Below are 42,474 nucleotides of genomic sequence, written 5' to 3'. Positions count from 1 at the left end.
TCTACTATCAACTGCACTAGGCATCCCCCCGTGCCATTGACATCACTTATATAATACCAATGTGCTTTCATTTAGCGATTGCTACACACAGATGCAAGCTCTGCGTAGCGATCGCCTGTGCCAGTTGCGTAAGTCCTATATTCTTAAGATAGTCATCGGTTGAAGTATGTATGTATCTGTATGAAGTTTTCATAAACTTGATATAATCGTATTCAGTGATACTTAATAAAATGGTAATATGCCCCCAAAAGCCCAGTTTTAATAAAAAACAGTAGTGATGGGATTTACCTATATTTGCCCTTGGTTCCTAGTAAGTAGCCTGATCTGCTTGAGTCTAACTTTTTTGAACTCAGCCAGAGCGGAAATCATCCCAGATAATACTCTAGGTCATGAAAGTTCGGTTGTCACCCCTAACCAGACTATCAATGACATTTCCAGTGACAGAATTGATGGGGGTGCAATTCGCGGAGTCAACCTATTCCACAGCTTTCAAGAATTTAATATTGACTCAGGAAGAGGGGTATATTTTAACAATCCCAGTGGCATCGAGAATATTTTAACACGGGTGACGGGAACTAATGTTTCTCATATTTTGGGGACACTGGGGGTTTTAGGTAATGCCAACCTCTTTTTTATCAATCCCAATGGGATTATTTTTGGGCCTAATGCCCATTTAAATATTAACGGTTCTTTTATTGCCAGTACAGCCAACAGTATCAAATTTGCAGATGGCACACTGTTTAGTACCAGGACATCAGAAAGCGCCCCCCTACTAGCAATCAGCACCCCCATTGGTTTGCAATATGGGAAAAATCCCGGCACAATTCAAGTCAAAGGAGATAGTCAGGGTTTTGCCATTAACACTACAACAGGGTTGCAGATCCAACCCAATCAAACCTTAGCTTTAGTCGGTGGTGATATCAGTCTAGAGGGAGCAACACTAAAGACGAATGGGGGAACATTAGAATTGGGAAGTGTTGCAGGAGAGGGTTTAGTGAGCCTTTCTCCTACAAGCCAAGGCTTTTCCTTGGACTATGATGGTGTGGAAAATTTTGGTAACATTCAAGTCAGCAACGAGACAAACATTGATACCAGTGGTATTATCCGTGGCGGCGGAATCCAAATACAAACAGGTAATTTGCAAATCAGTCAAGGGTCGCGCATTGCGTCATTTACCGCAGGGCCAATCTCAAGTGGAGATATTAGAGTCAACGCTACAGATTCCGTAGAAGTGATTGGTACAGGAAGATTTGAGCAAGCCTTTGCACAGATTATAGATCCCACAGTCAATCCCTCTGAGTTTCGCAACGGCTTTTTTGGTGTCACTGTTGGTACTGGAAGGGGGGCAAATTTGGCCATAAATACGGGTAAATTGATTCTCAGGAATGGAGCTTTTATACTTGTTTCCACTTTTGGTCAAGCCAGAGGAGGAAATGTTAATGTCAACGCTTCTAAGTCAGTAGAACTAATTGATTCTTTATTAGCAACAGGAAATCGCTTTGGTAGTAATGGAGACGCTGGCAATCTCAGCCTTAACACACAGAATGTAACTCTTCAGGATAGAGGATTAATAGGAAGTAGTTCATTTGGCAATGGTAAGGCAGGTGATATTAGCATTACATCCAGCGACTCAATTGACATGACTGGAGGTAAAACTTTTTCAGAATTAATTGTTGGTACAGGTATTAATACTAGTATCAGTTCTTTTACTTTGGGTATTTCAGATGCAGGAAATATAGATATTAACACTAACAAGTTAACTCTACGAGATAGGGCTCAAATTTTGGCTAGCACTTTTAGTTCAGGTAATGCAGCAACATTGGTATTGAATACCTCCTCCATACAAGTGATTGGTTCAACAACTCAAGAATCTAATAATCTGACCACTGGATTTGGTAATATTGCTAACCCTGGTAGCACAGGAAATGCAGGAGAACTTATAATTAACACCAGTACTCTGTTAATAGAGAATGGAGGGCAAGTTGGCACTGCTACTTTTGGTAGAGGAAATGCAGGAAATATGAGATTAAATGCCTCTGATATAAAAATAATTGGTATTAATAGCAACGATGGAAATCCCAGCGCCTTATCTACTAGTTCTGAGTCAAGTTTTGCGGCGGGGGCGGGTAACCTGACCATTAACACTGATATTTTGCAAGTAAGGGATGGGGGAGCTATTGTTGTACGTAGTGAGGGATTGGGTACAGCAGGTAGTTTAAACGTGAATGCCCATTCCATCCGTTTAGATAACAAAAGCTTCCTTAGTGCTGATACTCGTGGGATTAGTGCTGACCCCAATCAACAGCAGGCAAACATTAACTTGCGCTCCCAAAATGTGATTATGCTTCGCAACAGCAACATCACCACCAACGCAAGAGGGGAGAATGTAATTGGCGGTAACATCAATATTAACACTGACTTCCTAGTCGCCGCAGAAAATAGCGATATTAGTGCAAATTCTACTGATTTTCGTTGAGGTCGAGTAACAATTAATGCTAAAGCTGTTCTGGGCAGTCAGTCCCGCAATGCACTCACCCAAAACAATGATATTACTGCCACAGGGGCAAGTCCAGAATTTACTGGTACGGTAGAAATCAACACACCAGAGGTTGACCCCAGCAACGGTTTAGTGACACTACCCTCAAATCTAGTTGATCCCTCCCAGCTTGATAACTCTTGCAGACCTGGAAGCACCCAAAGTCAGAGTTCCTTCGTCGCTACAGGACGAGGCGGTTTACCATTGAGTGCCACTGAACCATTACAAGATACCAGTACCCTAGCACAGTGGGTGAAGCCTAGAACCGCTCCACCAAACTCCGCCAAAGTTGAAACCGAGGCACAAGCATCAACAGTGATTACCACTTACCCAGTTTCTCCTCCTCCCATTGTGGAAGCCTCGGGTTGGGTAGTTGATGCTCATGGTACTATCTACTTAGTAGCCCAAGCTCCAGAAGTTACTCCTAGCAGTCCTGGGCAAACATCTGCCTCTTGTCCTGTTCGTTAGAAAATGTTTGAAAAGTGAGAACAGGAGAGTATCAAATGGCGTTAATTAATTTTGGTAAATTCAAGTCAATAAGGCTTCTGCTGGCAAGGCAAGTAGTTAAATTTTCGTTCCTATATGTAATATTATTTACTGTAACTTTTATAATGACTATTACCCCCCTTACCTTTGCTCAACAACCAGAGACATATGCAGTAAATAAAATTCATAGCCACAACAGCCAATTTTCCACCACAACACCACAGCAGCTTTTGGAACAAGCAGAAGCTGAGTATCAGGGAGGAAACTTAACCCAAGCAGTAACTATTTTACAAAAAGCTAACCGTATCTATGCGCAACAGAGCGATCGCCTGGGACAAGCCGCAGCCCTAAGTAACCTCTGTCTGGTATATCAGCAGCTGGGCTCGTTGACAGAAGCCTCACAAGCTATCAAAACTAGCTTAAATTTACTAGGTTGGGATGAGAAACAGCAACAGCTACAAATCAAGACCCAAAACCCAGAATGGCTCGAAGTGTTGGCGCAAACTTTAGATATTCAAACAGGACTACTACTGGGACTGGGACAAGCAGATATATCCGTAGAAACTGCCCAACAAGCAGAGGGAATTTGGCAGCAATTAGGTAACAATGCTGCAGTAACCCGCAGTAGTATTAACCAAGCACAAGCTTGGCGGATTGCTGGCTTTTACCGTCGGGCTGTAAAGATTTTGTCCTCAAGGGAGCAACAGTTAAAAAACGAACCAAATTCACCCATGAAAGTGGCAGCTTTGCGTTCTCTTGGCAATACTTGGCAACAATTGGGGGAGTTAGATAAATCCCAGAAAACATTACAACTAAGCTTAGAAATTGCTCAACAACTGCAACTACCTTCAGAAATGAGCATCACAGAATTGAGTCTTGGTAATACTGTCAGAGCATTAGGTAATACTGAAGATGCGATCGCCCATTACCAGCAAGCTGCGGCAATTGCCCCCCAGCCACTCACCAAACTTCAAGCTCAAATCAATTTGCTCAGTTTGTTGGTTGAGAATAAAGATATAGCAGCAGCGAAAGAATTAATCCCGACAATTCAATCCCAACTTACTAATCTACCTAATAATCAAGCTAGTATTTATGCCAATATAAATTTTGCTGATACTATCATTAACATTGGTAACAAAGAAGATATTGCGCAAATTCTCGCCAACAGCGTTAAACAAGCCAGAGCTATAGGTAATCAGCGTGGAGAATCCTATGGGTTAGGAATTTTAGGAAGATTGTATGAGCAGAACAATCAGTGGCAAGAAGCCCAGGATTTAACCCAGCAAGCATTATTAAGCGCTCTGGGAATCAATGCTTCAGATATTGCCTACCTTTGGCAGTGGCAGTTAGGACGCTTATTGAAAGTCAAAGGAAACATCCAGGGTGCGATCGCTGCTTATGATGCCGCCGTTTCAACACTCCAGTCTCTGCGCAGCGATTTAGTCAATGTCAACCAACAAGTACGCTTCAATTTCCGAGATAGTGTGGAACCCATTTATCGCCAATCAGTGGAACTGTTATTACAAGAGTCAGGAGAAGGGAAACCGGATTTAGACAAAGTAAGGCAACGCATAGAAGCATTACAAATAGCAGAATTAGATAATTTTTTCCGAGAGGCTTGCTTAAATAATCAATTTGTGCTGCTTGACGAAGTAGTAGACCGCGATAATCCAGATACAGCCATTTTCTACCCAATTATTTTAAACAATAAATTAGAGGTTATCCTCAAACTTCCCAAACAACCTTTGATGCACATATCCCCTCAAAGTAACTGTACCTCTCAAGATAACTGTGTGAATTTAGAGGAGGTAATTACAAAAATGCGAGAAGCAATAGTTGAACCCAATACCCAGAAGAGACTTAAACAAGAATCCCAAAAACTTTATAATTTGTTAATTAAACCTGTGGAAGCAGATCTGCAAAACAGTGGAGTTAAAACTTTAGTATTTATACCAGATGGTTCTTTGAGAAATATTCCCATAGCTGCATTGTATGATGGCAAAGAGTACTTAATCCAGAAATATGCTGTAGCTTTGAGTCCAGGACTGCAATTATTTACCCCCAGACCTTTAGTACAAAGAAAAATAAATGCCCTAGTAGGAGGACTATCACAACCACCCAAAAACGAAAATTTTACCCCGCTTCCCTATGTCCTGAAAGAACTAGATTTAATGCAAAAATTGGGTATAACAACAAGTATACTTTTGGAGCAAGATTTTACTAAAGAAAACTTACAACAAAAAATTAATATCCAACCTTTTAGAGTAGTTCATCTAGCAACACACGGAAAATTTAGTTCCAAAGCAGAAGAGACTTTCATTCTAGCAGCCAACGGACGCATCTATGTTAAAGAATTAGATGGATTACTCAAAACTAGAGAGCAAAATCGCACTGAGCCAATTGAATTACTGGTTCTGAGTGCTTGCGAAACCGCAGCAGGAGATAACCGCGCTGTTTTGGGATTAGCAGGAGTTGCTATTAAAGCAGGAGCTAGAAGTACCCTAGCATCTTTATGGCAAATTGGTGATAACTCCACTGCTTTATTTATTGGTGAATTCTATCGTCAGTTAACAACTGGCGAAGTCACAACAGCAGAGGCTTTACGCCTTGCTCAATTAAAACTGCTCAATGATCCTGTATATAATCGTCCTATGTACTGGGCTCCCTATGTGTTAGTTGGTAATTGGTTGTAGAAATTATCTCTAAGAGGATTAGGACTTACGCAACTGGCACAGGCGATCTGCTTGCAGCAGCACTTCGCTATCGCTAAATGAAAGTACATTGGTATTATACAGGACTTACGCAAAATATGACGAAAGTATTGGTAAGTCCTAATTAGGTATCTCGGTGGCTACCCTAATTTATTGGCAGTTTATTAATAATCAACCAAAGGAAAGGGGGCTATGTTCCCTAATCCACCTGATTGTAATAAACTTTGCCAATCTGCTACTAAAGACCCATCATCAGAATTAGCAAAGCGTAGTTGTCCTAACATTGTCAAAGCATCAAACCAAACACCATGAGCAGCATAAATGGCAATTTTTTGTCGCTGGTCTATTGTTCCTTGCAATTGTTGCTCTAAACTAGGATTCAAATTTACTCTTTGAATGTCTCCTTCTACGTAGATAGGAACACTCGCTCTTTGTTTTTGATGACAACGAATTTTCAAGAACCAGCGATATGTTTTACCTACTTGCAATGGTGCCACAGTAGATGGAACAGAAACACCAATGACACCAGAATTGTCTGTAAGGGTGATGTTTTGCTGGTTATAAATTTCGGTTTCTTCGCTATCCTGTAAGACAAATTCACCACTTATATTAGTGTAGGGAACATAAAACCAAAATGTGGGACGTTCAGAGGTAGTTAGTCCCCACACATCTACTGGCGTTGATATATTGGTTTGTTTGCTAGTCGCTACGCGCTCTTGAAAAGGGACTAAAGCCGTCAAGGGAGTTTCTACCGCAGGACAATCATTACGGCTACCCATTCCGCTTCTACGTCCAGATATAGTATTTAATCCAGCAGGGGGTTTTGGTGGAACAAAAACTGGTTCAGAGGTTCCGTTAGTAGGTACAGTAGGTACAGGAGGGGTTTTGACTGATTGTACAGGTGGTTCAGTATTTGCAGGTAGGTTAGTTTGGGCTGTTACCTGTGCTGGATATTGTAAAGTACTACTAAACACCAAAGCACTCGCTAGAATCAACTTCATAGATTTAGATAGTAATTTGATCAGCTCGACATTATCCTACAGGAATTACGTAACTGTCACCAGTTATGGCAGTAACTTTAAAGGTAGCGATCGCTAAAGGAAGAGTTTAGTTTTAAAGCCCCGCATAGGGGCTGTTTTCGACTTTAGGGGGAAATAATCCCGATAGTTATCAACACAGGGCGGTAGCTTAGAACGAGAATACGCCATAGGCTCCGGGAGGATGGATATATGTTTGCGTTATGGGGATGTGGTCTTAGGGATGGAATTAAAGGTATGGAAACAGGGTAAACCCGACCCATTACAGCAAGGATTGATACAATTAGATAAATATTTATCAGGATTGAATTTAGATACAGGATGGTTAATCATATTTTACCGTCGCCCCGACTTACCCGCCATCAGTGACCGAACCACCACGTAAATAACCCTGAGTCCCCAGCGGATAAATATTACAGTCATTAAATCACCTGGAAATACTCAAAGCGGGTGATGGGACTCGAACCCACGACGTTCACCTTGGGAAGGTGACATTCTACCACTGAATTACACCCGCAGTGAAGACAGATGGAGTAGAAAAATAAGATATTAGTAATTGTACCATAATAATTACCGTTTATGGAAGAGGCAGAAATTATGAATTGGTGGCAAAAACTGCGGAAAAACCCTTTGGCGCGATTTGGGGCAATTGTGCTGTTAATTTTCTATATAATGGTAATTGCTGCTGATTTTGTCGCTCCTTATAATCCTCTGGCTTCACAGCCTAATGGTTCCCTGTTACCACCAACTCGGGTTTATTGGTTTTCTCAATCAGAACGGGGAAAATTTATCGGACCTCATGTATATCCTACTGTTCAGGGCGATACTGATTTAGAAACGGGCGATCGCCAAATCATAGTAGACTTTACCCAACCAACACCCATCAGGTTATTTGTCCGTGGTGCGGAATACCGACTATTACAGTTAACTTTACCCCTTCCTCCCAAGTGGGAAGAGGTGACTATTTTACCCGGTATTCCTTTAGACTGGCATTTATTTGGGACTATAAGTGATAGGGATGGCGTAGCTAGTCCCACAGCCTTAAATATTTTAGGTACTGACGACCAAGGACGCGACCAATTCAGCCGGTTAGTATATGGTGGTCGGATTAGTTTATTTATTGGGATTATTGGGGTATTGATTAGTTTTCCCCTAGCTCTAATCATTGGGGGTATTTCTGGCTACTTTGGTGGTTGGATTGATAGCGTAATTATGCGGTTAGCAGAAGTGCTAATGACTTTCCCAGGGATTTATCTGTTAGTGACCTTGGGTGCAGTTTTACCACCTGGTTTAACCAGTACCCAGCGCTTTATCTTGATTGTAGTGATTATGTCGGTGATTAGTTGGGCGGGGTTAGCGCGGGTAATTCGGGGACAGGTACTATCAATTAAGGAGCGAGAATTTGTACAAGCAGCAGTAGCAATGGGTGGTAAACCAATTTACATTATTATCCGCCATATTTTACCACAAACTGCTACCTATGTAATTATTTCTGCCACATTGGCGGTTCCGGGTTTTATTGGTGCGGAAGCGGTATTAAGTCTGATTGGTTTAGGAATCCAACAGCCTGATCCTTCTTGGGGGAATATGCTATCTTTGGCTAGTAATGCTTCTATTGTGGTGTTGCAACCTTGGTTAATTTGGCCGCCAGCTGCTTTAATTATTCTAACTGTGCTGTCTTTTAATTTACTTGGTGATGGGTTGAGGGATGCTCTGGATCCCCGCAGTCTGCGAAGATAGAGGAGAAAAAAAGTTTCTTCCCCTCTATATATATCCTTTAATGTCCCGGTGCTGTGCTTAGGGAGCCAAGGCGTTACCGCGAATCAAACTACCAATAGTTTTAGCAGTAATTTTCAGTTGGGTAATGGGGTTAGCGGGAACCACGGTTTTATACAGATAGCTGTCAAATGTCAGCTTCTGCACATCCAGGTCATCGCACATTTCTACAAAGGCTTCTCGGGTAGCGTCGGAACGATAGAAGACAGTTTGGAGAATGTCTAATACTTTGTAGGTGAGTCCATATTTTTTATCCCAGCGCTTCAAGTAAACCTTGAGGTCTTTTTCTGTGGGAATGGTTGCACCATTGTTAGACATTTCCACAATGGTTTCTGCACACATCCGCCCAGACTTAGCTGCAAAGTAAATACCTTCGCCGGAGGACTTGGTAACGTAACCAGCTGCATCGCCTACTAACGCAATGCGACCGACAACGCGACGGGGGCGGGGATGTTCGGGGATGGGGTGAGCTTCTACTTTGATAATTTTGCCGCCCGCTAGCTTTTTGGCTGCACGGGTGCGGATACCAGCTTGTAACTGTTTGATAGTGGCTTTGTTGACTTGCATTGTGCCAGTACCAACAGCTACGTGGTCATATTTGGGGAATACCCAGGCGTAGAAGTCGGTGGAAACGTCGTCACCGACGTACATTTCCGCTAGGTCGTTGTAGTACTCCATTTGCTCTTGGGGGAGGCGAATCCGCTCTTGAAAGGCGATCGCATAGTTATAATCTCCCGCATCCATTTCTTTGGCAATACGAGAATTAGCCCCATCCGCCCCTATAATTAAATCTACTTTTAGGGTTTTTGTAGTCCCTTGTAAACCGCCTTCGCTGTGGTCTACATAGTGGATTTTATAAGGGTCGGTATTATTTGTGGGTATATCAACTTTATGAACTGTGGCATTAATTAAATTTGCGCCTAGTTTTGCCGCCCGATTGCGCAGGAAACCATCTAGGACTTCCCGGCGGCACATTCCTATATATTCTTCTTCTTTTACTATATTGATATTAACCTCACGATTGGAAGGTGAAATCATTTTCATCTTCCGCACACGGCGATCAATAATCTCTGGTGGGAGGTCAAACTCAGCCACCATACACAGGGGAATTGCACCGCCGCAGGGCTTCGCATTATCTAGTTTTCGCTCAAATAGGTAAGTTTCAATCCCCGCTTTTGCTAGCGTTTCCGCCGCAGATGAACCAGCAGGGCCTGACCCAACAACAGCAACCCGTAGTGTCAAAGGTCTTCTCCCAATAGTTGATAAAAACGTTTAACTAGAGCATCCTATCACGGAGTTTTGTCTAGTTTCCCGCTCTACCTTCAGGTTTTGAAGGAAATGCAATATTCCTTAATGTTTCGATACAAAAACCAGGATTAGACACCACCAGAATCACATTTATTGCTCCTGGGTCAGCTTATCTGTGGTATATGTAAAACACGGTAATCCTAGCAAGAAGCCGTAGATTGCATTCAAGAGGTACAGTAGTGGGTATAGTAGTTGAGAACGTATCTAAAAATTTTGGGAACTTTCAAGCGGTAAATCAAGTCAATCTGGAAATTAACAGCGGTTCACTGGTGGCTTTATTGGGTCCATCAGGTTCTGGTAAATCCACTTTGCTGCGGTTAATTGCAGGGTTGGAAACCCCAGATAGCGGTAAAATTTTACTGACTGGTAAAGATGCTACATATCAAAGTGTCCAAGAGCGCAATATTGGATTTGTGTTTCAGCACTATGCCCTATTTAAACATTTGAATGTGCGTCAGAATATTGCCTTTGGTTTAGAAATTCGCAAAGCACCGGCCAAGAAGATTAAGAACCGGGTAGATCAGTTACTAGATTTAGTGCAACTAAGTGGATTAGGCGATCGCTATCCATCACAGTTGTCCGGTGGTCAGAGACAAAGGGTAGCATTAGCCAGGGCTTTAGCTGTAGAACCTAAAGTATTATTACTAGATGAACCATTTGGCGCACTTGATGCTAAAGTGCGTAAAGATTTGCGGGCATGGTTACGCCGTCTCCATGATGAAGTTCATGTGACCACTGTTTTCGTCACCCATGACCAGGAAGAGGCTATGGAAGTTTCTGACGAGGTGGTGGTGATGAATAAAGGGCGTGTAGAACAGGTGGGAACACCAGCAGAAATTTATGACAATCCGGCGACGGCTTTTGTCATGAGCTTTATTGGCCCTGTGAATGTTTTATCTAACACCTCAAATATTTTCCAGAGCACCGGCTTTGATTCAGCACATAGTCAAGTATTTTTACGACCCCAGGATGTGGCGATTTCCAGAGAGCCTCATGGTAATACTGCACCAGCTACAGTGACTAGGTTAATACATTTGGGTTGGGAAATTCAGATAGAATTAACTTTAGATGATGGCCAGGTGGTAGCGGCGCATTTAACACGCGATCGCTTTAATGAGTTACAGTTAGAACCACAAGAACGCGTATATGTCAAGCCAAAAGATGCAAGGTCTTTTCCCCTACACTATTCGATTTAGCCATAGGCTAATGAATTAACCCACAATAGCGGTTTGAATAAAAAAACCCCCGATCGGCTATAAAATAGCTGATCAAAGGGTTCAATTTTAGTACTTTGCACATGAAATGTATCCCACATGAATACTGTATCTGTCCTTTTTTAATTATGTGTGCCAAAATGCCAGGTTAATGTCAATCATGTAATCCATGGCGGTTTTTAATCATTTGTGGCTACCTGTACCAAAAAACTTGACTTTATTACCAAATGATGTTCATGTTTGGCGGTTTCACCTGGATATCCCAGAAGCACAGCGGGAAAATCTATTAGCAACCCTATCGGGTGATGAAGTTGCTCGTGCTAATCGATTTCATTTTCACCGAACTGGAGAACATTTTATCGCTGGTCGGGGTATTCTGCGGCGGATATTGGGTAGGTACTTGGGGATTGAACCGCAACAGGTGGGATTTGATTATCAAGAGCGTGGTAAACCAGTTTTAGCAGATGCTTTAGGTAAAAGTGGACTATGGTTTAACTTGTCTCACTCTCAGGGTTTAGCTCTGTGTGCGGTGAATTATCATCGTCAAATTGGTGTAGACTTAGAATATACCCGCCGCAGCTGTGATGTAGAGAGCTTGGCGAAAAGGTTCTTTTTACCCAGAGAATATGCTTTGATGCGATCGCTATCTCCTGAACAACAGCAAGAAACATTTTTCCGTTACTGGACTTGTAAAGAAGCCTACTTAAAAGCAACAGGAGAAGGACTAGGTAAATTAGAACAAGCGGAAATTAGCTTAACTCCCACAGAACCGGCCCGGTTACATAAATCTCAGTGGAGTCTGTTGGAGTTAAACCCTGAGCAATATTACTTAGCTGCTGTGGTGGTGGCTGGCAAGATTGATAACTTGCATTGTTGGCAATACTGATACAAGTTTAGTCCGGGGATGGGACTAAACTTGATCAACCCACTAAGCAAGAGTTAAAAAGCCAGTTTGAACTAAGTAAGAAGTGTAAGTCATCAACAATTGAGAATCAATTGGGGGACAAGTAATAGAACCACCTGACAAAGCCTTCAAAGTAGCTTGACAACTAATAATTGGTCTTCTGGATTGCAGATATAAATCAGGGATAGTCAACTGTTCATCAGACCAGCGTTCTAGTAAAAAAGGACGCAGGGTATATAAAGGGTTATCTGTAGAACAGACATCATTAATTAACTTTGATTGCCACTCTTCATAGGGAATCATCTCTATGGGATAACCAAAAGATTTAACCCATTCTACCAAATCTTTTAAAGAAATAGGTTGAGGATGTTGTAAATGGAAAGCCTGACCAAGAGATTCTGGCTGTCTTGATAGGTAAACAATAGCCTTACTGACATAATCAACAGGGGACATATCTAACATATAGTCTACATCAGGGAAAGTCCCCATTTGTAAACAGCCCTTAGTCATCAAATTGATAAAATCATGGGTATTACAAATACCTGTTTTGCTATCCCCTGCAATTAATGGTGGTCTGTGAATAGTTACAGGTAAACCGCGGTCACGGGCGACCTTAACCAACTTTTCCGCCACCCATTTAGTCTGAGAATAACCTAAATAAATACCTTCCCAATGGTCAAACTCATCTTGTTCTTCCACCAAATGACCAGCATAAGCAGAGGATTCAAACACCGCCACACTAGAAACATAATGTACAGGCTTAACTTTAGTGTGACAAGCTAACCGCAAAACCTCTTGAGTACCTAAAACATTAGCTGTTTTGAGTGCCGAATAAGGATAAACATAATTAAGCAAAGCAGCACTATGATAAATAGTATCAATATTGCTAGCTAAAATCTGGAATTGTTCAGGATTAATCCCCAGAAGTGGTTGAGCCAAATCACCCACAACAGCAATCAGTCGAGAATTAAACTTTTCATCCCAAATTGCATACTGCTGTAAATTCTTTTGCAGTTTGGTTTTAGCTTCCAACCCATTAGCAGCACGGACTAAGCAATATATATCCGCATCAGTTTCTTGGAGTAGTTCCCGGATAATAAAAGCGCCTAAAAAACCAGTTCCCCCAGTTAAAAATATATGCTTAGGTATGGCTACATCCACACTCACAGCGTTAGCAGGATCAATAGTGGGGTCAAGGACAACTTCAGCCGCTAAGTTGAGAACCATAGGGTTAAGTTGAGCCTCTGGAGAGGTATCTAAACCTAATGGAGATTCTAGGCGATCGCTCTCGGCTAAACGTTGGGAAAGAGACTCAATATTAGGATAGTGCCATAAAAGAACTGGGGATGGTTGAAAGCCCAACATTTTTTCTAACTGACTGACCAGAGTCATGGCCTGTGCGGAATCTAAACCATAGTTTTCTAAATTCTCCCTGATATCTATCTCATCAGTTTCCACCCCGATTAACTCAGCCAAATGAGTAACTAACCATGCTTGAATATCCGCCGCACTATGAGATGGTTGTAGAGTCATTTTTTTAAATCTCCAATAATTGAGAAGAATCTGGACAATACTGACTGTAGACTTGAGGAATTTCCATTCCTTGGATTTTTAAGCTTTGAATACGATATAAAAAAGCTGCTCCCTTCATGATGTGATCAGCCACATCAACCACCCGACGATTATGGGGTTCAGCTAAATAAGAACCGCGCACCCAGTCATTAAAACTACCCATAGCTGGGCCACACCAAATCTGATAATCCACCTCTCGACCCTTTTCACCGGAAGTAGACCAGCGGGAAGATAATCCTAAATAAGATCGAAAAATTAGTGCCATTTTCAGCTTAGGATTATTAACAGCCTTCCCTAATTTTGCCGGGTTTTTCTGGGATAAATAAGTAGCTGTTGCTTCCCAGACCTCAGCCAGGGTTTTGCGGAAAATCTGCTTTTCTAATTTTTCTCTTTCTCCTGGGGGAATCTCTTCAATTGAGTTGTAGGTACGGTACAATTCATACAACTTTTGCGCTCGCATGGGAAACATAGTTCCCCGTTTGAGGACTTGTAACTTTACCCCCATTTCAAACATATCAGCAGCGGGAGCCATGGTCATATCCGCCATTTCAGCTTGAGCCAATAATTTTTTAGTATGGTCACAAGCGCCAGACTCGACACAGGATTGATTAATAGAACCAGTCATCACATAAGCAGCACCCATCATAAAAGCTGCTAAAGCTGATTGGGGTGTAGCAATTCCCCCAGCCACGCCAATTCTAACTGGTTGCTGGTAATGAAATTGTTCTTGAATTTCATTCCGCAAAGCAATAATAGAAGGTAATAAACACACCAATGGGCGATTATCTGTATGTCCGCCAGAATCAGCTTCGACGGTAATATCATCAGCCATGGGTACTTGGGCTGCAAGTTTGGCTTGTAAATCAGTGATTAATCCTTGTGCGAGTAGTTCTTGAAGGATTTTGGGGGGTGCTGGTTGGAGAAATTTGGTAGCTACTTCTCGACGGGAAACTTTAGCAATGACCTTATTTTTGATTTCAATTTGATTGGCATCATTTAAACTCAGCCCGGCAACCCGGTAATATACTATATTGGGGGTTAAATCTAAAAATGCCGAAGCTTCTACAGTTCTTACCTCATATTTGAGGTATAATTTCACAGCCTGGCGTTCCATAGCCAAATCATTGGGGCTGTGAATTAAATTGAAGGCATAAGGACCATAGGGTAAAGCGGCTTGAATAGTTTTAATAGCTGATTCTAGGCGTTCTGGGGGTAAACCACCTGCACCAAAAGAACTCAAGATTTTAGCTTGACCCAGAGCAATCACCATTTCTTCAGAAGCTATTCCCCCCGCCATTGCACCGGTGACATAGGCATATTTTACCCCATGAAATGCTAGGAAATTGGGGTCTCCTAGTTGTTGCAGAGTGATGGGGGGGATGAAAGTGAGCAGTTGTGTTGTTGCTGTAGTGTTAATCGGCACTCGTAAGATTGACGATGTATTTTCAGCAGAGGATAAATACCCCTCATGTGTAACACCAATTTTTCCCCCAACTTTGACAAAGTAACAGGGTTTATTTAATGTGAGTAGTTTATCTTTGATAGCTGAATTATCAAAAGATAAAGTATCTAAAGAACCTTTCCAGATCAGGTTTTGAAATTGGCAATGAGGGGCTTGCAGACTATTATTGTATTGATTTGGTAGCGTATCTACGGGGGTCACTGTAGTTATACCTCTTGTCAATGATGGTTTATTAAGTGTGAATGGGGAGGTTTTAGTAACCCCATGGATGTAGTGATCTGGTGTGTGCCACCTCCCCAAATTACTTATCTATCTGCATTCAATAAATTTTCAGCACAGGCTAACTGCAATTTAATGATCTCGCTCATCTGTTGACTAAAATCTTGTCTGGCTTGGAGGAAAGCAGAGTGATTTTTTGTGATGCGGTTGTTGTTTGCACTCAGTTCTTTATACTGAGTCATGTTTAGTTCCATGATTCTAATTGTGTGCTCAAGGTGGTTTTGGGCTGGAGATGACACAATTAATTGTAGAGTTTGTTGTTCCCAGGAACCGACTGACTCAGAAGATTGTAGTGTTTCTGGAGCCTCAAAACCGTGTTCCATGATATTTTTTGTGGGCTGTTCTGCGGGTATGGGCGGATCCTGGCGATCGCTGTGATCTGATTCGGTAGATAATGGTATGTTTTGATGCAGTTTTTCAACCCGATAATTGTGCGGGATATCTGAGAATAATTGGCGGTTTTCTGGACTCAATATACTGTTGGTAATTGATTTACCGCCCAGGGTAACCTTGTGGAGAGTTAAGTTATTTTGTTTAGTGGTTGCTGTGGTGAGATTGTACAGAGGTGATAAATCTAAATTAACCCGATGACTGACCAGTTTTGCCAAGGCTTTGACTATAGAGCTGTGGTCATCCATACCTCGGCGATTCAGGGATATGGTGATGTGTTCTTTGTTTTCTAAGATTTTACCAATCCATCGGGAACAAACACCACCAGCGCCAGCCTCCACAAATATTTTCGCCCCATCATCGTAGACACGGTTAACTAATTGGGGAAAGTCAAGTTGTTGACATAGTGCGGTGGCGATGCTACCGGCTATGACGGCGCTATCAAGTGCGATGGGTTGATACTTAGCTGCTGAGTAAAAAGTTATGCCTGGTAGGTCTTGGGTAGGTAAAGTATTAACCTTGGCTATCTCTTCGTACTCTGAACCCATGGCTTCGCAATGAATTACATGATCGAAGGGTGCGGCGAAGGAGTTACAACCAAGGGATTTAATCACCCTCTGACAGGCTGTTTTTTCACCAGCGATTAACACTTCTTCCGGTGTGTTGATTTGAGTTAAATAAACCCGCGGCTCATGTTTTAGGCATTCTTCCACTTGAGAGGGTGTAGCCATAAGTACATAAGTAGCCCAGAAGTTATCATCTTGTAATTCTGTCGTATCGGTCAACCCCCAATACTGACGCACAGCATTTTTAGGGCCAGATAATTTATCGCCAAACAAAGGGGATGAGTTCAAGGTATTACTACCGCCCTCAAAATCACTCCAAACCCCTTGGGCCACCATCATGCTGGTTTCACCCAAGCTATAGCCAAAGACGCATTGGGGTTTGACTTGAAAATCATCCCGGAAAATCGCACTCATGTATCTGGCGAAGGCGATTTCACTTTCAAACATCGCCAGGGAATCATCTAACAGTTGCTTTTCTAGGCTTTCTAGTTGTCTGGTGGAGAGTTTAGGGAAGCTGCGGGGATAAACTAATTTTTCCACATCAGCAGCACGGTTATAGAGATTATTACTCTTGAGGTCTTCAAATACCTTGGGGAATAAACGGAAGACTGTCCGACCGATACCAATGTAGGAATTAACAGCAGCGGGATAAACGTAAGCCACACTAGCGGTTTTACCCAAGGGTTTGGCTGTAAAATAACTACCGTTGGGAGTTTGCCAATCTGTACCTTTTTCAAAGGCTGTGTTTACACCTTTACGAGCCGCATCAATTTGTTTAAGTAGTTCTTTTTTATTACGTCCGGTAATTGCTAGAGCATATTTAGCTTCTGAACTTTCTTTAAAAGTTGTGAAAGTCTGACTCGCAGTAGTGGATAAACAAGAACTATCTTCAATACTTTGTTGCAGGCTATTTAAAACCTCTTCTAAGTTACCTTGATCCCGCACTGCTAAGGGTAACAGGTAAAAAGGCATTTGCTGTAAATACCGACTGTCGCGCAGTTGTTGGTTTGGGTCTTCTGACAAGATGACATGAGCGTAAGTGTCATCTATACCTATGTTATTGATGGCGGCTATGCGGCGGGTGGCTCCTTTATCGACAAACCAAGGTCTGGACTCTGTAGCCACATAAAAAGGACTACCCTCCCATTGTTCTGGTGTCTTAACACTAGACCATTGAGGAGTAGCAGGAATGTATCTGTAATAAAGACAGAGTGCAGTTTTGATTAAACTAGCAATTCCTGATGCCGTATAGGTATGACCTATATTAGCCTTTACACTACCAATGGCACATTGTAAACCATTACCACTTTGGGGATAAGCTTGTAATAAACCGTTAATTTCGGCTTCGTCTTGTTGAAGAATACCACTACCATTCACCTCAACATAATTAACCTGTTGAGGTTGAATTTCTGCGGTGTGAAAAGCTTGTTGACAAGCATCATTTAAGCTAGATGCAAAACTTACCGCCTCGAGTACAGCATAAATCCGTTGGTTATCTTGTTGAGCAGTGTCATGACGCTTGAGGACAACTGCACCAGCACCCTCACCGACCATCCAACCATTAACATTCTCATCAAAACTTAAAGTATTGATCCCTTGATTTACCTGAGCTAATTGACTCCGCAATAAGACATTTTCTACACCACCAGCCAAATCTATCGCACCCAAAACCACAGCCTCCACCTCCCCAGCCGTCAACAGCATTTGTGCCACTTCCAAGGCTTTAAGAGCAGAGTTTTCACCCGCGGTCATGGTGAAGGCGGGGCCGGTAAAGTTCCACAAAGCAGAAATGCGACTAGCCATAATATTGGCAATGTGACTGACATACTCCCCAGTTTCAACGGGATGGTGGAGACTGTCTTTAATAACCCCTTCTAGTTGGGCGAGGTGTTCATCAGATAAGCAAATATTATCCTCTAATAAACCCTCTTTCAACTGCCAGGATAAATCCCATCTTTGCTGTAATTGATGTACAGAAAGTTCGGTTTCTGCAGCCACAATTACTGCAACATTTCCCCCTGGTTTGAGTCCCGCATCTTTAACGGCGCGGTCGGCAACTTTTAACAGTAACAGTTGTTGGGGATTGAGTTTTTCAACTTCCTTGGGGGGGATTTTATAAGCTAAAGTGTCAATATCAAAACCTTGGATGTATGCCCCTACAGGTGCTTTACCATCTGTTAAACCATACTGTTGCAGTAAGCTGGTTTGCTCCTCTATACCTTGCCATCTAGAAGGGGGTAAGGGGATAAAATGCTGGGTTCCTTGATAAATACTGCGTTCAAAGGCATCTAATCCGTTACATCCACCGAAAAAGGCATCCATACCCACAATGGCAATTTTAGCCGGTGGTGTCGGTGTTGTATGGTCTGCTGGTGAGGGTGTAGTACCCTGTTCAATAATTAAATGGGAGTTTGTCCCCCCAAAGCCAAAGGCGCTGATTGCGGCTCGTTTAATTGATGGATGGTGGTCGGTGAGCGAAGTCGAACCGTTGTGAGGCCAAGGCGTTGCTTTTCTGACAATTTTATCACTGGAAATAACATGATTGTCTGAGGTTAAAGGTGTATCAATATTAATGGTAGGTGGGATGACTCCCTCAGACATACTCAAAATTACCTTCGTCAAGCCCACCATACCCGCAGCGGTTAATAAATGTCCCGTATTGGCTTTAGCGGAACCCACCAGGGGGGAGGCTTGATGTTGGCCAAAAAAGGTATCTATGGAATTGAGTTCAGTTGTATCACCTAATAATGTGCCTGTAGCATGACATTCTAAGTAATCGATGCTTTGGGGGCTGATTTGTTGCTCACTATAAGCTCGTTGAAAAGCCAGGACTTGTCCTTTAGTGTTGGGGCTGAGTAAATGTTTACCTTTACCATCGTTGGAGAGTCCATTACCGCAAATTGTGGCCAGGATATTGTCACCATCTCTGACAGCATCGGCGTATCTTTTGAGTACTACCATACCCACACCATCACCGGGAATCAAACCTCTGGATGTCTTATCTAGGGGGCGACTGGTACCATCTTCTGCAAAGCCTTGGACACCGGAAAAGAGCATCCGCACAAATAGGGAATCTGCACAACTAATGGCTCCCGCTAACATCATGTCAGCTTTATGGGATGATAGATAATGAGAGGCTAGTTTGATGGCATAAAAGGATGAGGAACAAGCAGCATCTAGACATAAATTAATTCTAGATAGTGATAAGGCTTGAGCAACTATGGATGCTGGTAAGCCGGAAATCATCCCGTTGTAAACAGATGCTTTGATTGCTGTTGGTAAGGGGGCTAAATGAATATTTTCATCTTGCAAAAGTTCTTTAAGCCCAGGTGCGATCGCTTGCTGATAAATAGGGGAAAATAATTGATGGGAAAGTTTGGTGGGGAAGGACAGATTACCAAGAATTACGCCACACTCAGCGAGTAGCTTTTGATTACCCCAGTACCCACTGTTACTAATGGCTTGTTTAGCAGCGTACAATGACCATTTAAAGGTATCATCTAAACTGGCGATTAATTCTGCGGGTAGGTTGTAACCAGATGGGTCAAATTCAAAATCCCGGATATATCCACCTTTGAGGGAATAGGTTTTATCTGCTGTCCCTTTAACTGGATGGTAAAAAATGCCGGGATCTACCCCTATTTCGCTGATGGCGGCTGATGATGTAGCATCTTTTTGAGAAACAAGATTTTGCCAAAATTCCTCAGGGGTTTTAGCATCGGGAAATAAACAAGATAATCCGATGATGGCTATTTTTTCCATTGTTATATCCTCAACATCTGCGGGGTATTTAAAAGAAAGTAGGATTTACGCACTTACCTAAATGTTGCTAACTTTTCATTAATTTTGTTGACCAAATGATGGCATGAGCCCCCAGCATTTGGGAGTAGATTTTACCATGATTATCGTGGATAATAAAGTCTGCGATCGCACTACTTGCTGTTTTAGATTTTACTTCACAGGAAACATAAAATAGTTGATTATGTGGTGTAGGGGCAAACTGTTCAAACTTCTCTACCTTTCCGGGTAAACACCCCTCTTCATAAAAGTGCTGTGTCCATATCCACAGGGCGTGCATACTCAGGTCAGTTGTATAAGGATTTACCCATTTTACAGGAAATTGACCTTGTTTTTGGGCGCTGATCTCTGTCCACAAACATTCTGTGGTGATTTTTTGTTGAGTAATATTTAAAACTCTTTGCACTTGCTGAAATGAAGGTCCATGAAATAGGGTAGCGCCTCCATGCTGATAAAAATCTTTACCGGTATCGCTAATAATGTCATCTAAATTTAGATTAATAGATTCATAACTAGGAGGCTGGGGAATTTCCCGATGGAGATTAAGTTGAGCGCTAAAATGGTAATGGACTTTTCCCGCGGGGTTTTTACTCCATATTTTGGCTTTAACGACAATTTTTTCGCCGTTGATTTTCTCAACTTCTTCTATTTCTAAAGTGTGTTCTTTAGCTAAAGTGTCATTAAAGGTGATCCCCTTTAAAATCCTGAAATCTGTGTAATTAAATAATCGATAACCCGGATACATTTCCTCACAGGTATTAATTATCCATGTCATTGCACAAGTAGCAGGTAAAACAGGAGTACCAGCAATCACATGGTCATATAAAAAAGGATTAGCTTCCAGTGTCATCTGGCGACGGATACGATGAGTGCGCAGATAAGAATCTAACTCTGTGGTGGGGGGAAGAAGGGGACTACCAATCACAACTTGGGTAGTATCATGATGGGTGGGGTGTAGTTCATTAACTAACATTTGTGTACCTACATCCACCGGGATAATATCAATACCTCGTTCTGTAAAAGCCTTTTTCAGTTCTGGGGACACCATCCCACTATCCCAAGCGCCCCAGTTAATCGCAACTACATGACACTGAGGATAGTTTTGCTTGATTAAATGGGCTGACTTATTGAGGATTTCATTGGCGATCGCATAATCAGATTGTCCGATATTACCGTAAAATCCACTGACAGAGGAGAACAATACTAAATGTTCTAGTTGCTCAGGTTTTACACAGGTGAGGAGATTTTCTAACCCCTGAACCTTAGCATTATAAACCTTCTCAAAATCCTGGTCAGTTTTCTTGGAAATCAATTTATCAGCTAAATTACCAGCTCCGTGAATAATACCAGTAATAGTACCCACAGATTCTAATTTTTGCTGTAAATCTGTGACATTAGTGATATCCACACTAATATACTCTGCTTGAGCGCCCGTTGCTGCTAACCTGGCTAAAGTTTGCTTAATTTCGCGACTAGAAGCAATCTGATTATATATCTTCAAAACACTCCTAGGAGTAGGCTTTTGACCCTGTGCTTGAAGATACTCCATAATACCTTTCTTTAAATCCGCCTCCGACTCACAGTCTTGAGCGAACTCCGGTTCAACATCCACAAGTTCCGAACGACCGAGGAGAATAAACCTACAAGGGTAGTGCTGGGCCATTTGAATCGCACATTGAGCAGTAATACCCTTAGCACCGCCACTAACAACAAAAACCATAGAAGACTGCGTATTCATATTATTGTTATTGATAATTTATGATGAGAAACTTGCACAGACGCACTAATGTGGGGGGGTGTGTGCGTCTGGTGCGTGAGATATAACCCCCAACCCTAGGGGAGGGAATCAGCGACCAAAGTCACACGACCTTGAGAACCGTAAGCCACTTCAGTGATATAAAGGTTGGGGTCGTGCATTTCAGCGATAATGTGTGCTGCTGAGATTTGAGGATCTGCATAGGGACTTAAATCAATAGCGCGAGTAAAGACCCTTGGCCATTCCCAGTGGAGAGACTTAGTTAAGCCAAATAAACCTGCACCGATAACTGGGAAATTAACAGTATGTTCTAATCCAAAAGCACCATCTAAACGAGTGACAGTTAAGAAACAACTGCGTTCATAACGGGCCAGTTGATTGAGAGATTGCTGGAGATGTTTAGCTATAAAGAAGATGTGCTTGACAATTGCTTTATCTTGTGGTATATAAGCAGGTTGTTGATTGGGGGTAAATAGGGGATGAATGTGGATAAAAGCCCCAATATTGCCGAAGTGAGTGGCGATCGCAGATAATTTGTGTTGTAGTAGTTCTTCGGTCATATCTGCGAGGACGACACGATTCACCCCCGCAGGTAAAGGGGATTGTTGGGGAACGATAGAAGGGGGGAAACTTAAGATCACCACTTTGCCACCGCGATCGCTTAAACTTTGAGCTAGTTGGGAAGTAGTGAGGGACCCATCATCAGTGATAACGGTAACATATCCCTCTGGTAAAGCAAAATCTAAACTATCGGGAGGTGGCAAAAAATGCAGTTTAGCAGGTCGTCTGGTTACCCCCTCAATTACCTGGACAGGCTGGTAACTAAACTGCGACTGGGACTTTTTTTTTTCACCCCCAGCCAGCTTCTGGAGGTAATCAACTATTTGACCGATGGTGCGGAGGTCTCCTAGTTCTTCAATATTGGGTTGGGGTAAATTGGGGTATTTTTCTTGCATTGCGCCCAATATTTCCACCCGTTTAATGGAGTCAATACCTAAATCAGCCTCCATATCCATATCCATTTCCAGCATCTCTACCGGGTAACCAGTTTTATCGCTAGTAATAGCTAACAAAGTTTCACCCAAATCTGCATAATCATCAGTAGTTGCTATTTCTAGTTCCATGGGGAGGGGAGTAGAGACAACCGGGGAGGTGGTATCTACGGAACTGGGAAGGACAGGGGGTTCTAGTATAACTTCTGGAATGCTAGCAGGGGTTGTTATTTCTACAGCAGCATTACCAGACACATGGGATTGCAGATATTCTACAACTTGACCAATGGTGCGTTTTTCCGATAATTCTTCTAAATTAGGCTGGGGTAGTTCGGGGTACATATCCTGTAATGCACCTAAAATTTCCACCCGTTTAATGGAGTCAATACCTAAATCAGCCTCCATATCCATATCCATTTCCAGCATCTCTACCGGGTAACCAGTTTTATCGCTAGTAATAGCCAACAAATTGTTACCCAAGTTGGCTAGGTCAATATGAGGAGCAGCTGGTTTAGTTTCAATTACAGGTTCGAGAGTCTTGGGTATAGTGGTTTGAATTACAGGTTCTGTATTTAGATCCCGGACTGGTGAGATAGATTCGAGAGTCTTGGGTATAGTGGTTTGAATTACAGGTTCTGTATTTAGATCCCGGACTGGTGAGATAGATTCGAGGGTCTTGGGTATATTTGCAGAAGGCTGGGGTATAGTTTCCTGGCTATGCTCCTGAGTTGTAGCTACAGAATCACCGGAAATAATGTGAGAATATTCTTGTTGTATAAGTTGGAAAAAGTTTTTGGAGTATTCTAACTGTTCCAAAAGGTATCGTTCATGAATGCGCAGGGTTTCACCTTGGTGAGTGTGAAACTGCATCATCCCACGTTCGAGACTTTGCTTGACAAATACTTGAAGTTGTGCTGCCTCTGCCAGAGATTTGCTGTTATTAAACACAGCGTTCTGTTGCTGCATCAATTGGAAAAACGCCTTGGTGTATTCCATCTGATGTTGCAGATAAGTCCCGTGGACTTGTAAATTTTCAGTTTGATTCTGTTGGAACTGGGTAAGGAGGTATTCTAAACTTTCTAGGGCTGTTTGGTAATTGACAGGTTTTTCTGGTGTTGGTTGCATCTTGGTCTCCGGACTGCTAACAGGATGGGGTAGGGTGGTTGACGGTTGACTGTTGACGGGTGATGGTTGGCTGTGTTTTTCAGTTAACAGTGAACTGTCAACAGTCAACCCATGATGTCCATTCTGCAAAGCTTGAGTAAAGGCGTTTTTGGTTTTTTCCGAAACATAGTTAACACCGTTTAAACGGACATTTAACGCCTTCTTCTGCTCAACTGGGGGTAGTACAGGTTCAACTTGGTAAGGGTCAAGGTTTTTTAAAGCTAGACCTAGGACGCGCAACTGTACAGCTGCTTCTCGTAAAGAGCGATCGCTGTTCTTTTGGGTGCTGGGGTTTAGGGAGATAGTCAGATGCGGGCGATCGCCTAAAATATCCTTGACTAAATTGCTGAGAATGCGGCGCGGTCCAAATTCCACAAAGCAGGACCCACCAGCAGCATAGATATTTTCAATTTCCTGTTTAAACATCACCGAGTTAGCCAAGTGACTTTCCAAGATTTTTTGAATACCTTGGGAGTCTTGGGGATAGAGTTTACCCGTGACATTAGTAAAGACAGGAATTTGAGGCGGATTGAATTTAACAGACTTAGTGGCGATCGCAAAAGACTTTTGAGCAAAAGCAATCAGGGGAGTGTGGAAAGCTGCGGACACAGGTAACAACACAGCAGAACAACCCTCCTCTTGTAAAGCTTGTCTGACCTTAGTGATCTCTGCGGTTGGTCCTGCCAAAACCACTTGAGTAGGGGAATTAAAATTAGCGATCGTCACCAGGGGAAACTTGCGCAGCACCAGAGCAACCTTGCTCATATCCTCCTTCACCGCCAACATACTTCCCGCGTCGTGGTCTGGGTCTTTAGGCGCAGCCATAGCTTGACCTCGAGACTTGACTAGAAACAAATAATCCTGCTCACTCAAAACCCCTGCAGCCCACAAAGCAGTCAGTTCACCAAAACTGTGTCCGGCGACAAAATCGGATTTAAACCCAGCTTGTTGCAAAATAGAATACAAACCGGCACTAAACACCCCAATAGCGGGTTGAGCATATTCTGTGCGTTGCAGTGCTGCAACTTGCGCATTTTTCTCCGCCTCATCAAAAACGGGACGGGGGAAGACAATATCCGAAAGTGGCTGTAAATTATCCTTGAGTAATAAACTATCCATACACCCATGTAAACGGCGCATGGTAGGAAAATTCATTACCACTTCGCGCCCCATTTCCAAATATTGCGAACCTTGTCCAGAGAACAGAGAAACCACCCTTCCCCCCAACTCCATTCCAGAGGAGCGGTAATAAATCCCCTGGGGATGTTCCCAAGCAGGTGCGGAAGCTTTGTGTTGGAGCCAGTCAATAGTAACTTGCATCAACTTACAGGCTTCTGGGACATTTTCAGCCACAAACCCCACCCTAGGAGCCACCAAAGGAATTTCCAAAGATTGGGACTCTTTGACTAAAGCCGCAAAATGTCTATCACCACCATCCCCTTGCAACTTACCGAGGGTTTCTTGACACTTACTCAAAAGTTGTGCGGAGTTGTGAGCAAACAGCAGCACCTCATGGGCGGTACCATGTAAACGGTAGGGAAGGTTTTCTGGGGTTTCGTATTCTTCCAAAACCACGTGGTAATTTGTGCCACCAAAACCGAAAGAACTGACACCAGCGCGTCTTGGGGGTTCCCCGTCGGCCTTGATCCAAGGTCTGGTTTGAGTATTCAAATAAAAGGGAGAATTTTGGATATCCAGTTTAGGATTCGGCTGAGTAATATTAATAGTTGGGGGTAAAACCTTGTGATGCAGAGCCAAAGCTGTTTTAATCAAACTTGCAGCCCCAGCAGCGGCTTTAGTATGTCCAATTTGGGACTTGACACTACCCAAAGCAATATGCTGTTTTTGGGAATCATGTTTGCTAAAGTAGTCCTTTAAAGAACCGAACTCCGTGGGGTCTCCAGCCATTGTTCCAGTACCGTGGGCTTCCATTAACCCTACTGTAGCGGGGGAAAAGCCAGCATCATCATAAGCCCGTTCTAAGGCTTTAACTTGGCCTTCCTTGCGGGGAGCATAAATACTCTTGTAGCGACCATCGCTAGAAGTACCAATACCTTTAATGACTGCGTAAATTTTATCATTGTCCCGTTGGGCATCTTCCAGGCGCTTGAGAACAATCATCCCAATACCTTCGCCGAGCATCATCCCATCAGATTGAGCGTCGAAGGGCTTGACATTTTCACTGGGGGAAACCGCCGGTGTTTTACTGAAGGAGATGTAAGCCATGATGGTGTTATCAGTATCCACACCACCTGTGAGCATCATATCAGCCCGATATTCCACCAGTTCACTAATGGCCATTTTCAGAGCGCCAAAGGAACTAGCACAAGCAGCATCAACTACACAGTTTGTCCCCCCAAAGTTGAGGCGGTTAGCAATGCGTCCAGCAACGACGTTGGCTAGCATCCCAGGGAAAGCATTTTCATCCCACTTGATATAGGCGCTTTTGATTTTTTCGATAATTTTTTGGGTATCTTCATCGGAAATACCACTGCTTTTAAGTGCCTTTTCCCAAACAGGATACTCTAACCGGGCTGAAAGTGGCATTCCCAATTGCTTGGCCATGGCCACGCCTAAAATTACCCCGACATTTTCACGGCTAAACTCCCGAGAGTCGCCATAGCCAGCATCTTCCATTGCTTCTTTAGCTATGACTAAACTTAATAGCTGAGAAATATCTGTCACTTCTAAAATGCTCGGAGGAATACCAAATTCCATGGGGTTAAAATCTACCTCGGGAATAAACCCACCGCGTTTACAATAGGTTTTGTCCTCAGGGGTTCTGGGGTTAGGGTCGTAATAATCTTCGATGCTCCAGTGTGTGGGGGGAACCTCAGTAATACAATCAATTTTGTTAACGATATTCTGCCAGTATTCCTGTAAGTTCCTAGCTTGAGGTAAGAGCGAAGCCATCCCCACAATGGCTATGGGGTTTTGTTGTAATTTTCTATTAATCTTATTAACTGACATGGGTTTCTCCTGGTGCGATTTTTTTTCCTCTATTGACCTAATCAAAGTTTTCTCAACACTGTTGATAAGGCTCTCCAACTCTGCCATGGCCGTATCAATTGAATAAGCAGACATAGGGCATATACTGTTGTTAATTAGTGTGAATTATGATTGCTCCTGTGGCGAATCTGTAGCAATTCCTAATTCATAATTAAGAAGTCAAATGAAATCTGGTTGCTGCTCAGAATTAGACATTTGAATATGATTCTTCTTGTGGGTTAGGTAATTCCTACTTACATGAAATATGCTGTAATTGCTTGTTTGTAAAATAACAATTTTGTCACCCTAATTAATTTTGAAATACAGCATTTTGGAAATCATGTTATACAGCACTGGATTCTTGATATTGAGGTAATAGGTCAATGACATTGTTGAAACTAGAAAAATAGTCTCGGAGTACGTTAGCTGCTTGACCCGTGAATTCCATCCATTCGTAATGGTAGAGATTTTCAGCAATTGTATCCCACTGGATGAGGGGAAACTGAGGAGTAACCACTAGAACAGAAACGCTTTTTTCGCCCAAACTAGTTTGGGTATCTAGCCTAACCGCAGCAATGTAGCTGGTGTTAATCACAACGTTCTGTATCTTGATAAATGCCATAGACAGTTTCAGCGTCCAGATAATTTATTTTAAGCAATTTGACCCAGAAAAGTTGACAATTTCGTTACAGAAAAAACATCCCCCTTAATTCTGAATTAATGTAGTTTTCTGTAGAAATACTCACACACTTATCAGGTGATGCCATGGCGGTTAGGTTTAGTTTTGCTTTTTTAATTTTCCACAGAATAACTAATTTCCTTACCGATTTGAATCGTCTGAATTAATAAAAAGAATAGCATGATTCACAGAAACTAAATCATTGGTTTAACTGATTTTTATAAAAAAACTAGATTCTGGCTGGTTTGGGACGGGAAAACATCGCCGCATATAAGTATAATTTATGTCTAATACATAGTAAAATAATCAGCTAAATTCTTTATAAATCATTGTTTTTATGTCAGCACGTATATATATAGAAGTAAGTTAATGAAAATAAATACATAAATCAACTGCATAAATGTTTGGCTGGATTTTTCAGAATAACATGATAATTAATGGCAAAGATGAGAAAATTCATAAACCTAAAATTACCTAGAGACAATAATCGTAATTTATAAAGCAAATATTAAATTATCAGATGGTGCATAATAAACAAAATTTATTTCTTATGAATCACCTCAATTATGAGGACATTTATTAATATCTGACAAAGCTGTTACAGACTGATATTATTGTTTTTTCACCAGATCACAACTAAGACGGCAATGGTATTTTATGGGGTACTTTACCAGTCCATTGTTGCCAGCGGATGATTCCCCGATTCACCAATTGGGGATTTTCATCGCCAGTAAAACAGATGCGCGCCATTCTTTCGCAAGCAATGAGAATTTCACCGTTTCCCATAAACGGAGCAATGACAAAATTATGCTGATGGGTATATAAATTAATTAAGTAGTTGACAATACCCTCAACCCCATCAACATTAATTGGTGTCTGTGGCTGAGATATGGATTGATGGGAAAAAATGCCCACATAAACATTACCAAGAACTAATTCATATTGAAAGGGCATTTGGCTATGGCGGTAAAAATCATAAATATGACCCGGTGAACGCAACACCGCCACCACCCGCGCCTCATCTACCAAGTAATTATGCTCCCAAGTGGGGGAAAGGGTGGCGATCGCTAAGGCTGCATCTGATGGTAACAGGTTTCTAAAATTTAAACTAGCAGTATGATCACAATACAGTAAATGCCGGTCTAACATCCATTGTTCACCGAGTTTCACCCTGGGGTCATGAGTAGCAATAGCTGATTCTGGCTGGGGTTGACCTTTTTTAAGTGCTAACTTAGCCTCCCTTTGGGCTATAGCACTTTTGTAAGCTAATAACTGTAACTCTTTTTGCTTGGCTCTGGCTTCCACAATTACTTGAGCTAATCGTGTTGATTCTGCTTCATCTCCCCTGACCTGTTGCTGACTCCAAGCCTGATGAGATTCTTCGGCCAACACACGTTCTTGATGACCAGCCCTAGCTATCTTCAGTAGTGCTGTAGGACTATTAGCAATTGGGGAACCCTTAATAATTTCTTTAACTTCTGGGTGGATACCTTTAGCAATCTGCTTACCATGCTGAAAGGTGCGTTCAGAGTAGCCGACTTCTTTGGCTAACTCCACAGTGCGCTTGAGGGGTGGTGAAACCGTTTCACCACCTTTAGTGGTATATTGATTATCGCCAACCTTAGCCCTAACCCCCATCCGCTCTAAAATTTGGTCTCGCTCCCACCACAATTCTGAACGTTCCAGGGGTTCTAACTCATTACGAATCAAATTCTCGTCAATTTCTGCCAACCGGGACTGGTCAGAGTTTTCATAGTTGACAATATGACATTCAACAGTTTCTAGCCCCAAAAGTTTGCAAGCTGTCAACCGATGCAAACCCGCAATTAAATTTAGCTGTTGATCCACGGTAATCGGGTTTAATAAACCATTAGTCTGAATGGACTCCTTCAACTCATTTACCTTGTCGCCTTTAACCGGACGGCGGTTAGGACCAATGCGGATTTTATTTACAGGAACTGTAGCCATAGTTATTCAACTTCCCTACAGGTAAAAAATACCATTAAGTATATAGCCTCAGTATACCCAATCCGTAAACAATAAATCTAAATTCACATTGACAAGATGATAGTTTTCTGCAATGATTAAACACGAGATTATACAGGTTTTCCTGGTTAAGGTTTCTCTGCACTACATAAATCCGGAAATTTAGACCTTTTAGCACATATAGCCTTTTTCAGGCTAATGAAGTACACATCAATTGCCTATTCCTTGTACCCTATTCCCTGTTCCCTGTTCCCTGAAACTAAACAACTTTGTACCTCACGAGCATGGGAAATACTATATATTGTACTTTACACTACTTCATTTGAGATGAAATTAGGATAAAACTAAGGAAGATTTGCAGTGACACCATCATTAAAGTTTGCGGATCATCTAGGAATTTAAGGCAGCTGTATAGGCGTACGACAATTTATATAGAACCAATTACACCGCTGAGTTTACTTAAGTCAAACCGTTGATTACGTTCACATCATCTGGCCATTTAGGCTGTCCCTGGCATAGCACAATTGGAATAAAAATATGGCAGCAAACAAACAACGCCTGTTACTCATTAAACCCCGAGGGCGGTGGCGGATCATTGTGGCGGCTTGTATCAGTTTAGCCACTGGATTAGTAATTTACAGCTTTTCACAAAATCGACTTAGCCAGGAAGTGACAACTTCTCCGGAAAATTTACCCCAGGCTGCTCCTGTAAAACAGGCGGTAACAGCTTTGGGACGTTTGCAACCTGAAGGGGAAGTAATTAATTTATCTGCACCCAATTCAGTCAACGGTGTGCGGGTAGAAAAAACTTTAGTTAGGGAAGGAGAAGCAGTCAAAGCTGGTCAAGTATTGGCATATCTAGAAAATCATCAGCGTTCCACTGCGGCACTGCAACAGGCTTTAGACCAACTAGAAATTGCTAAAGCTAAACTAGCACAAGTCCAGTCTGGCGCTAAACCCGGAGATATTGCCGCCCAAAAAGCTGCGATCGCAGGTTTAGAGTCCCAATTAAAAGGGGACATTGCAGCTCAACAAGCCACAATCAACCGCCTCCAGGCCCAACTAGATAACGCCCAAACCGAAAACAATCGATATCAACAGTTATACACAGAGGGTGCTATTCCCGCCTCCTTAGCAGATACAAAAGCTTTGCAACTCCAGACCCTACAAGAGCAGCTCAAAGAAGCCAAAGCCAACCTGAATAGAACCGAGAATACTCTCCAAGAGCAAATCAAACAAGCCAAAGCCAGACTTAACAGTTTAACAGAAGTACGTACTGTTGATGTACAATTGGCACAAGCTGAAGTTAATAGTGCTGTAACTGCTATCAAACAAGCCAAAGCAGACCAAGAATTAACTTACCTCAAATCTCCCATAGATGGTAAAGTTCTGAAAATTCATACTAAAACTGGGGAAGCCATTAGCAGCAATGGATTTGCTGAGATTGGGAAGATATCTCAAATGTATGTAATTGCAGAAGTGTATCAAACTGATATTCAAAAAGTAAATTTAGGTCAAACAGCCACCATTACCAGTAACGCATTTCCCGGCAAAATACAGGGAACAGTCAACGAAATCGGTTGGCAAGTTGACAGACAACGTATCTTCAGTCTTAATCCCGCAGCAGATACAGACCGCAGAATAGTGGCAGTCAAAATTAGCATTAATGACCCCGCAGATAGTCAACGGGTAGACCGTTTAACTAACTTACAAGTGGATGTTGCCATTCAAATCTAATTACACACCCTTCGAGACTACAAAATCCAATCGTATTAAACCATGAACTTAAAAATTCCTTTAGCATGGCTACAGCTAGCCCAACAAAAAGTTAGGTTTTTAGTAGCTGTAGGTGGAATTGCTTTTATTGTGCTGCTGACATTTATCCAGCTGGGCTTTCAAGATGCGCTTTATTCTAGCGCCACTGCACTGCATCAAAATCTTCAAGGGGATTTATTTTTAGTTAGTTCCCAATATAAAGCCTTGACCGCAAGTCAAAGTTTTTCCCGCGGTCGTTTATACCAAACCTTGGGTTATGATGGTGTAGAGTCAGTTAGCCCCATATATTTGCAATTTGCCAAATTAAAAAATCCCGCCAGTGGCGAGAAATATTCTATCTATGTAATTGGCTTTGACCCAGGAAAATCTGTATTCAATATACCAGAAGTTGCCACCAATTTAGACAAGCTCAAAATTCCCGATATCGTCCTTTTTGATCGCATTTCCCGCCCAGAATTTGGACCCATCGCCAGTAATTTTACTGCTGGAAATACTGAGCAGACAATTGAAATATTCGCCTTTGATGCTGCCATTGGTTACAGAGTCAGAGTCGGGGGATTATTTAGCTTAGGTCCTTCTTTTGGTGTTGATGGTAACTTAATTGTCAGTGATTCCACTTTTTTTAGGATCAATCCTAATACTCGCCCCGCAGACATGATTGATATTGGTGTCATTACCCTTAAACCCGGCACAAATCCTGATGCAGTTTTGCAACAATTAACCGCCAGTTTACCCAATGATGTCCAAGTCTTTACTCGTCAAGGCTTTATTGATTTTGAGAGAGAGTATTGGTCCGTGAGGACACCCATCGGTTTTATACTCAACCTCATGCTAACTATGGCTTCTGTGGTCGGTGTTGTCATTGTCTATCAAATCCTTTACAGCAACATTGCTAATCAATTAATTGCCTACGCAACCTTAAAAGCGATTGGATATGCTAATGGATATTTACTAAATGTAGTTTTTCAGCAAGCATTAATCCTGGCTGTGTTGGGTTATATCCCAGGTTTTATCCTCTCCATAGGCTTATATAGTTTTGCTATGGAAGCGACTAAGTTACCCATCATGATGACTGCGAATAATGCCATCATCGTTTTAGTTTCAGCAGTGCTCATGTGCATTACTTCAGGGTCACTAGCTATTAATAAACTTCGTTCCGCAGACCCTGCTGATATATTCTAGACCAGACTATTAAGTAATTTACCCATTCCTTATATCTCCATGAACCTGCAAAATAAAACTCTCTTAATCACTGGTATTGATGACTTTATCGGTTGTCGTGCGGCAGAATTAGCCATAGCCCAAGGAATGAAAGTTAGAGGACTACAAAGTTCTCCTCATGTCAACAAAACAACCCAAGATTTAGGTATTGAGATCATTGTCGGTGAGATTACAGATGCTAATATTGCTCAAAAAGTCTGTCAAGGTGTAGATATTGTTTTACATACTGCTCAAATTGCTCAAGAAGGCGGCCCAATTAAAGAATTTCGTAGCGTCAATGTTGGCGGTACCCTGAATATAGCGAAAGCCGCTAAAAATGCTGGTGTGAAAACTTTTGTCCATCTTTCTAGTGTAATGGTATATGGCTTTAATTATCCTGATGGTGTGACAGAAACTGGGACACTATCGGGGGAGAATAATTCCTACTGTCAGACCAAAATAGAAGCCGAAGCCGAGCTTTTACCCCTGAATTCTCCCCCAGATTTTGGTGTAATTATTATCCGCGCTGGAGATGTTTATGGTCCGGGAAGTCCTGCTTGGGTAGTGCGACCAATTTTAATGATGCGTCAAAAATTATTCGCCTATGCTAACGATGGTCAGGGTGTAATGAATCATGTATATGTAGATAACTTGATTGAGGCGATTTTTCTTGCAGTTGCAAAAGAAACCTACGGTGAAGTATTTAACATTACCGATGGTCAACAGACCTCCTGGAAAGAATATTTTCTGCGTTTAGCAGCAATGGAAGGTTTATCTGCGCCTATGTCTTTACCCAAAGACGAAATGAAGTTATTTCTTAAACTCCGCGCCCAAGGACAAAAACTTTTTCGCAAAAAGGCTGACATCCTACCAGAATCTGTAGATTTTATGAGTCGTCCTTATGCTTATGCCATTGCTAAAGCCCAAACTCTATTAGATTACAAGCCAAAAATTGACCTGGAAGATGGTTTGAGACTTACACAAGCATGGCTGCAAACCACTGATATCGAAAAGATAGGTAAATAGTTTTTGTTTCGCCATTTTACCAAACATCATACTATATGAGCAACAAGCCGAAGTTAAGTATCGGATTGCCTGTGTACAATGGCGAGAAATTTATCAAAGCAGCCCTGGATTCACTTTTGGCTCAGACCTTTGCAGATTTTGAGTTGATTATCTCAGATAATGCTTCTACAGATCAAACTGAAGCAATTTGTCGGGGTTATGCAGCGCAACATCAACGGATTCGTTACTATCGTAATCAAATTAATCTTGGTTGTGCGCGTAACTTCAATCGTGTGTTTGATTTGTCTGTGGGTGAATACTTTAAATGGGCGGCTTATGATGATTTACACGCCCCAGACTTTCTGATCAAATGTGTGGAGGTACTTGATCATAACCCAAAGGTAATTTTGTCTCATTCTCATGTATGTTTTATCGATGAGAATGGTAATTTTCTGGACAACTACAATATTCACCTCAAGACTGATTCACCACAACCCCATGAGCGCTTTCATGAGTTACTCAGTAAACATCTGTGCTATCAGTTATATGGAGTAATTCGCGCTAGCGCTCTCAGGAAAGTACCACCTATGGGGAGTTATGGTACTGCAGATGGCATTTTATTATTAAGAATTGGTTTGCTGGGGGAATTTTACGAAATCCCAGAATACTTATTTTTTGCTAGAAGCCATTCGGGACAGTCATTGAGTATGTACTTTCCCAATTATCATTTGTTGAACCAAGGAAAATCTCAAGATAATCGGAGAATTTTACCTGATTTGCATGCTTATGCCCTGTGGTTTGACTCAGCTAATAAGGGCAAAATCTTATTGCCACATTGGAGAATAGTTTGGGAATATATGCGCTCTGTTTGGCTATTTCCACTGAGTCTTGAGCAGCGTCTACGTTGCCACATCAGCATTTATCAGCAGTTGCAAGGTAATGAATATCTGTTGCTTAAAGATTTACTAAAGACTCCTCAAATAGTATTTTCTTTATATAAAACAGCTAATCACTCCTAAGAGCAACTGCTGTCATCAATGGTTCAAAGTAAAATCACCTTTTCATGTCAGGTAAATATGTTGAAAATCACACATCTGAGTCGTTTAATCCTAGCTACTTTATTGAGTATTAGCTTTGCCAAAACAGTCAACGCCAAACCTACTACAACATTAACAGTTGTAGTCGATGGTATTAATAATCAAAAGGGTGAGATTTGTATGGGTGTTTACTCTAGTCATAAAGGTTTTCCCTTCAATACTAATGCAGTTGTCAAAAGCGCTTGTGTGGAGTCTACAGGGGGAAGTTTAACTCATGTTTTTTCCGGCTTGAAGCCGGGAAATTATGCAGTGGCCGTCATGGATGATCAAAATGGCGATCGCAAGCTTAATAAAGACTTTCTGGGTATACCTCAAGAAGGTTTTGGTATTTCCCAAAACCCCACAGTTTCAATTGTTACTGGTACACCCAAGTTTCATGATGCCAGCTTTTTACTAATACGAAATCAAAATACCACCATCAACATTTTGATGAAATATTCCCTGGATTCATAAGGGGGAATAGGGATGGGGGATGGGGATGAGCGCGACTCGCTATTACACAAGGCAAAAACCGTCGGAGACTACTATATAGCCTTTTTCAGGCTAATGAAGTACACATCAATTGCCTATTCCCTGTTCCCTGTTCCCTGTTCCCTGTTCCCTATTCCCTGTTCCCTGTTCCCTGAAACTAAACAACTTTGTACCTCACGAGCATGGGAAATACTATATATGAAAGAGTTGACGATATTCATTACTCAGTCTCTGCTGGGTTGGCTGGCTATTCAAATGTGTTTAGCAATGGTTTTTCTATTCTACCTCAGATCATCAAAATCGCCAAATTTATCAGCCGATGAACAGTTACCCAAAACGGCGGTGATTCTTTGTCTACGGGGAGCCGATCCTTATTTGTCTAACTGTGTGGAAGCACTATTAAATCAGGATTATCCAGAATATGATTTAAAGGTGATTATTGATAGTCAGGAAGATCCAGCTTGGCTTGTTAATGAGACTATCAAAGCACAAGGAGCCACGAACGTAGAAATCAGCCCCCTGAGGGTTATCCGACACAACTGCAGTCTTAAATGCAGTTCCCTGTTACAAGCTGTGTCAGAATTGGATGATTCCTACAAAGCGATCGCCTTAGTAGATGCTGATACCATTGTTCACCCTCATTGGCTACGTCAACTAGTGAGTCCTCTAGCTCATCCCCAAGTGGGAGCGACCACCGGTAATCGTTGGTTTGTACCCACTGGTAAGTATTGGGGGTCTTTAGTCCGCTATATAGGTAATGTATCTACTGTTGTGCAAATGTACTTGTTCCGAGTTCCTTGGGGTGGGACTTTAGCAATTAAAACAGATGTACTACACCAAACAGGTCTGCTAGATAAATGGGGCGAAGCTTTGGGGGAAGATTTTATGATGCACAATATCCTCAAAGAACATGGGTTGCGAGTTCAGTTTGTACCTTCTCTAATTATGCTCAATCGGGAAGAGTGCGAGTTACTTGGCTTCATAGAATCTCTTAAGCGCCTACTCTTCTACTGTAGACTTTACCATCCCTCTTGGTTAGCCATCATTGGCGATGCTGTCTCTAGTATTCTGTTTCCTTGTGTGGCAATAGTATTGTTTGTGTTATCGTTGCTAGATACACAATGGGACTTAGCGTTTTTACTGTTAACTACCTATTGCATTTATACTGTGGGATTACTCTTAATCACCCTGATTTTAGAGTTAGGAGTCAGTCAAGTAATTCGCGCTCATGGTCAACCAACTACAAAATTATCAATGGATATAGTCAGGAAAATCTTCCTTGCTATTCCTCTGACACAGTGGGTATATGGGTTAGCTTTAGTAGCTTCCCTAGGAATGTCAACAGTTAAATGGCGTGGTATTATTTATCGTGTAGAAAACCCCTGGAATATTCGATTACTTGAATACCATCCCTATGATACCCTAGATCAGCCCATTGATGGGAAGATTTCTCTTTGATGTCAATTATGCTTTTTGACTGAGTAACAAGACCGTCTCTTCCATTGCTCTACTTCATTGCCCAAGGTCAATCACAGCGTAGGAACTAAAGATGAATGAATTAGTAATATTCCTATGCAAATGTTTAACCGTTGGCCTGGCTGTTCAAGTGTTTTTTATGTTAGTCTTCTTATGGTATCTACAGTCATACAACAGAACTCTGTTACCAGATGAAGAATTACCTAAAACAGCAGTGATTCTCTGCCTCCGTGGTGCTGACCCGTTTTTGAGTGATTGTTTAAAGGCACTTTTGAATCAGAATTACCCAGAGTATGATTTAAAAGTGGTCGTTGATCGTATGTCAGATCCAGCATGGGCTGTTGCTACTCATACAGTCCAGGAGCATGGAGCGGCTAATGTTGACATCAGCCCTTTGAGAATTATCCGCAAAAATTGCAGTCTCAAATGTAGCTGTATCATCCAAGCCATTACTGAGTTAGACCCTTCCTACCAGGCGATCGCCTTAGTAGATGCTGATACCATTGTTCATCCTCATTGGCTGCGTGAATTGGTCACCCCCTTAGCAGACCCCAAGATTGGCGCGACAACCGGTAATCGTTGGTATGTACCTAAAGGTAACCATTGGGGAACTATAGTTAGGTATATGTGGAACATCTCAGCGGTAGTACAGATGTACATATATGGTATCCCCTGGGGTGGAACTTTAGCGGTAAAAACAACAGTCCTGGAACAAACAAAATTGCTAGATCACTGGGGAAAAGCTTTCTGTGAAGATACCATGATGGGTGACATCTTGGGTAAACATAAACTGCGGATTAAATTTGTCCCATCTTTAATCATGCTGAATCAGGAAGAGTGCAATTTATCTGCCTTAAAATCCTGGATGCAGCGCCAACTACTGTTTTGCCGACTTTATCACCACCACTGGTTAGCTGTAGTGGGTAACGCGATTTTAACTATCTTGTTTCCTACTCTTTTGAGTGTATTGTTTGTAGCAGCTTTCCTAACTGGACAATGGTATCCTGCCATATTATCCTTTAGCTACTATACCAGCTATGTACTCTCACTACTGCTAATTACAGTTTTTTTAGAGCGAGCAGTACAGTTAGTCATTCGCTCTCATCATCAACCCCACACCCAATTATCCATGGCCGTAATTTTCAAGATGTTAATGGCAATTCCTTTAACACAATGGGTTTATGGACTAGTATTTCTCTCTTCCCTGCGGATGTCAAAAGTTAAGTGGCGGGGTATTACCTATAAATTCCAAAGTCCCTGGAAGATTCAGCTAGTTGAATACCGCCCTTACCACCCATCAGAACAACCAGGTGCATCAAATATTTCCCTCAATTGATATGTAAGCCGAACAGGAATCATGTGTAAAAACATGATTCTTTTGGCACACAAATATAAAAATCAACTCAAATCATGAACAAGCAACCCCTTCGCATCGCGCTATTTACAGGATTATATGCACCTTTTTTGACCGGGGTTTCAGTTGCAGTCCACCAACGGGTACGCTGGTTACTACAACAGGGCCATGAGGTCTTTCTTGTCCACCCAGAAATTAATGATCAGTACCCGAAAAATGTGGGTAAGCGCCCCATGTCAGGACTCGAGGAGTTAGAGCATTTTCCTAACTTTTCTGCCTATTCTTTCCCGACAAAACCACTAATTTTTTATAAGTCCTTACCCCAACCATTACACTATCGCCATTGGAGTGATACCAAGTTATTAGAAAAATTTGAACCCGATATTATAGTAGTAGAAGAAGCACCGCAAATGCGAGGCTTTTATTCACTATTTTTGCAAGGTTATGGCCGCCCTATTGGGGTGGAATACGCTAAAAAAACCCGCACCCCCATTATTTCTATTTTCCACACCGATATTGTGGCTTACATCCAATACTATTTGGGTAATCTATTTTTCCAATTAATGCGTCCGATTATCCCCCTTTTAGTTAAACAATCTACCCAAGTCTATGATGTCAATTTATTTCCTTCCCAAGCACAACTCCAGAAGTATCAGCGCCTAAATTGCATCCGGGGTGAATATGTTCCTTATCAAGGAATTGACTGTCAAAAATTTCACCCGCGTAATATCATTTATAACCCCATTCCCCATGACCACAGACCCACGATATTATTTGTGGGGCGCATTACCGCAGAAAAGAACGTCACCCAACTTATAGATATGTTCCCCCTGATTGCGGCGGAAATTCCGGATGTGCATTTAGTCATTGTTGGTAGTGGTCCAATGGATAAAGAATTGCGCCGGCGATCGCAAAAGTTTGGCTCTGGTATTACTATCTGGGGTGAGTCCCATGGTACAGAACTTTTAGGTTGGTTTGCTCGTGCAGATGTATTTGTTAACCCTTCTGTAACCGAGAATTTCTGCACTACTAATTTTGAAGCTTTGGCTTCTGGTACCCCCGTAGTAGCTGCTGGTGTTCCTTCAAGCTTAGAGCAAGTTTTTCCCGGTGTGAATGGCTTTTTAGCTCAACCCAACAATCTACGAGATTTTGCGTATAAGGTAGTAACAATTCTTGGTAACCCCCAACTGAAAGAAGAAATCACTCAACAAGCTCGCCCTTCTATTATTGAATATGATTGGTCTGCCTGTACACAGAAGTTTGAAAGCAAGCTTTATCAGCTAGTTGAAGGTTCTAAAAAGTATCCCAAGCGCCAGACTGCGGTTTAAAAACCCCTGGAAAATCATCTATATGATCTAGCTCCCCGACTTCTTTCGGTATGCGGGATACTCTAGTATAATTTATCTAGAAGTCGGGTATCTGTGTAGGGCGATCGCCTGAAGCTGATGTATGTAGGAGCCAGGGGTTTAAAACCCCTGTCTGAAAGCTGAAGTCGGATGAATCCGACTAGGAAATCATGTATGTGGTTAAGCTCCCCGACTTCTTTCGGTATGCGGAATAGTCTAGTATAATTTATCTAGAATTCGGGGATCTGTATAAGGTAGTTAAAACAATTCTCCCTGTAGAGTGTCTGGTAGGCTTTGAGCTGCTAGGCGACAAATTTCTGACCAGGAAATTACTAAGCTGTTATAAGCAGTCGCCTCCTGTGTCCAGGCTTTTTTGTCACAAATGTTATATAACCGATAACTTAAATCTCGTAAGATTTCCCACTCACCCTTATATTTAGATAATACCGCCGCTGCGCCGGTTTCTCCTTTTTTATCTAGGGTGTAGATTAGGTGTTGGGTAATCAACCAATTACACCCCATGAGGTTGCAATTCTCTGGTAACTCTGCGCGGCGCAATAGTCGGACTTTTCCACCTTCAGCAGACAGAATACCCCCATTCACCAACCCTTCAACACTGATATTTTTAGCTTTAGATAAAGTTTCCGCTTCGCCATAGAGTCCTTCATTAAATTGATGTTGTTCAAACCAGATCAAAGCCCAGCGGGTCTCTATGTCAAATTCTCCCTCCTGTTCTGTGAGGTATTCATCTAACATTTGATTAATGAATTGTAGGGCGGTGCGTACCTTGATAGCAGAACCGTCAGCGTCTAGGACTTTAGTATAACGGGAGAAAATACCCATACCTGGACCTATGCTAGCTTGGGCTAAATCTACGGGGGCGATGTTACCTTGTTGCAGTTTTTCTAGTGCGTCTGGGAGTTCCCGCTTGAGTTGTTGCAGAAATTGGCGACGGGTGACGGAGGGGGCGGTTTCTTCACGGGGACGACAGACAAGGACGATGGAGGAGGCGAGGGCGTTAGTTCCCATAGCGACACTGCGGTTACTTAATTCTGTCCGCATGGGCCAAGTACCGACAATGGTAAAACCAGATTGGATTAAACCTTCTAGCATGGTTTCCCAACCGGTGGAAGCGGTGACACTTTCGTTATTTTTACTGGTTTCTGTTTCTGACTGTTTAAAGGCGTAATAAATAGTAACTGGATATTGAGGATGTGCGGTTTCTCGCATTCTCCTAAAAGCTTGACCTAAACCAGTTTCAAAAAATTCTTTAGCTTGTTGTTTATCGCCGCCAAATCTGTAGGGGGTGGCGACTAGTTCTTGTGTTTTGGGTACTAGTATGGTACTGCAAATTTGTGGGTAAAGTTTGCCAATGGAACGGCGCAGCCACACATAAAAGAAGTCTGCTAAGTCTGCATAGCCGATGTTATCGTAGTATGGGGGGTCGGTGGAGATGACCGGAGAGTTTAAATGTAATTTTTGGGCTGCATTATGTTGTTTAACTAAGCCGGGGGTGTCAGTATTTCTTAATTCTATGACTGCTGATATCCAGTCAACAGCACCGCCAAAGTTACCTGTAGAATCACTCAAGGGGTTAGCTTCTACAAAGTCCCAGGTCATGGGAATTGCTTGACGGGCGAATGTATTTCTGGTACTATCTCTGCTAATATCCCAAGAACAAATACTTGAATTTCTGTCAGCTAAACGACTTACCCCAAACCCTAAATAAGTGGCGACAACATCGGCGTAAGCTGTCGCACCTGTACCCCCTTGGGAAAATGGTAAGTTATCATCTGGGATACCCGCAGCTAGAGCATCGAGTTTGACTTGTTCTCTGGCGGTGGTGACTAAATCGCTGAAGGTGGTTAAGGCGACAAGCTGACGGGGGGTGAATAAATCACAAATTCTCTTTATCCCATAGCGTGGGGTTGCCATATACTGAGGATGTGTAGAAAGTTCAGCCTCTGGTTTCCATTGTGGCTGTGCTGACAAAGCCACTTTGATCTGCTCCTCATTGGGGGGAATATACAACCGTTGCTTTTTACCTTCTGCGACAATAGCCATTAACTGAGTCTGCATTCTTCCTGCTTTCCCCTCCTGGCGGATGTGGTCAAAGGTTACAGGACTGTCACAACAAACACACATCGCCCCTCTGCGGTTAACGGTTCCCTCCCGTGGTGTTCCTTCGCCGGTTTTGACTGTAAAAGTAACTGTGGGGGGTTGGTGACTGCTATCAATTACAGGTTCTACCCAAGCTTGTTTACCTTTTTTGGTGGATAATTTAAAAGAATTTACTAAGGGCATTTGCGCCCCACAAGCGGGGTTAGGACATTTGACTGTTCGCGCCCACAACCAAGCAATTACGGTTGCTTCCCCACCGCCATACTCCTGGGGTAGGGTGACTTTGGGGTATAAATGGCCAATGGTTTTAAAGGCTTGCTCCCGCATCCATTCGCCATAGTAGCGGACATCAGCAGCTAACCCCTGGGCGCTGTACCATTGGTCGGCTTTTAATTCTCTTTGTGCTTGGGGGTTGATGGGGGGTTGATTGGGAAATTTGGGGGGAATTTCAATTAAGGCTTTAGTAATGAGGACGGCGACGGGGTTAATATCACTACCATGGGCGACTAAACCTAGGCGTTGTCCTTCTAGGGGTATGGAACCACCGCCACAGAAGGGGTCATAAACTGGGGGTGCGTAGGTTTGTAGATATGTCAGTACTTTTGCGGGGTCTGTGGGTGGTGTTTCGTTGCGACTCCAAGCTAAACAGCGGGCGATTTCTTTTTGGGCGGTTTGGATAATTTCGGGTTTGTTGATACTGTCCCAGGATACTAAACCTTGTACTACTTGCTCTTGTTTACCTTTTTTTTCTAGGGTAGCAATTTTGCCAATGATATCAAATAGGCGTTGTCTTTCTTGTGCTTGGGCTGCTTCTGTGGGGAATTTGTCGGGGTGACTAGAGGGGTCATCGACTAGGGAAGCAAATAATACGGCTCTACAAGTGGCTGTAGGTTTTCTTGACCACCATAAATGGAGTGTGGAAGGATGTCCGTGTCTGATGGATTTTTCCCTGGCTGATTCTTGGTTGATGGCTTCTAGGGGTAGGGCGACTTCGATTAATTTTTTTATCATCAGAGTAACCAGG

24 protein-coding genes, 1 tRNA gene and 1 pseudogene are annotated in these 42,474 nt (G+C 42.3%); 15 read left to right on the top strand and 11 right to left on the bottom strand.

Features of this window, described 5'->3' with window-relative positions; all coding sequences use genetic code 11:
* The first annotated feature begins 343 nt into the window (after positions 1–343).
* The 3 genes from PN457_RS12485 to PN457_RS12475 all read left to right on the top strand — a co-directional run bounded on the left by PN457_RS12485 (position 344) and on the right by PN457_RS12475 (position 5,715).
* Positions 344–2,476 (top strand): two-partner secretion domain-containing protein, encoded by a 2,133-nt coding sequence (locus PN457_RS12485; protein ID WP_271733672.1) that lies wholly within the window; start codon positions 344–346, stop codon positions 2,474–2,476.
* A 153-nt stretch (positions 2,477–2,629) separates the two neighbouring features.
* The gene (locus PN457_RS12480; protein WP_271733671.1) at positions 2,630–3,004 is read left to right on the top strand and encodes an S-layer family protein; all 375 of its coding nucleotides are present in this window, start codon (positions 2,630–2,632) and stop codon (positions 3,002–3,004) included.
* Between the two features lie 143 nt (positions 3,005–3,147).
* Entirely contained in the window at positions 3,148–5,715 is a 2,568-nt protein-coding gene (locus tag PN457_RS12475) for a CHAT domain-containing protein (protein ID WP_271733670.1), read from the top strand.
* Positions 5,716–5,897: 182 nt separating this feature from the next.
* Here PN457_RS12475 and PN457_RS12470 read toward each other — a convergent pair whose 3' ends face one another.
* Complete coding sequence (locus tag PN457_RS12470; protein WP_271733669.1) at positions 5,898–6,734, bottom strand: DUF928 domain-containing protein; 837 nt, start codon at positions 6,732–6,734, stop codon at positions 5,898–5,900.
* Positions 6,735–6,912: 178 nt separating this feature from the next.
* Here PN457_RS12470 and PN457_RS12465 point away from each other — a divergent pair.
* A pseudogene (locus PN457_RS12465) lies at positions 6,913–7,155 on the top strand (ATP-binding protein); the annotation flags it as partial.
* Between the two features lie 60 nt (positions 7,156–7,215).
* Here the strand turns inward: PN457_RS12465 and PN457_RS12460 are convergent.
* Positions 7,216–7,287, bottom strand: a tRNA-Gly gene (locus PN457_RS12460).
* Between the two features lie 80 nt (positions 7,288–7,367).
* Here PN457_RS12460 and PN457_RS12455 point away from each other — a divergent pair.
* Positions 7,368–8,510, top strand: a complete 1,143-nt coding sequence (locus PN457_RS12455; protein ID WP_271733674.1) for an ABC transporter permease — start codon at positions 7,368–7,370, stop codon at positions 8,508–8,510.
* 57 nt (positions 8,511–8,567) lie between these two features.
* On the opposite strand, the gene chlP is transcribed toward PN457_RS12455, so the two are convergent.
* A complete protein-coding gene (chlP, locus tag PN457_RS12450) occupies positions 8,568–9,788 on the bottom strand; it encodes a geranylgeranyl reductase (RefSeq protein WP_271733668.1) in 1,221 nt (406 codons plus the stop codon).
* A gap of 245 nt (positions 9,789–10,033) precedes the next feature.
* Between chlP and PN457_RS12445 the strand changes: the two genes are divergently transcribed.
* Both PN457_RS12445 and hetI read left to right on the top strand, forming a co-directional pair.
* On the top strand, positions 10,034–11,050 hold the full coding sequence (locus PN457_RS12445) for a sulfate/molybdate ABC transporter ATP-binding protein (protein ID WP_271733667.1): 1,017 nt from the start codon (positions 10,034–10,036) through the stop codon (positions 11,048–11,050).
* A gap of 187 nt (positions 11,051–11,237) precedes the next feature.
* Complete coding sequence (gene hetI, locus PN457_RS12440) at positions 11,238–11,954, top strand: 4'-phosphopantetheinyl transferase HetI (protein WP_271733666.1); 717 nt, start codon at positions 11,238–11,240, stop codon at positions 11,952–11,954.
* Between the two features lie 42 nt (positions 11,955–11,996).
* Here the strand turns inward: hetI and PN457_RS12435 are convergent, their stop codons facing one another.
* From PN457_RS12435 to PN457_RS12405, 7 genes are all read right to left on the bottom strand, one after another.
* The gene (locus PN457_RS12435; RefSeq protein ID WP_271733665.1) at positions 11,997–13,505 is read right to left on the bottom strand and encodes a thioester reductase domain-containing protein; all 1,509 of its coding nucleotides are present in this window, start codon (positions 13,503–13,505) and stop codon (positions 11,997–11,999) included.
* Positions 13,506–13,509: 4 nt separating this feature from the next.
* The gene (locus tag PN457_RS12430) at positions 13,510–15,207 is read right to left on the bottom strand and encodes a PfaD family polyunsaturated fatty acid/polyketide biosynthesis protein (protein WP_271733664.1); all 1,698 of its coding nucleotides are present in this window, start codon (positions 15,205–15,207) and stop codon (positions 13,510–13,512) included.
* Positions 15,208–15,311: 104 nt separating this feature from the next.
* Positions 15,312–20,003, bottom strand: a complete 4,692-nt coding sequence (locus PN457_RS12425; RefSeq protein WP_271733663.1) for a PfaB family protein — start codon at positions 20,001–20,003, stop codon at positions 15,312–15,314.
* Positions 20,004–20,070: 67 nt separating this feature from the next.
* A complete protein-coding gene (locus PN457_RS12420; protein WP_271733662.1) occupies positions 20,071–21,777 on the bottom strand; it encodes an SDR family NAD(P)-dependent oxidoreductase in 1,707 nt (568 codons plus the stop codon).
* Positions 21,778–21,872: 95 nt separating this feature from the next.
* Entirely contained in the window at positions 21,873–27,035 is a 5,163-nt protein-coding gene (locus PN457_RS12415; RefSeq protein WP_271733661.1) for a type I polyketide synthase, read from the bottom strand.
* A 247-nt stretch (positions 27,036–27,282) separates the two neighbouring features.
* A complete protein-coding gene (locus PN457_RS12410; RefSeq protein ID WP_271733660.1) occupies positions 27,283–27,561 on the bottom strand; it encodes a hypothetical protein in 279 nt (92 codons plus the stop codon).
* A 693-nt stretch (positions 27,562–28,254) separates the two neighbouring features.
* Positions 28,255–29,586 carry a ParB/RepB/Spo0J family partition protein gene (locus PN457_RS12405; RefSeq protein ID WP_271733659.1) on the bottom strand — a complete coding sequence of 444 codons (1,332 nt, stop codon included), beginning with the start codon at positions 29,584–29,586 and terminating at the stop codon, positions 28,255–28,257.
* Between the two features lie 555 nt (positions 29,587–30,141).
* Between PN457_RS12405 and PN457_RS12400 the strand changes: the two genes are divergently transcribed.
* The 8 genes from PN457_RS12400 to PN457_RS12365 all read left to right on the top strand — a co-directional run bounded on the left by PN457_RS12400 (position 30,142) and on the right by PN457_RS12365 (position 39,311).
* Positions 30,142–31,341, top strand: coding sequence for an ABC exporter membrane fusion protein (locus tag PN457_RS12400; protein WP_271733658.1), 1,200 nt, complete (start codon positions 30,142–30,144; stop codon positions 31,339–31,341).
* A 42-nt stretch (positions 31,342–31,383) separates the two neighbouring features.
* Positions 31,384–32,562, top strand: a complete 1,179-nt coding sequence (gene devC, locus PN457_RS12395; RefSeq protein ID WP_271733657.1) for an ABC transporter permease DevC — start codon at positions 31,384–31,386, stop codon at positions 32,560–32,562.
* A gap of 39 nt (positions 32,563–32,601) precedes the next feature.
* The gene (locus PN457_RS12390; RefSeq protein WP_271733655.1) at positions 32,602–33,606 is read left to right on the top strand and encodes an NAD-dependent epimerase/dehydratase family protein; all 1,005 of its coding nucleotides are present in this window, start codon (positions 32,602–32,604) and stop codon (positions 33,604–33,606) included.
* 35 nt (positions 33,607–33,641) lie between these two features.
* Positions 33,642–34,604 carry a glycosyltransferase family 2 protein gene (locus PN457_RS12385; RefSeq protein ID WP_271733654.1) on the top strand — a complete coding sequence of 321 codons (963 nt, stop codon included), beginning with the start codon at positions 33,642–33,644 and terminating at the stop codon, positions 34,602–34,604.
* 57 nt (positions 34,605–34,661) lie between these two features.
* The gene (locus PN457_RS12380) at positions 34,662–35,135 is read left to right on the top strand and encodes a DUF2141 domain-containing protein (protein WP_271733653.1); all 474 of its coding nucleotides are present in this window, start codon (positions 34,662–34,664) and stop codon (positions 35,133–35,135) included.
* Positions 35,136–35,351: 216 nt separating this feature from the next.
* On the top strand, positions 35,352–36,611 hold the full coding sequence (locus PN457_RS12375; protein ID WP_271733652.1) for a glycosyltransferase family 2 protein: 1,260 nt from the start codon (positions 35,352–35,354) through the stop codon (positions 36,609–36,611).
* A gap of 91 nt (positions 36,612–36,702) precedes the next feature.
* Positions 36,703–37,965, top strand: coding sequence for a glycosyltransferase family 2 protein (locus tag PN457_RS12370; protein WP_271733651.1), 1,263 nt, complete (start codon positions 36,703–36,705; stop codon positions 37,963–37,965).
* A 74-nt stretch (positions 37,966–38,039) separates the two neighbouring features.
* Positions 38,040–39,311: a glycosyltransferase gene (locus tag PN457_RS12365; RefSeq protein WP_271733650.1), complete on the top strand. Its 1,272-nt coding sequence runs from the start codon at positions 38,040–38,042 to the stop codon at positions 39,309–39,311.
* Between the two features lie 276 nt (positions 39,312–39,587).
* Here PN457_RS12365 and PN457_RS12360 read toward each other — a convergent pair.
* The coding region (locus tag PN457_RS12360) for a DUF1156 domain-containing protein (RefSeq protein WP_271733648.1) at positions 39,588–42,474 on the bottom strand (2,887 nt) is incomplete at its 5' end.

It is taken from the genome of Anabaenopsis arnoldii (assembly GCF_028331025.1).
In the GTDB taxonomy this organism is placed as follows: domain Bacteria; phylum Cyanobacteriota; class Cyanobacteriia; order Cyanobacteriales; family Nostocaceae; genus Anabaenopsis; species Anabaenopsis arnoldii.
This window is presented reverse-complemented; position numbering and strand designations above follow the sequence as displayed.

Bases quoted from the DNA above. Each gene is read 5' to 3' on its own strand.
- PN457_RS12475 (WP_271733670.1), top strand. From the start codon at position 3,148: ATGACTATTACCCCCCTTACCTTTGCTCAACAACCAGAGACATATGCA.
- PN457_RS12470 (WP_271733669.1), bottom strand. From the start codon at position 6,734: ATGAAGTTGATTCTAGCGAGTGCTTTGGTGTTTAGTAGTACTTTACAA.
- PN457_RS12455 (WP_271733674.1), top strand. From the start codon at position 7,368: ATGAATTGGTGGCAAAAACTGCGGAAAAACCCTTTGGCGCGATTTGGG.
- hetI (WP_271733666.1), top strand. From the start codon at position 11,238: ATGGCGGTTTTTAATCATTTGTGGCTACCTGTACCAAAAAACTTGACT.
- PN457_RS12435 (WP_271733665.1), bottom strand. From the start codon at position 13,505: ATGACTCTACAACCATCTCATAGTGCGGCGGATATTCAAGCATGGTTA.
- PN457_RS12425 (WP_271733663.1), bottom strand. From the start codon at position 20,003: ATGGAAAAAATAGCCATCATCGGATTATCTTGTTTATTTCCCGATGCT.
- PN457_RS12420 (WP_271733662.1), bottom strand. From the start codon at position 21,777: ATGAATACGCAGTCTTCTATGGTTTTTGTTGTTAGTGGCGGTGCTAAG.
- PN457_RS12415 (WP_271733661.1), bottom strand. From the start codon at position 27,035: ATGTCTGCTTATTCAATTGATACGGCCATGGCAGAGTTGGAGAGCCTT.
- PN457_RS12410 (WP_271733660.1), bottom strand. From the start codon at position 27,561: ATGGCATTTATCAAGATACAGAACGTTGTGATTAACACCAGCTACATT.
- PN457_RS12405 (WP_271733659.1), bottom strand. From the start codon at position 29,586: ATGGCTACAGTTCCTGTAAATAAAATCCGCATTGGTCCTAACCGCCGT.
- PN457_RS12400 (WP_271733658.1), top strand. From the start codon at position 30,142: ATGGCAGCAAACAAACAACGCCTGTTACTCATTAAACCCCGAGGGCGG.
- devC (WP_271733657.1), top strand. From the start codon at position 31,384: ATGAACTTAAAAATTCCTTTAGCATGGCTACAGCTAGCCCAACAAAAA.
- PN457_RS12390 (WP_271733655.1), top strand. From the start codon at position 32,602: ATGAACCTGCAAAATAAAACTCTCTTAATCACTGGTATTGATGACTTT.
- PN457_RS12385 (WP_271733654.1), top strand. From the start codon at position 33,642: ATGAGCAACAAGCCGAAGTTAAGTATCGGATTGCCTGTGTACAATGGC.
- PN457_RS12380 (WP_271733653.1), top strand. From the start codon at position 34,662: ATGTTGAAAATCACACATCTGAGTCGTTTAATCCTAGCTACTTTATTG.
- PN457_RS12375 (WP_271733652.1), top strand. From the start codon at position 35,352: ATGAAAGAGTTGACGATATTCATTACTCAGTCTCTGCTGGGTTGGCTG.
- PN457_RS12370 (WP_271733651.1), top strand. From the start codon at position 36,703: ATGAATGAATTAGTAATATTCCTATGCAAATGTTTAACCGTTGGCCTG.
- PN457_RS12365 (WP_271733650.1), top strand. From the start codon at position 38,040: ATGAACAAGCAACCCCTTCGCATCGCGCTATTTACAGGATTATATGCA.